Annotated in this window: 46 protein-coding genes and 9 pseudogenes (1 of these 55 running past the window's edge); 29 read left to right on the top strand and 26 right to left on the bottom strand. The window is 58.8% G+C overall.

The window, feature by feature from the left end:
* A protein-coding gene (locus NKI31_RS26850; protein WP_352652992.1) for a class I SAM-dependent methyltransferase crosses the window boundary here: on the bottom strand, positions 1 to 671 show its 5' portion. 91 nt of this gene lie to the left of the window's left edge; only the first 671 of its 762 coding nucleotides appear in the window; the start codon lies at positions 669 to 671; its stop codon lies off the left edge, out of view.
* Between the two features lie 36 nt (positions 672 to 707).
* Between NKI31_RS26850 and NKI31_RS26845 the strand changes: the two are divergent.
* A pseudogene (locus tag NKI31_RS26845) lies at positions 708 to 1,229 on the top strand (ATP-grasp domain-containing protein); the annotation flags it as partial.
* A gap of 692 nt (positions 1,230 to 1,921) precedes the next feature.
* Here the strand turns inward: NKI31_RS26845 and NKI31_RS26840 are convergent.
* The 3 genes and pseudogenes from NKI31_RS26840 to NKI31_RS26830 form a co-directional block, all read right to left on the bottom strand.
* A pseudogene (locus tag NKI31_RS26840) lies at positions 1,922 to 2,519 on the bottom strand (IS66 family transposase); the annotation flags it as partial.
* A gap of 266 nt (positions 2,520 to 2,785) precedes the next feature.
* Positions 2,786 to 3,352: pseudogene (locus NKI31_RS26835) on the bottom strand (IS110 family RNA-guided transposase); the annotation flags it as partial.
* 217 nt (positions 3,353 to 3,569) lie between these two features.
* Positions 3,570 to 4,061, bottom strand: coding sequence for an Lrp/AsnC family transcriptional regulator (locus tag NKI31_RS26830; protein WP_352652991.1), 492 nt, complete (start codon positions 4,059 to 4,061; stop codon positions 3,570 to 3,572).
* A 446-nt stretch (positions 4,062 to 4,507) separates the two neighbouring features.
* Here NKI31_RS26830 and ectB point away from each other — a divergent pair, with 446 nt between their 5' ends.
* From ectB to NKI31_RS26805, 5 genes and pseudogenes are all read left to right on the top strand, one after another.
* Positions 4,508 to 5,815 carry a diaminobutyrate--2-oxoglutarate transaminase gene (gene ectB / locus NKI31_RS26825; RefSeq protein ID WP_352652990.1) on the top strand — a complete coding sequence of 436 codons (1,308 nt, stop codon included), beginning with the start codon at positions 4,508 to 4,510 and terminating at the stop codon, positions 5,813 to 5,815.
* A 10-nt stretch (positions 5,816 to 5,825) separates the two neighbouring features.
* Positions 5,826 to 5,888 (top strand): annotated as a pseudogene (locus tag NKI31_RS26820) (ectoine synthase); the annotation flags it as partial.
* An 83-nt stretch (positions 5,889 to 5,971) separates the two neighbouring features.
* The gene (locus NKI31_RS26815) at positions 5,972 to 6,217 is read left to right on the top strand and encodes an ectoine synthase (protein ID WP_352652989.1); all 246 of its coding nucleotides are present in this window, start codon (positions 5,972 to 5,974) and stop codon (positions 6,215 to 6,217) included.
* A gap of 361 nt (positions 6,218 to 6,578) precedes the next feature.
* A complete protein-coding gene (gene asnB / locus NKI31_RS26810) occupies positions 6,579 to 7,994 on the top strand; it encodes an asparagine synthase (glutamine-hydrolyzing) (RefSeq protein WP_352652988.1) in 1,416 nt (471 codons plus the stop codon).
* Entirely contained in the window at positions 7,960 to 8,409 is a 450-nt protein-coding gene (locus NKI31_RS26805; RefSeq protein ID WP_352652987.1) for an asparagine synthase-related protein, read from the top strand. Before asnB ends, NKI31_RS26805 begins: the two co-directional genes overlap by 35 nt.
* 184 nt (positions 8,410 to 8,593) lie before the next feature.
* Here NKI31_RS26805 and NKI31_RS26800 read toward each other — a convergent pair whose 3' ends face one another.
* Both NKI31_RS26800 and NKI31_RS26795 read right to left on the bottom strand, forming a co-directional pair.
* Entirely contained in the window at positions 8,594 to 9,277 is a 684-nt protein-coding gene (locus tag NKI31_RS26800) for a GntR family transcriptional regulator (protein WP_352652986.1), read from the bottom strand.
* 93 nt (positions 9,278 to 9,370) lie between these two features.
* A complete protein-coding gene (locus NKI31_RS26795) occupies positions 9,371 to 9,547 on the bottom strand; it encodes a hypothetical protein (RefSeq protein WP_352652985.1) in 177 nt (58 codons plus the stop codon).
* Between the two features lie 167 nt (positions 9,548 to 9,714).
* On the opposite strand from NKI31_RS26795, the gene NKI31_RS26790 reads away from it, so the two are divergent.
* Entirely contained in the window at positions 9,715 to 9,909 is a 195-nt protein-coding gene (locus tag NKI31_RS26790; protein ID WP_352652984.1) for a hypothetical protein, read from the top strand.
* On the opposite strand, the gene NKI31_RS26785 is transcribed toward NKI31_RS26790, so the two are convergent.
* From NKI31_RS26785 to NKI31_RS26765, 5 genes and pseudogenes are all read right to left on the bottom strand, one after another.
* On the bottom strand, positions 9,885 to 10,238 hold the full coding sequence (locus NKI31_RS26785; protein WP_352652983.1) for a hypothetical protein: 354 nt from the start codon (positions 10,236 to 10,238) through the stop codon (positions 9,885 to 9,887). The genes NKI31_RS26790 and NKI31_RS26785 overlap by 25 nt on opposite strands.
* A gap of 15 nt (positions 10,239 to 10,253) precedes the next feature.
* A pseudogene (locus NKI31_RS26780) lies at positions 10,254 to 10,790 on the bottom strand (serine hydrolase); the annotation flags it as partial.
* 25 nt (positions 10,791 to 10,815) lie between these two features.
* The gene (locus tag NKI31_RS26775) at positions 10,816 to 12,012 is read right to left on the bottom strand and encodes a serine hydrolase domain-containing protein (RefSeq protein WP_352652982.1); all 1,197 of its coding nucleotides are present in this window, start codon (positions 12,010 to 12,012) and stop codon (positions 10,816 to 10,818) included.
* A gap of 670 nt (positions 12,013 to 12,682) precedes the next feature.
* Positions 12,683 to 13,660 carry a transketolase family protein gene (locus tag NKI31_RS26770; RefSeq protein ID WP_352652981.1) on the bottom strand — a complete coding sequence of 326 codons (978 nt, stop codon included), beginning with the start codon at positions 13,658 to 13,660 and terminating at the stop codon, positions 12,683 to 12,685.
* Positions 13,657 to 14,475: a transketolase gene (locus NKI31_RS26765; RefSeq protein ID WP_352652980.1), complete on the bottom strand. Its 819-nt coding sequence runs from the start codon at positions 14,473 to 14,475 to the stop codon at positions 13,657 to 13,659. The genes NKI31_RS26770 and NKI31_RS26765 overlap by 4 nt, the downstream gene beginning before the upstream one ends.
* Before the next feature lie 161 nt (positions 14,476 to 14,636).
* Here NKI31_RS26765 and NKI31_RS26760 point away from each other — a divergent pair, with 161 nt between their 5' ends.
* From NKI31_RS26760 to NKI31_RS26725, 8 genes are all read left to right on the top strand, one after another.
* The gene (locus NKI31_RS26760; RefSeq protein ID WP_502899203.1) at positions 14,637 to 16,028 is read left to right on the top strand and encodes an aminotransferase; all 1,392 of its coding nucleotides are present in this window, start codon (positions 14,637 to 14,639) and stop codon (positions 16,026 to 16,028) included.
* Positions 16,025 to 16,828: an N-acyl homoserine lactonase family protein gene (locus NKI31_RS26755; RefSeq protein WP_352652978.1), complete on the top strand. Its 804-nt coding sequence runs from the start codon at positions 16,025 to 16,027 to the stop codon at positions 16,826 to 16,828. Before NKI31_RS26760 ends, NKI31_RS26755 begins: the two co-directional genes overlap by 4 nt.
* Before the next feature lie 275 nt (positions 16,829 to 17,103).
* A complete protein-coding gene (locus NKI31_RS26750; RefSeq protein WP_352652977.1) occupies positions 17,104 to 18,777 on the top strand; it encodes an ABC transporter substrate-binding protein in 1,674 nt (557 codons plus the stop codon).
* A 1-nt stretch (position 18,778) separates the two neighbouring features.
* Positions 18,779 to 19,774, top strand: coding sequence for an ABC transporter permease (locus tag NKI31_RS26745; protein WP_352652976.1), 996 nt, complete (start codon positions 18,779 to 18,781; stop codon positions 19,772 to 19,774).
* Positions 19,774 to 20,706, top strand: a complete 933-nt coding sequence (locus NKI31_RS26740; protein WP_352652975.1) for an ABC transporter permease — start codon at positions 19,774 to 19,776, stop codon at positions 20,704 to 20,706. The genes NKI31_RS26745 and NKI31_RS26740 overlap by 1 nt, the downstream gene beginning before the upstream one ends.
* Positions 20,703 to 21,710 (top strand): ABC transporter ATP-binding protein, encoded by a 1,008-nt coding sequence (locus NKI31_RS26735; RefSeq protein ID WP_352652973.1) that lies wholly within the window; start codon positions 20,703 to 20,705, stop codon positions 21,708 to 21,710. The genes NKI31_RS26740 and NKI31_RS26735 overlap by 4 nt, the downstream gene beginning before the upstream one ends.
* Positions 21,703 to 22,704, top strand: coding sequence for an ABC transporter ATP-binding protein (locus tag NKI31_RS26730; RefSeq protein ID WP_352652972.1), 1,002 nt, complete (start codon positions 21,703 to 21,705; stop codon positions 22,702 to 22,704). The genes NKI31_RS26735 and NKI31_RS26730 overlap by 8 nt, the downstream gene beginning before the upstream one ends.
* A 268-nt stretch (positions 22,705 to 22,972) precedes the next feature.
* Positions 22,973 to 25,075 (top strand): prolyl oligopeptidase family serine peptidase, encoded by a 2,103-nt coding sequence (locus tag NKI31_RS26725; RefSeq protein ID WP_352652971.1) that lies wholly within the window; start codon positions 22,973 to 22,975, stop codon positions 25,073 to 25,075.
* A gap of 103 nt (positions 25,076 to 25,178) precedes the next feature.
* Here NKI31_RS26725 and NKI31_RS26720 read toward each other — a convergent pair whose 3' ends face one another.
* Positions 25,179 to 26,471, bottom strand: a complete 1,293-nt coding sequence (locus NKI31_RS26720) for an ATP-grasp domain-containing protein (protein ID WP_352652970.1) — start codon at positions 26,469 to 26,471, stop codon at positions 25,179 to 25,181.
* 24 nt (positions 26,472 to 26,495) lie between these two features.
* Positions 26,496 to 27,734: a 5-aminolevulinate synthase gene (hemA, locus tag NKI31_RS26715; RefSeq protein ID WP_352652969.1), complete on the bottom strand. Its 1,239-nt coding sequence runs from the start codon at positions 27,732 to 27,734 to the stop codon at positions 26,496 to 26,498.
* 294 nt (positions 27,735 to 28,028) lie between these two features.
* Here hemA and NKI31_RS26710 point away from each other — a divergent pair, with 294 nt between their 5' ends.
* Positions 28,029 to 28,706, top strand: a complete 678-nt coding sequence (locus NKI31_RS26710; protein WP_352652968.1) for a GntR family transcriptional regulator — start codon at positions 28,029 to 28,031, stop codon at positions 28,704 to 28,706.
* A 9-nt stretch (positions 28,707 to 28,715) separates the two neighbouring features.
* Here the strand turns inward: NKI31_RS26710 and NKI31_RS26705 are convergent, their stop codons facing one another.
* From NKI31_RS26705 to NKI31_RS26690, 4 genes are all read right to left on the bottom strand, one after another.
* The gene (locus NKI31_RS26705; protein ID WP_352652967.1) at positions 28,716 to 29,465 is read right to left on the bottom strand and encodes an SDR family NAD(P)-dependent oxidoreductase; all 750 of its coding nucleotides are present in this window, start codon (positions 29,463 to 29,465) and stop codon (positions 28,716 to 28,718) included.
* Positions 29,466 to 29,578: 113 nt separating this feature from the next.
* Complete coding sequence (locus tag NKI31_RS26700) at positions 29,579 to 29,866, bottom strand: EamA family transporter (RefSeq protein ID WP_502899202.1); 288 nt, start codon at positions 29,864 to 29,866, stop codon at positions 29,579 to 29,581.
* Between the two features lie 67 nt (positions 29,867 to 29,933).
* Entirely contained in the window at positions 29,934 to 30,464 is a 531-nt protein-coding gene (locus NKI31_RS26695) for a DMT family transporter (RefSeq protein ID WP_352652965.1), read from the bottom strand.
* A gap of 301 nt (positions 30,465 to 30,765) precedes the next feature.
* Positions 30,766 to 30,978: a hypothetical protein gene (locus tag NKI31_RS26690; protein WP_352652964.1), complete on the bottom strand. Its 213-nt coding sequence runs from the start codon at positions 30,976 to 30,978 to the stop codon at positions 30,766 to 30,768.
* Positions 30,979 to 32,672: 1,694 nt separating this feature from the next.
* On the opposite strand from NKI31_RS26690, the pseudogene NKI31_RS26680 reads away from it, so the two are divergent.
* From NKI31_RS26680 to NKI31_RS26670, 3 genes and pseudogenes are all read left to right on the top strand, one after another.
* Positions 32,673 to 32,813 (top strand): annotated as a pseudogene (locus NKI31_RS26680) (ISNCY family transposase); the annotation flags it as partial.
* 29 nt (positions 32,814 to 32,842) lie between these two features.
* On the top strand, positions 32,843 to 34,231 hold the full coding sequence (ehuR, locus tag NKI31_RS26675) for a MocR-like ectoine utilization transcription factor EhuR (RefSeq protein ID WP_352652963.1): 1,389 nt from the start codon (positions 32,843 to 32,845) through the stop codon (positions 34,229 to 34,231).
* A gap of 657 nt (positions 34,232 to 34,888) precedes the next feature.
* A pseudogene (locus NKI31_RS26670) lies at positions 34,889 to 35,192 on the top strand (transposase domain-containing protein); the annotation flags it as partial.
* A 349-nt stretch (positions 35,193 to 35,541) separates the two neighbouring features.
* Here NKI31_RS26670 and tnpC read toward each other — a convergent pair.
* The 3 genes from tnpC to NKI31_RS26655 form a co-directional block, all read right to left on the bottom strand.
* The gene (tnpC, locus tag NKI31_RS26665; RefSeq protein WP_352653008.1) at positions 35,542 to 37,182 is read right to left on the bottom strand and encodes an IS66 family transposase; all 1,641 of its coding nucleotides are present in this window, start codon (positions 37,180 to 37,182) and stop codon (positions 35,542 to 35,544) included.
* 76 nt (positions 37,183 to 37,258) lie between these two features.
* A complete protein-coding gene (gene tnpB / locus NKI31_RS26660) occupies positions 37,259 to 37,603 on the bottom strand; it encodes an IS66 family insertion sequence element accessory protein TnpB (protein WP_352652962.1) in 345 nt (114 codons plus the stop codon).
* Positions 37,600 to 37,986, bottom strand: coding sequence for a transposase (locus tag NKI31_RS26655; protein ID WP_352652961.1), 387 nt, complete (start codon positions 37,984 to 37,986; stop codon positions 37,600 to 37,602). Before NKI31_RS26655 ends, tnpB begins: the two co-directional genes overlap by 4 nt.
* Positions 37,987 to 38,300: 314 nt before the next feature.
* On the opposite strand from NKI31_RS26655, the gene purD reads away from it, so the two are divergent.
* The 3 genes from purD (at position 38,301) to NKI31_RS26640 (ending at position 40,695) form a co-directional block, all read left to right on the top strand.
* Positions 38,301 to 39,713 (top strand): phosphoribosylamine--glycine ligase, encoded by a 1,413-nt coding sequence (purD, locus tag NKI31_RS26650; RefSeq protein WP_352652960.1) that lies wholly within the window; start codon positions 38,301 to 38,303, stop codon positions 39,711 to 39,713.
* 81 nt (positions 39,714 to 39,794) lie between these two features.
* Entirely contained in the window at positions 39,795 to 40,184 is a 390-nt protein-coding gene (locus NKI31_RS26645) for an ectoine synthase (protein WP_352652959.1), read from the top strand.
* Between the two features lie 70 nt (positions 40,185 to 40,254).
* Complete coding sequence (locus NKI31_RS26640) at positions 40,255 to 40,695, top strand: GNAT family N-acetyltransferase (protein WP_352652958.1); 441 nt, start codon at positions 40,255 to 40,257, stop codon at positions 40,693 to 40,695.
* 212 nt (positions 40,696 to 40,907) lie between these two features.
* Here NKI31_RS26640 and NKI31_RS26635 read toward each other — a convergent pair whose 3' ends face one another.
* Positions 40,908 to 41,597, bottom strand: a complete 690-nt coding sequence (locus NKI31_RS26635) for an aspartate/glutamate racemase family protein (RefSeq protein ID WP_352652957.1) — start codon at positions 41,595 to 41,597, stop codon at positions 40,908 to 40,910.
* Between the two features lie 13 nt (positions 41,598 to 41,610).
* A complete protein-coding gene (locus NKI31_RS26630) occupies positions 41,611 to 42,777 on the bottom strand; it encodes a M24 family metallopeptidase (protein WP_352652956.1) in 1,167 nt (388 codons plus the stop codon).
* A gap of 99 nt (positions 42,778 to 42,876) precedes the next feature.
* Here NKI31_RS26630 and ehuR (NKI31_RS26625) point away from each other — a divergent pair, with 99 nt between their 5' ends.
* The 6 genes and pseudogenes from ehuR (NKI31_RS26625) (at position 42,877) to NKI31_RS26600 (ending at position 50,663) form a co-directional block, all read left to right on the top strand.
* The gene (ehuR, locus tag NKI31_RS26625) at positions 42,877 to 44,274 is read left to right on the top strand and encodes a MocR-like ectoine utilization transcription factor EhuR (protein WP_352653007.1); all 1,398 of its coding nucleotides are present in this window, start codon (positions 42,877 to 42,879) and stop codon (positions 44,272 to 44,274) included.
* A gap of 309 nt (positions 44,275 to 44,583) precedes the next feature.
* Entirely contained in the window at positions 44,584 to 45,744 is a 1,161-nt protein-coding gene (locus NKI31_RS26620) for an acetoin dehydrogenase dihydrolipoyllysine-residue acetyltransferase subunit (protein WP_352652955.1), read from the top strand.
* 29 nt (positions 45,745 to 45,773) lie between these two features.
* Positions 45,774 to 46,724, top strand: a complete 951-nt coding sequence (locus tag NKI31_RS26615) for a thiamine pyrophosphate-dependent dehydrogenase E1 component subunit alpha (RefSeq protein WP_352652953.1) — start codon at positions 45,774 to 45,776, stop codon at positions 46,722 to 46,724.
* Positions 46,725 to 46,738: 14 nt separating this feature from the next.
* Positions 46,739 to 47,743 carry an alpha-ketoacid dehydrogenase subunit beta gene (locus NKI31_RS26610; protein WP_352652952.1) on the top strand — a complete coding sequence of 335 codons (1,005 nt, stop codon included), beginning with the start codon at positions 46,739 to 46,741 and terminating at the stop codon, positions 47,741 to 47,743.
* Positions 47,744 to 47,860: 117 nt separating this feature from the next.
* Positions 47,861 to 49,045 carry a M20 aminoacylase family protein gene (locus tag NKI31_RS26605; protein ID WP_352652951.1) on the top strand — a complete coding sequence of 395 codons (1,185 nt, stop codon included), beginning with the start codon at positions 47,861 to 47,863 and terminating at the stop codon, positions 49,043 to 49,045.
* Positions 49,046 to 49,327: 282 nt separating this feature from the next.
* A pseudogene (locus NKI31_RS26600) lies at positions 49,328 to 50,663 on the top strand (IS1380 family transposase).
* 263 nt (positions 50,664 to 50,926) lie between these two features.
* Here NKI31_RS26600 and NKI31_RS26595 read toward each other — a convergent pair.
* A complete protein-coding gene (locus NKI31_RS26595) occupies positions 50,927 to 52,906 on the bottom strand; it encodes an alpha-ketoacid dehydrogenase subunit alpha/beta (protein WP_352653006.1) in 1,980 nt (659 codons plus the stop codon).
* 129 nt (positions 52,907 to 53,035) lie between these two features.
* A complete protein-coding gene (locus NKI31_RS26590) occupies positions 53,036 to 53,791 on the bottom strand; it encodes an SDR family NAD(P)-dependent oxidoreductase (protein ID WP_352652950.1) in 756 nt (251 codons plus the stop codon).
* A gap of 1,531 nt (positions 53,792 to 55,322) precedes the next feature.
* Between NKI31_RS26590 and NKI31_RS26585 the strand changes: the two genes are divergently transcribed.
* Entirely contained in the window at positions 55,323 to 56,504 is a 1,182-nt protein-coding gene (locus NKI31_RS26585; protein WP_352652948.1) for a M20 family metallopeptidase, read from the top strand.
* Positions 56,505 to 56,638: 134 nt separating this feature from the next.
* Here the strand turns inward: NKI31_RS26585 and NKI31_RS26580 are convergent.
* Both NKI31_RS26580 and NKI31_RS26575 read right to left on the bottom strand, forming a co-directional pair.
* Positions 56,639 to 56,791, bottom strand: a pseudogene (locus NKI31_RS26580) (ATP-binding protein); the annotation flags it as partial.
* A gap of 682 nt (positions 56,792 to 57,473) precedes the next feature.
* Positions 57,474 to 57,671, bottom strand: a 198-nt coding sequence (locus tag NKI31_RS26575; RefSeq protein WP_352557142.1) for a transposase, incomplete at its 5' end; no start/stop codon positions are given.

Here is a 57,671-nt window from a genome sequence, read left to right as displayed (position 1 = left end):
CTTTTCAACATCCGAGTATATTCCGAAACCCCATACTGCCTGAAAGAAAGGTGCGCTCTTCTAACGCATCCATCGCGGACGACAATCCTTTCGAGGTTTGAACGATCACTTAGAACATCATAAGTAAATAGATCGATTCTCATATCGTCGTCACGCCGCGCAACGTGGCAGACGGGCGATTTATGATCCAGAAGATCGAGCCGATTGGGGTGATCGATTAGCAGACGCCCGCCCTTTCGAAGCGAAGAAGCGGCCTCACTCAGAACTCTCTCATTGTCCTCGTCATTGAAATAGCCAAACGTTGTGTACCACAGAAAAGCCGCATCGAATCGATCTCGCCAGGGAAGTGAGCGCATGTCGCCCAGAACATACTCAACATTTAGTCTGCGCTCATCAGCGTCCGCTTCGGCTTTTTTTAGCAAGGTGGGTGAGATATCCACTCCGGTCACCTGTGCGCCTTTTTCCGCCAACCGGTTGGCAATCCGCCCATAACCGCATCCAAGCTCAAGAACCGGGCCGCCCTGCTTAAGAGAAAGAAAGTCCCAGATCGCTTCTGCTTGTCTGTCACTTATTTCCGGGCGATGGACAACGTCTCCAAAATATAAGTAGTCTTCTCCGAAGTATGAATTAATATCATTTGTCGGCGGCGTAGAACTACTGTGATCTGTCATCATATTTGCCTTGTACTACATTGACTTCAGCTTAATATTTTCAAAGGTCGTCCGATTATCCTGTCGGCTGATCCAGCGTCCACCCAGTACGACAATTTTGCGTCGGAAAGGACTGAGACAATCCGTGTCGATACAGATGATCTCGATGCGCTGATCCGCGAATGTTCCCAACTACGTGAGGCCTATGGCATTGCTGGCATCACGAGCCAGGAAGAGGAGGTCTATGCGACAGTCGGCAAGCTCTGCCGGCATTTCAATCTGCCGGGACCGAACCCCGCATCCATTGAACGATGCTGCGATAAATTCACCCAACGTGAACTCCTTGCGGGGGCCGGCGTTCCAATGCCTGCTTATCGCGTGGCAGTGAATGCGACGGAGGTTGAAAGCGCTGCCGCGGATTGTGCCATAACGTCGGTGAGTTAGCCGAAGCACGGCCTATCTGTTGGCGGAAAGCACATACGGGTGCCTTGGCCAACACAGCGCAAATGGCAGTCCTCGCCGAGAGTGCTCGTCAAAGAATCTACAGAAGGCCCCCTTTATTGGGCCGACATAATGGGAGAGGCAAAGACGCTGGGCCGCTTGGACGTATAGCAGACCACAGCCCCATGGACCGCCTTCAACCAGGATGAGTGCTCTTCTTGCCATTGGCGTTTACCCTCCGTTGCGTGCTTTGCGGCGGTCTGAGGGCAAAGACGCGTCGGCTTTTTATTCGCGCCTGAACTCAGACTTGCGATAGATACCATCGTCAGCGATTTGCAGTTGCAAAGGTTCTGTAAACTTAGTTGAAGGATCTGTTGCAACGTTCTGGTTACCGGCGTTTGGCACGGACCGTCTCGATGAATTTCTGGGGTTCCGATGTTCAGGGGGCGCCAGTTCGCCCAAAGCTGCGCATACGGTTGGAAAGTGTGGCGGCCCTTGGTCTGGACTTAAATGAGGCCGAAATTACCCCGTGCGGCACGATGTCGTCATCGCAGCCATCAAGCACGAGCGCATCAAGGCCACGCAGTCTCAGCCCAAGGGAAATGGAAATCCCCGCCAGACCGCCACGGGCAACAATTACATCGAAATGTTTCTGAGTGAGCTCATAGAAGTTTATCCAGCCGCCTTGAATGCGTCAGCTGACTGCTCGCTTTTTTCGAGAATCTTCAAAAGGCTTACGAAGCCTAGCGGAGTAAGCGCTATTTTCCCCGCACGTTGACGCCGGCGTTTTTGACGGATGGCCTTCGAATTGGGAACGGTATCTGGTCTGATCAGGCTGCTGTTGCTTTGGCGAAGTTGAAGGGCAGCAGATCGTAGATGTCAGCGTCCTCGTTGCGTTGAGGCAATTCGGTGAGTGCGTGGCGCAACGACGCTAACGGCTCGACGCCACAGGCGCGGCAGGTCAACATCAGGCTGTAGATGACGGCGCTGGCCTTGGCTCCGTCGACGGTATCGCTGAACAACCAACTCTTCCTGCCAGTTGCAAAAATCCTGATGTCGCGCTCGAGAAGATTGTTGTCGATCGGCATGCTGCCGTCCCCGGCGTAGCGTGTCAGTGTTCCCACTGGTTTAGGGTATAGGACACGGCATCGCCAAGCTTGCTGTCAGGCAAGACCTTTGGAGCGATCTCGTCGAGCCATGCCTTGAGAGCATGGAGGAGGTACACTATGTTGCTGGCGGAAGCGGCGAATGCAGTGATCTCGCGCTTCGCCGTCATCGGGGATTTCGTTCCGCGCCTGCCTTTACAACCCGTAGAGCTGTTCGAAGAACCGGAGTGCCTGTTCCGGCGGCCCGCCACCCTTCTTTCTCGCTTTGAGTGCGTCGACGAAGCGCCGCTGGGCCATGCATCCATATGTGGACGGCTCGCGCTTGCAAGTCATTTCTGCAGGTATTTGGATCGGATCGCTTGCTTCCATATGTACGGCCTCTGAATGCGGTCGCACATGACCACTGGCCAAGATGGTTTCCGCGACGCGAGTTCCAAACAAGATGACGACCTTAAATGGCCATTTGATGCAACGGAGTCTCACGCGTCTTGGATCGATCGATCGCACCATCTGCCTTTCTCTTGCAAGTTCACAGCATCAGCGCAACTCGGTAGCATTCATTCTCTGCTCACCGTGATGGCCAATCTCTTATGCCGCAAGGTTTGTGGCCTGCGGGGTGTCTTGGGGGCTTCGGTATGCTTCTCCGCTGGTCATCAGTTTCCAGGCGATCCGAGCGATTTTGTTGGCCAGCGCCACCGCAACCAGCTTCGGCTTCTTGCGGTGGAGGAGCTCAATGAGCCATCGGGAGACGTGCTTACTTCGACTTATCCGAATCTGCTTAAGAAGAGCAGTGGCACCCACCACGAGCACGCTTCGCAACATTTCATCGCCAGCGCGGGTGATCACACCAAGCCTGACTTTTCCGGCAGTCGAATGATCTCTGGGCGTCACACCGATCCAGGCGGCAAAATCACGCCCGGATTTGAACATCCTCGGGTCCGGGGTCTTCATCATCAGAAGCGATGCACCTATCGGGCCCACACCGGGAATCTCAGCCAGGCGTTTGCTGCATTCATCAGCACGATGCAAGGCCATTAGTTTTTCGTCGACGGTTTTGATCTCGGCAAGTAGTTCGCGATATTCCTCACCATGCATAGCGAATAGCTCGCGGGCCACTTCCGGCAGAGACTGGTCGTTGGCGACCCGCTCCAACATAGGCAAGCTCGCGCAGCAGCCGACGGTCGGCGAGGCGGTCGAGTGCGTCATGGCGGATCGTGCGGGCAAAGTGCGCGGACATGTTTGAGGCCTCCCGGGTCGGACTGATACAGGAAGACTATTCGACATGGGCAGGCAGAGAGGCTGTTTGGATGCCTGCCCGTGGAGAGAGTCTCTCTATTGTGCACCGCGGGAAGAGGATATCTCTGTGGCCTTGTTAGGATTGCAGCGGCAGCAGGTCGGCTACCGGCAAGGCGCTCTCGTCCTTCACCGTCTTGGTGACAACGTAGGTGAAGTAACGGTCGATGCCGATCTCGCGATCGAGCAAGGCGTCGACCAGCCGCTGATAGGCGTCGATGTCGCGCGCCATCACCTTCAGAACATAGTCGACGCCGCCGCCCACCGACCAGCAGGCAACCACCTCCGGGATGTCGCGGATGACGCGTTCAAAGCGATCGAAATCGGCCTGGCGGTGGCTGGCCAGCGTCACCTCCATCAGCACGGTGGCGACAGGCGCGATCAAACGCATGGCGATGCTGGCGTGATAGCCCGAAACGATGCCGGCCTTTTCCAGCTTGCGCAGCCGCATCCAACACGGCGTCGGCGACAGACCGACCTTGCCGGCCAGCGCCAGCTTGGTGATGCGTCCGTCGCGCTGGATCGCGTCGAGGATTTTGAGGTCGATTGCGTCGAGTCTTAGGAACGCCATGCTAAAGTATCCATTTGACGCACTTATATCAGTCCAACTTCCAGCCTGTAGCATTCTCCGTCGTCAGCTCCGATCGCCATATGATCCGCTCCCAGTCCCGTTGTTAAACCCCGTCGCCATTCCTGGAAAACGCCGGGCAACCGACACCTACTGTCGTTTGTCGAATCCACGACACATTGGTTTCGGCCTGATGCCTGCTACACACCGGGTCAAGTCATTGAATTAAACTCGGAAAAACTAAGGCTCCCCAGGGGCAATTGGCATGACTTTTGAGAATCCTCTTCGTGAAACGCGACGCGAGGCGGCACAGGTGTTCGTCCAAGTTGCTCGTCGCAGATGTGGCTCAGGAATGCGTCAATCCGGCAAGCTCCCTCGTTCGACCACGAAACCCCATTTGCAGCATATCCGCCGACCTGCCAAGCCAATACGCAAATAAGGAGGCAACGATGACTGACCGAAGTGCACCAAATGGCGGGGACGAATTTGCTATCTTCAACTATTTTGAGTCCGAAGTGCGCAGCTACGCCCGCAGCTTTCCCGTAGTTTTCGCGAGGGCGCGAGGGGCTGAGCTATTTGCGCGAGATGGGACGGCCTATCTCGACTTTCTCATGGGCTGCTCGAGTTTAAACTATGGGCACAATCCCCCCGAGCTGAAGTCCGCGCTCGCAGACTACATTGAGGGTGACGGCATCACCCATGGCCTCGATCTGTATAACGAAGCCAAGGAATCTTTTCTGCGAGAATTCCACGAGACGATCCTTAGGCCGCGACAATTAGACTACGTCGTGCAGTTTCCCGGTCCAACCGGCGCCAACGCGGTCGAGGCTGCTCTCAAGCTATCACGCAAGATCACTGGTCGGCCCAACATCATAGCCTTCACCAACGGCTTTCATGGCGCGAGCCTCGGCGCTCTATCCTGCACCGGCAACCGATATCACCGTGCTGCTGCCGGCCAGCTGCTCAGCGGCGTCACGCGACTACCCTATGACGGCTATCTTGGATCCGCTGTAGACACCGCCGATTACCTTGATCGCCTGCTCTCGGACCCCTCCAGCGGCGTAGACGCGCCGGCGGCGGTGATTGTCGAGACTGTTCAGGGCGAAGGCGGCCTCAATGTCGCCGGCACGGAGTGGCTGCGCAAGGTAGCAGCCATTGCGCGAAGGCACGGAGCTCTGCTGATCGTCGATGACATTCAGGCGGGTGTTGGCCGGACCGATGGGTTCTTCAGCTTCGAAGCAGAGGGGCTCCGTCCGGACATCGTCACAATTGCCAAATCGATATCGGGCTATGGCCTGCCTATGGCCCTGGTCCTTATTGATCGACAACTCGACAAGTGGGAGCCTGGAGAGCACAACGGAACGTTCCGCGGCAATTGCCATGCTTTCGTCACCGCCCGGGCAGCCCTGGAGCACTTCTGGCGAACGGACAGCTTGGCAGCGTCCGTCAGCCAGAAAGGCAATCTGCTGAAAAGCCGCCTTGAGCAGATCGCGCAGAAATATGACCCAAGCCGAGCGTCAGCCAAGGGTCGTGGCATGATGCGTGGCATAGATCTGAAGTCCGGCGAGGTTGCCGGGCAGGTCATCAGCAACGCTTTCCAGATGGGCCTCATTGTCGCGACCGCTGGTCCCAAAGACGAGGTCGTGAAGTGTCTGCCACCTCTTGTCATTGGAGAGGATCAGCTTAGCCAAGGCCTCGACATCCTCGAGGACGCTATCGCTAGCGTGATCTGCAGCGCAGTGAATACGGCAGCTTGAGAGGTAAATCATGATCGTCAGGGATTTCAATGAGGAGAAACTGACAGCCCGACGTGTCGAAACGTCGAGCTGGGAAAGCGTGCGGTTGCTCCTCAAGAACGATGGGATGGGCTTCTCCTTCCATAACCACGATCCATTTCGGGCGCCCGGCTCAAGATGCACTATCGGAACCACCTCGAGGCGGTCTACTGCATCTCTGGAATGGGCTCTATCGAGGATTTGCAGGCAGAGGAGGTCCATGTCGTGCGACCGGGAATCATTTACGCGCTCGACAAGCATGATGCTCACCTGCTGTGCGCCGAGACCGAATTGATCCTAGTCTGCGTCTTCAACCCTCCGTTGGCCGGCAGCGAGGTGCATGATGAGACCGGTGCCTATCCTCTGGATTCCGAGGCGATCTGATGTCGCCACAGAGAAGGCCAGCGGGCGTCGACTATCGAGAGTATTAGGCCCTCCGCCTGTCCCCACCGCGACCGCGCCTCCAACGGCCCACGCTCCGCTTACCTGCTGCAAAGCGCCATGCTCGGCGCTTGGGGCCATCTGCGGGACTTCAATTACGACATTCCGCGCTTATCTGGGCCAAACCAATATTCGAACACCCGACATCCTGACGCGCAAGTGTTCCGCCCTCGCGGCGCGAAACGCACGGTCACGATCGATCGAGCTACTCGAGTTGAGCCGATGAGGCGGCACAAGGATATTGCGTATTTACGGGTGCGGTGTCCCGGATGCGCGACAGTTACCCAAGGCAAGGAGTCAAAATATGTGCGGCATCTGTGGATGGATTGATTTCGATCGTGACCTAGGAAGTCCCGACGCGCGAAGGGAACTTGCCGACATGACGGCCACCATGGCCAATCGTGGTCCGGACGACGAGGGGACTTGGATCGACGGGCCTGCGGCGCTGGGACACCGTCGCCTGGCGATCATCGATGTCCAGGGCGGTCGCCAGCCGATGACGCTCCAGGAGGACGGCCGACCCGCGTTGGTGCTCGTCTACACGGGCGAGACTTACAACTACCGCGAGCTGCGTCAACGGCTTGTCGCCCTAGGCCATCGGTTTGACACGAGCAGTGACACCGAGGTGGTGCTGCGCGCCCACGGCGAATGGGGCTACCGCGACCCTCGCACCGCAGTGAGCGAACTCAACGGGATGTTCGCCTACGCACTGTGGGACACCGCCAAGCGCGAACTGCTTCTCATACGCGACCGGCTGGGCATCAAGCCGCTTTACTACTACCCTACCGAGCACGGAGTGTTATTCGGCTCGGAGCCAAAGGCGATCCTCGCCAATAGTCTCGCCGAGCGGGCCATGGACGCCGACGGGCTTCGTCGCACGTTATGCTCCATCCCCGACCCCGACCGCACCGTGTTCCGCGGGATGCGTGAGGTACGGCCCGGCCACATCGTGCGCGTGACCCGCGACGGCATCAAGGAGACGAGCTACTGGCGTCTCACCGAAAGCGGGCACAGCGACGACGTGCCTACCACCGTTCGGCGCGTCCGCGACTTGCTCGAGGACACGATGCAGCGGCAGCTCATCACCGACGTCCCGCTGTGCACACTCTTGTCGGGCGGGCTTGATTCCTCGGCCATGACCGCACTGGCCGCGCGCTTCAGCGACGAACGGATCCGGTCCTTCGCCGTCGACTTCGTCGGCTACACCGACAACTTTACCCCCGGCCCGGACCGCCCCACACCCGACGGGCCGTACGTGCAGGAGGTCGCGAAATACGTTGGTACCGACCACACCGACATCACGTTGTCCGCGCACGAGCTCATGAACCCGAACGTGCAGGCCGCCACCCTCCACGCCCGCGACCTGCCTTTGACGTTAGGCAACGAAGATAGCTCGCTTTACCTGCTGTTCCGGGCTGTCCGAAAACACTCGACGGTGGCCTTGTCTGGGGAGTCCGCCGACGAGCTTTTCGGCGGCTACTCGTCGTTCCACGATCCAGCGCAAGTTCAGGCCGACACGTTTCCCTGGATCGAAGACAGTGACGATATCGTACGGCGGTCCCTAGACCCCGAACTGGTCGAGAAACTCGACCTCCCCGGCTACCTCGACGAGCAGTACCGCAAGGCACTTGCGGAAGTACCCGCCCTGACCGGCCCGCGCCTCGGCCGATCCGCACGAGCGTCGCATGCGCGAGGTCTGCTACCTCTTTCTAACGCGTAACCTGCCGACGCTGCTCGACCGCAAGGACCGGATGAGCATGGCCTTGGGTCTCGAGGTGCGGGTCCCATTCTGCGACCATCGCCTCGTTGAGTACGTGTTCGGCACCCCATGGGCCCACAAGACTTTCGACGGGCGCGAGAAGAGTCTGCTGCGGGCCGCCACCGCGGACCTGCTGCCGCAGTCGGTCGTGCGGCGGGTCAAGAGCGCGTATCCGGCTATCCAGGATCCAACCTATGACAGAATACTGCGCACGCGGTTCACCGAGCTGCTGAATGACCGCAATGCGGCAGTGGCGCCGCTGCTGTCCGTCGACAGGTCCCGCGCGCTCGATGCGACCGACAACCTAAGGGGGGTAGAGCGTATCCTAGCCCTCCAGGATTTCCTGACCGATTACAACGTGAGCCTCACGGTCTGAGACGGCGGAACACGCAAAAGGACAGCAAAGGGCTCCCGGCGTCCGAAGGGCCTTGGGCTCCGTGGTCAAGTCTCCTTCCCGAACTTTCGGATTGCACATCACTACACAGCGCTGCAATGCACAGGAACCTCCGCGATGATACCCCAGGCCTTGCATTCGGCTCGGGGCACCCTGAGACCTTCGGTCACGACCGCTTGGCGGTCGCGTGTTGCTCGTCGAAATACCGCAACAGGTTCATTCCGCCGCGCACGATGTCGCGTTCAATCGCCTTCCGCGCCCCCTTCTTGTTACGGGCTCGGAACGCTTCGATCAGCGTCTCATGCTCGTCCGCGCCGATGTAGTCGTTCTCGGCCTGCTGATAATACACATTGAGAATCGGGCCCATCGATACCCACAGACTTTCGATCTGCGCGATCAGCATGTCCATCTTGGAAAGGCGGTAGACGCCGAAGTGAAATTCGCGATTGGCGCGGCGGGCGCGTTCGGCATCGCCGGACGTTTCGCCGGCCACGAAATCCCGATGAATGTCGACAAGCTTTTCAATGTCCGCGTCCGAGACATGCTCGACGGCAAGTTCGGCCGCTAGTCCCTCGAGCGCGATACGAATGAGCCTGACCTGCCAGTAACGCGACCGGGTCAGTTCTGGAACGGTGACGAACCGCCCCGAACGCAGCTCCAACGCCTGCTCGCTGACGAGCCGGAAACAGGCCTCCCGCACAGGCGTGACGCTGGTGCCCAGCCGTTGCGCCAGATTCTGCATTAAGAGCCTTTCGCCCGGCCGGAAATTGCCCGCGATCAGCGCCTCGCGCAGCGAGATATAGGTTCTCGCCGACAGACTCCCTTGCTCGATTGGCTGCATTGTGTTCATGGATCACCGCTGCAATGTTGGGCCGCACCGAATCGGCGACGGATAAGGGTACGAGAAGCTCTTATATCCTATAAGTCCGGTTGCGAGATATGGCTAGGAGCGGGCGGTTCTCCCAGCGGAGAGCTTGCGCAGGATCGTCTCGATGACATCCAGCGACTTCTCGGCCGTCGCTCGGTCATGTCCGGAAAGGTAGAGACGCTTGAGCGGGAGCGGCTGACCGATCAGCTGGTTCGCTACCATCTCCCTGCGGAATGCGAGTTCGAAGGGCATCTTCGTTGCGCAGCAGATCCTGGTAGTCTCGGTAGGGACCGCTGAGGAAATAGATTAGCCAGAGCGAGCCAACCCTAGTTGAGCGTTTCCGTGGCGTGAAGGTAAACTCGAAGCGGCCGGCCGGTTGGGCGGCGAGCTAGGTTTTGGTCTCTTGGGAGATGTGCCGAATGATTGTCGAGGATCAGCTTGATCGCCGTATTGGCCGGATAAGCTGCGTCGAGAAGTTTGAGGAATTCGATGAACTCGCGGCGGCGATGACGCTCCTTAACCAAGGCGTGGACCTTCCCGGTGAGCAGATCGATCCCCGCCAAAAGTTAGCGTGCCATGGCGCTTGTACTCATGAGCGCGCGAAGGTGGCGTAGGCGCCAGGCACGGGCGGCAAATCCGACGCCGTCGTTGCGATGGCTTGGATCCCCGGCTTCTCATCGTAGGAGACGATCGCCACCGGCTTGCCCGATTTCTTCGACTTGGCGGCGGCCTTTTTCAGGATCTGGACCTCGCGGTAGACACACAAGACCTGCGCCATCCTCTGCTCGAAGTCGGCGTCGCGGCGTTCCAGGTTGTAGCGCACCTTGTGCGGCTTGATTTCCTCTTGGCCGAGGATCTTGCACACCGTGCCCTGAACCAGACGCACGAGACATTCATGTCCAGCCCCCGGTCCGTACTCGCGCGCATGGCGCGCCAACGCCATCGTGCCGCGCTGCTAGGCCTCGTAGCTGCCGCCGGTAACAACCGTGTCGAGCACCCAGGCGTCAGGCACGACGCGCCGGCCGTTGGCCATGCCGCCCTGCCGCATCATTTCGCCGACGCGCGCCAAGTCGCGCGGCATCACCGAAATGCCGCCCCCGAGCGCGCCGTACCTTCCATGTCGACAGTGACAGAGACTTCGCTCGCCGCACCGAGCGGCAACCACAATTTCTCGCGCAGAAGATCGGGCTAGACGCTCGCCGGAGGCGCGCTCGAGCAGCATGCCGAGCTGGTCGGAATTGGGCGGACGGCAGCGGAATGTCTGGCCATGCGGCTCGGCCAAACGCTGCAGCGTCAGGATGAATTCCCGCAGGCTTTCCGTGCCGCCGCCCGGATTCCACAGCGTGGCGCGGCGATAGCGAGCAAAGGCGCTTTCGGGATCGAGATAGGGCTCCTCGAAGTCGAGGCTGACGCTCATGTCGAGCACGCTCGCGTCGCCGTAGGCCGAGCCCTTGGTTTCCGGTATGTAGCTGATGACAGGCGCTTCCGGATCGAACGCCCGCGTTGTCTTTGATTGCTGCTCAGGCCAAGGCAGCAGCGATGGCGTGGACAGCCTTCAGCGTCGCCACCGAATAGGCGATGTTGGTGAAATCCGGATACGTCGAAAGCTTCACCACGACCATTCTCGTGTTCCAGTCGATATGGATCAGCTGCCCGAACACGCCCCGGCACATCAGTGCGCGCGAACGCGGATCCTCGATCCAGAACTGGTTGCGGTAGCTGCCTTCCGGCAGGCTGGGATTGAAATCGGGGCCGTGCCTGCCGTTGCGGGTCGCCTCGATCCAGTCGGCCGGCACCACGCCACCGCCATTGTCGAGGATCAGTTGGCCGAAGCGGCCATAGTCGCGCAGCGTGGCGTTGAAGCCGCCGTCGGCCACCGCATATCCGGCACTGTCGACGGTGAAGCAGGCGCTTTCGTCGGCGCCAAGCTTTTGCCAGAGTTCTTCGGAAACCAGTTGCGCCAGCCGTTTGCCGCTCACCCGTTCCATGATGAAGGCGAGCACGTCGGTCTCGATCGAGCGGTATTCGAACGCGGCGCCATGCGGCCGGCTTTGCTCCTTGAGCCCCAGGATCAGCTCGAACATATGCGACGGCCACCGGAAAGCCGGATCGCTGCCCGGCGGCGCCGGCTTCCAGCCGGTGGCGACATCGACCTGGCCAATGTCGGAATAGGGGTTGGTGTATTCCTCGGAAAAGCGCACGCCGCTCGTCATGTCGAGCACATGCTGCACGCTGGCGTCGGCCCATCCGGTTTCGCTCAGTTCCGGCAGGTAGGTCGTCACCGGCAAGGCCGGATTGATCAGGCCGCGCCCGATCAATATGCCGAACACTGAGCCGGTGACCGACTTCGCCATCGACTGCGACAAGTGCAGCGTGCGGTCGGTCAGGCCGTTGAAGTAGCGCTCATAGGCCATCTTGCCGTCCTTGAGCACGAGGAAGCCGTCCGTATAGGTCTCGTCGAGCAGTCCGGCGAGTGTCGTTGCCGCACCGGTGCTGTCCTCCACCGGCAGTGCGTCGAGATCGACCTCGGCCAGTTCGAGGCGGCGGCGATGGCCTTGGCCGCGCCAGATTTCGGCGGTCGGCAGGAATTCGCGGACGTGCTGGAACGCCCAGCGGTTCGAGGGACCCCTGTCCCAGTCAAGCCTGGGAAGCGCCAGTCCGGGCGGCGACCCCTGCATGATCGGCGGCCGCGGATCGGAGTTGCGGTAGGAATTCATGGCAGGCGTCCAGGCTGACGTGAAAACGAACCCGGCGCTGCCGGGTCCGTCACCGATGCGATCACGATCCCATATTATGCGCGATTGGCTCGATTGATGATCGCCGCAACCTCGCCGGATTCGCATTGAGATAATCTCGACGACCTCGGGCCCATAGTAAGGCAGCACAACGGTGTGACGAGCGGCGTCCTCGAGGATGCCGGCGCTGATAGGATCGTACTTGCCGATCGCCTGCGCGTGCCACTGTACGGCGACGTAGTCGTGCCAGCCATGATAGCCGCCTTGAAACTTGATGAGCCGCTTGCGACCGGTGGCGGCACGGGCAAGGCGCAGGACGTGATTGGTCGCCTCCGATCCCGAGTTGGAGAAGACGACGAGATCCGCATACCGGATGCGTCGGCTGGCGCCTCCGACACCTCGATCTCCGGCCGCATTGTTCCCGCGCCGACGAGATCGATGTCCTCGGAGACCGCCGCGATGCGTTCCCGCACCGCCGCATCACAATGGCCAAACACGATGGCCGAAGCCGCAATGCGAAAACATGCGGCGCGCCGAGCCTGCGGCTCGGCCTCAGCAGTCCGCAGGTCATCACTGCGCTGGCGCGCTCGATGAGTGACGTGGCCTGATCGATCATCTGAAAATCCGTGCTTGGCTGTGATAGTCCGTCGGCTCAACCGAGCGCTTCGAGGACGGTGGCCTCGATTCCCGCCGCATCCAAACGGTAGTGCTTATAGAGATGCGTCGGCGGCGCGATGAGGCTGTATTCGTCACGGATGCCATGGCGTATCAGCCGTGCCGGGCTGCCCGCCTCCGCCAGGATTTCCGCCACCGCGCCGCCCAGACCGCCGAGGATATTGTGTTCCTCGATCGTCAGAATGAAGCGGGAGTGAGCCGCGGCCGAAAGCACTGCCTTGGTATCCAGCGGCTTGATCGTATGCATGTCGATCAGCCCGACGGATTTGCCCGCCGCGCGCAGCGCGCGGTAAGCCTCCCTTGAGGGATGGACCATCGAGCCACAGGCGATGATGGTCAGGTCCGATCCTTCGCCGTGAACGATCGCCTTGCCGAACTGGAAGTCAACGTCGTCTTCATAGACCACCGGTTCCTGGCCGCGGCCAATGCGGAAGTAGATTGGCTGAGCATGATTGACAGACGCCTTGACGGCGGCCGCCAGTTGCGGGCCGTCGGCCGGCGCGACGACGGTGAGGTCGGCGATGCTTCGCATGATGGCAAGATCCTCCGTCGCATGGTGGGAGGTGCCGTAGAAGCCGAGTGAAATACCGGCATGATGACCGATCAGCCGCACCGGCAGAGCCGAATAGGCGACGTCGGTTCTGATCTGTTCGCAGCACAGCAGCGCCAGGAAAGAAGCGAATGTAGCGACGAACGGCATGGCGCCTGTGCTGGCCATGCCGGCAGCAGCCGAAACCATGTTCTGTTCGGAAATGCCAAATTGCGTGAAGCGTTCGGGAAAGCGCTGCGCGAACCGCACCAGCCCGTTGGAATATTGCAGGTCTGCCGTACCGGCCACGACCGGATAACCCTCTTCGACCAGATCAATGAGCGCATTGGCCAGGTAACTCAGGCCAGGCGCGCGCGCGTTGATCTGGCGGTACTGCCACGAGTTGGTATCGATCGGGCCGTTCATTGTGTTTTGCCTCCACGCTTGATCTCTTCGGCGGCCAGGGCCTCGTCCGATGGCGCGAGATAGCCCAGATGCCAGCCGGGTTCGGTTTCCATGTAACCAACGCCCTTGCCTTTGGAGGTCTTGGCAATGATGCAGACGGGCCGGGTGCGATCTGCCTCGGCCTTCAACTGTCGCAGCAACGTCGCGAGAGCGACGACGTCGTGCCCATCGACCTCGTGAACCCGCCAGCCGAACGCCGCCCATTTGTCGGCCAACGGTTCGATGCCGATGATGTCGTCGACCTGCCCGTCGAGCTGGTATCCGTTACGATCGACGATGGCGATCAGATTGCCGGCCTTATGGTGGGCGGCAGACAGCGCCGCTTCCCAGACCTGGCCCTCCTGCATCTCGCCGTCGCCAAGAAGGACATAGACATCGAAGCGCCGGTCGGTGGCACGGGCGCCGAGCACCATGCCGAGACCGCCAGACAAGGCATGGCCGATCGATCCGGAGCTGAAGTCGACGCCGGGCACTTTGCGCATGTCGGGATGATCCCCGAGCGGATTACCGAGCCGGGTGTAGCCATCGAGGACGTCCTTGGAGAAGAAGCCCCAGTCGACCAGCAAAGGGTAAAGGCCGACTGCCGCGTGTCCCTTGCCCATAAGGAAGCGGTCGCGGTCCGGCCATTGCGGCTCGCCGCGCCTGAGCCGCATCGCATCGTAGTAGAGCGTGGCGAATATTTCCGCACAGGAAAACACTGACGAATAATGCCCAACCTTGGCGATCTGGATGAGGCGCAGCGTCTCGAGCCGTACGAACTCTGCCCTGTCGCGCAACAGGGCGATCCGCTCCGCGTCGGGCGGCAGGGCGTTGTTTGAAGGAGTGGGCGGGTTGGCCATTGGGCGTCACTCTCGGGATCATTTTTTCTCGACAACTTATAAGTTATAAGATATTCCTCGCCGAAGCAACCGCCTATCTGGTCGCAAGGAGAATTTTGATGAACAACGAATCGCGCGTGCTGGACATGGCCAGGCACTTTCATTCCCAAACCGATCCACGCCTGCATGAGGATCATGGTCCGTTGACGATCGTGGCCGGCGAAGGCGCGACCGTCACGGATGACGCGGGCAACCGCTACATCGAGGGCATGGGCGGACTCTGGTGCGCCTCGCTTGGCTTCAGCGACAGCCGGCTGGCTGTCGCTGCTGACCGCCAGATGCGCAAGCTCGCCGTCTACCACACCTTCAACCACCGCTCGAACGAGCCCACCGTCGAACTCGTCGAGCAGCTTACCGCGTTGGCGCCGTTCGACCACGCGCGCGTCTTTCTGGTCGGCTCCGGTTCGGAAGCCAATGATACGATGATCAAGCTCGCCTGGTATTACCAGGCGGCGCGGGGGCGTCCGGAGAAACGCAAGATCATCAGTAGGTTTGGCGCCTTCCACGGCAGTACAATCATGGGCGCGGCGCTGAGTGGCCTGCCGCACATGCACAAGTCCTTCAACCTGCCGCCGCTTCCCGTCATATTCGCGGCGCGACCATTCCATTATCTCGATGGTCTGCCGGGCGAGGCGGAGCATGACTACGCCACGCGCCTGGCCCGGGAACTTGAGGCCCTGATCCTTTGTGAGGGGCCAGAGACCATCGCCGCGATGATCGCCGAGCCGATCATGGGCGCCGGCGGCGTGCTGGTACCGCCGGAGGGTTATTTTCCAAAGGTTCAGGCGGTGCTGCGCAAATACGACATCCTCATGCTGTCCGACGAAGTGGTCTGCGGCTTCGGACGCACCGGAAACTGGTTCGGTAGCCAGACTTTTGGCATGGAACCGGACATGCTGTCGGTCGCCAAGGGGCTTTCATCCGGTCATCTGCCCATTGGCGGCGTCATTATCTCCGACAAGGTCTACCAGTGCGTCGCCGATGAGGCCCACAAGGTCGGCGTGTTCGGCCACGGTTTCACCTATTCCGGCCATCCGGTGACAGCCGCCGTCGCCGCCGAGGCGATCAGGATCTACCGCGAGATCGATCTCGTGAGCCAGGCGCGCCGTCTCGGCGATTATCTGCATGCAGCGCTCGCGGACGCGCTCAACGACCATACACTGGTCGGCGAGGTCCGCGGCCGCGGTTTTATAGCGGGGATCCAGATCGTCGAGGATCGCGCCACCCGTCGCGCCTTTGCGCCGCAGCTGCGAATTGGCACCGATGTCGAGCGGCGGTGCCGCGAGCACGGAGTCATGATCCGCAACATGGGCGACGTGCTGGCAATCTGCCCGCCCTACGTCATCGCCCCTAAAGAGATCGACGCCCTGGTTGACGGCGTTCGGGCTGCGCTTGATGAGACCGCTGGCCGGTCAGGCGCTTGCCGTCACGTTCAAGGGAGCGTGTCATGAATGGGTTCGCTTACAAGGATGTTGGCGAGATGAGGGTCTATCCGCTCTATTGCGGCGGTGACATGACCGACTGGGCGATCTTCGACCCGTTCGACGCGCGCGTTGGCACCAAGGTGTTCAACCCGTATTTCATTTACGTGGCCACCCACCCAGACGGCAACGTTCTGTTCGACAGTGGTCCCCATCCCGATCTGCGCACCGACCCGCATTCTCGGCTGGGCGCCTCTGCCGACTCTTTCCAGGTGGTGATGACCGAAGATGATTGGCTGGTGCCGAGGCTGGCAACTCTCGGCATGATACCCACCGACATCTCCCATGTGGTTCAGTCGCACCTGCACTTCGACCACGCCGGCGGTCTGGAATGGCTGACCCGCGCGAAGGTCTACGTTCAGCGGGAGGAACTCGCCTTCGCCAGGCACCCGCCACGCTATCAGCGGGAGATCTTTGTCGAGAAGGACTTCAATCACCCTATTCAATGGATCGAACTCGACGGCGAGTGCGATATCTTCGGTGATGGACTGCTGCGGATCATCCCTACACCGGGGCACACCAGAGGTCATCAGTCGCTGCTGGTGCGGCTTCGCTCGCAACCAGTGTTCCTACTGGGCGACGCCACCTATCTGGTTTCCAAGATGAGGACGCGCTCTGTCCCGGCGATTGCCTGGAGTCCAGATGCATTCATGTCAACATGGGATACCGTGGAGACGATTGAGCAGACAGAGGGCGCCAGACTCGTCGCCACTCACGAAATCGACTTCGAGACATCCGTACCGATGGCACCCCAGGCTTGGTTCGCATAACTGGGCTTGGTGGACGGACGGTTCAGTACGGGGTTTATGAAGGGCTGATCACCACGCCGGCGTTCCCATCATCAAAATCGCTTGCATCTTATATCTTATAATCTATAAGCTTTCACTGTCCTGTCATAGAGACGGAAGCATCCGGCATTGCAAGCCGGCCGTGCGCCGTCGGAACCTGGGTGTGTGTCTCCCGATGAAGACATTGGAAAGCATTGCGCCGCCGGACAGGGAATTGTGCCATTCGTATTTCATCAAACCTGCAAGAGGAGGAAAGAATGGATAAGTGTACTCTTAGTCGCCGCGCCGCGATGAAGGCAATCCTGGCTGGATCAGCCGCGACTTGGATTATGCGTTCAACGGCGTTTGCCGCCTCGTCGTGCGACGATCACATCGTGCGCTTTGCGGGAATAGTTGCACCGGACACAATGAACCCATTTGCCACGTGGGGCGCGTTCTGGCCGACGGTCTTCACATATGACTTTCTGGTCGGCGTGGACGCCCAGCGCCATCCCGATCGGAAGGGATTTGCCAAGGAGTGGTCAGTTGCTGACGACAATCTCACTTGGACCTTCAAGATCTGGCCCGGCATGAAGTGGTCGGACGGCCAGCCTGCTACGGCCAGAGATGCGGCGTTTACTTATAACTATTTGCGCGGATCCATAGGCAAACCCGACGAATTGAACGTTGGCTGGAATAATACCAACGGTTTGGAGAACGTCGAGTCCATCAAGGCGGTCGATGACGAGACTTTCCAAATTGTGACTAGGGCTCCAACCCGCTGGCCAATCGACAATTATATAATGATGGTCCCTGAGCACATCTGGAAGGATGTCTCCTACGCCGATGCGCGCGGCACCTTTCAAAACAAGCCGCCGCTGGTGGGCACGGGTCCGATGATTGTTGCGGAATTCCAGCAGGGCCAGTTTGCTCGGTTAACACCGAACCCGTACTTTCGTACGGGGCAACCGGGACTGGCTGGCTTGATCTTTCACATCTTCGATACAGCCGATCCCATCGCTCAAGGTCTGAAGAGCGGCAGCCTTGACTATGGCGTCAGCCTGACGGCCGCCCAGTGGGCCGACCTCTCGAAGGATCCCGACATCGTGGTCGGAGAATCGCGCGTTGAGCAGCGAAACTTTTTGGCTTTCAACACTCTCTCCGGAGACGGCGCGGGTAGCACAAAGGCGCTGCAAGATCCGGCGTTTCGCGATGCGATCGGCTACGCGATCGACCAGAAGACCATCGTCGACCGCGCCTTCCGCGGGCATGCCGATCCGGGCGTGGGATTGGCCATGCCAGTAGCGCTCGATTACTATTCAGAGCTGGCCGACATCAGGCGCCACTTCGATCTTGCTGAAGCGGGCCGTCGGCTCGATGCCGCAGGATACCGGGACACGAACGGTGACGGCGTGCGGGAGGACAAGGAAGGAAATCGCTTCCAGCTTGAGCTAATTACCGGAACCGTCTCTGGTACTCTCGAGATACCAATCGCCGCCGTACAGCTGGTCGCGGGCTGGTTGGGACAAATCGGCATTCCCGTATCGGTTACCCAGCTCGACTCCGGCGCGCTCGGAGCCCGCACGGCAGTCCCCACGAACAGCGGCGGACGCTGGGATCTGGCCATTGTTGCAGATTGGGCGTCGCCCTCGCCCCACAGCCTGCTTAGACTGGGTAGCATCAACCTCATTGGCTCAGGCAACATTGCCTACTGGAAGAATGAAAATTTCGATGCGCTGCTATCGGAGGTCGACGTCACCGCTGATCTTAAGAAGACGCAGGAATTGGTCGATCAGGCGTCGCGCCTCATTTACACAGAAGCACCCTATATCCTTCTCTGTTACCCCTTCGTACTAGAAGCCCGTCGGAAGGATTGCTTCGAAGGATGGGGAAAGCACGACATCATGTCGCAGTGGAGCTACTTTCCCTTCGATCGCTTGAGGCCGGTTTAAGATGGTTGCAAGTGGGCAGCGAGGGGCGAGCCGGCGCGTTGCCAGCATCCTTCTCAGGGCGGTCGTGACGCTTCTGATGGTGGCGACCCTGAATTTGATCTTGTTCAGGGTCATTCCCGGCGACCCCGCCAGGCTTCTGCTCGGCGGGGCACGCGCCAGCGTGACAGCCGAGCAGATGGAAGCGCAGCGCCAGAACTGGGGCCTCGATCGGCCGCTGTTCCCGGACCAGGTAGTCGACTACTTGTCGGCAACTCTCCGTGGCGATTTCGGTTACAGCTTCAAGTTCAGGGGCAGGCATGTCGCTGACCTGATCCTGGAGCGATTGCCCGCCACCATCGCCCTGGTCGGTCTAGCCCAATTCATCGCCATCCTATGCGGGGTCATGCTTGGCCTATATGCGGGGTGGCGGAGAGGAGGGGCCGTTGATCATATCGTCACTGGAACCTCTCTGGCGCTCTACTCTACGCCCTCGTTCTGGCTCGGCATGCTCCTGGTGGTAATCTTCAGCACGGCATTGGGTTGGCTTCCGGGCTACGGTGCGTACTCGCCCGGCGCGCTCACGGGCTCTCTTGGTTCGTTCCTCGACTACCTGCGGCATCTGACGCTTCCGGTCGCCGCGGTGGCGCTTGGGCTAATCGGCCAATACGTCGTGGTTGCTCGCGCTGCGATGAGTGACGTTGTCACCGAAGATTACATGGTAACCGCACGGGCCAAAGGGCTGACGAACGGTCAAATGCTGATGCGTCATGCATTTCGCAATGCAATGCTGCCGGTCGTAACCCTGATTGCCCTTAACCTTGGCTACGTGGTTGCCGGTGCCATTACCGTCGAAGCGGTATTCGCCTGGCCGGGCGTCGGAGGCCTGACAGTGGAAGCGCTCAACGCACGTGACTACCCAGTCCTTCAAGGCATATTCCTGTTGCTTGGTGCGTCGATCGTTGTCGCGAACCTCGTGGCAGATCTTGCCTACGGCCTCCTCGATCCAAGAGTTCGGTAATGAGCAAAAGTATCGTGCAATATTCGCCACGAGGCCGGGCGCGCGCGATAAAAGGCTTTCTGCGTCAATTTCTCAGCTACGGCGGCGCTCAAGTGGGCCTCGTATGTCTGGTATTTTTTCTTGTTGTGGCGGCAGTCCCCAATATTCTGGTGGGGCCGCTTCAGACTGCGATGAATGCAACCGGCGATTTCCTCGTACCCCCATCAGGCCAGCATCTTCTGGGGACGGACGAGGTGGGTCGAGACGTGCTCAATCTGGTCGTCCATGGTGCCCGGATCTCGCTTATGATTGCGCTATTGGCGACTATGATCAGCCTCGTCGTCGGGACTACGATCGGTATGACAGCGGGCTACTTTGGTGGCTGGGTGGACGTTTGGCTGATGCGCTTGACGGACTTCTTTTTCGTCATGCCGTCCTTCGTTCTGGCACTGGTCATCACACCCGTAGTTCTCGAGGTGATGGGGCGGGGCGGAGAAATCCTCGGCTTCCGTCCTTCTCTTTTTGTGATCCTTGTCGTTATCGGCATGACAAGCTGGGCGTTCGTCGCACGTATCGTTCGCAGCCAGACACTGTCGCTTAAGGAGCGAACATTTGTTGACCGCGCGCGCGTTGCGGGCAGCAGCAATCTTAGCATAATGGTGCGGCACATCCTGCCAAATCTCGTGCCGCAAATCGCAGCCAATGGTGCTCTGGTCGTCGCTGGCGCAATTTATGTCGAGACATCGCTATCGTTCCTCGGGCTTGGCGATCCGTTGCAGCCTTCATGGGGCACTTTGCTTTCGCTCGCCCAGCGCGCCGGTGCGGCCAGTGCGGGAGCTTGGTGGTATCTCGGTGCCCCCGGAGTGTGCGTCCTCACGATTTCCCTGAGCTTCGTCCTGATTGGCAATGCTCTGGACGACACGTTCAATCCACGGCGGAGGGTTATTCCATGACAAACTCCTCCCAGGAGAAAGCTCCGCTTCTGGAAGTCAACGGGCTCTCTGTCGACTATGGGCTCAAGGGCGTTTCTTCGCGTGCGATCGACAGCGTGAGCTTCGCGCTCCGGGCTGGAGAGGCCGTTGGGCTCGTCGGAGAATCGGGCAGCGGGAAGACCACCACTGCAATGGCCATCGCGGGTCTACTGTCACCCAACGCGCGGGTCAGCAGCGGCGAGGTGCGTTATCGCGGTAACCGACTGCCGATCGATGATGATGCGGCGATGCGGCCACACCGCTGGAGCGAGACGTCCGTCGTCTTTCAGGGCGCGATGAATGCGCTCAATCCCGTTCACCGCATCATCAGGCAAATCGCCGAGCCATGCATGCTGAAGCTCGGGATGTCGAAGGCTGACGCAATCGCCCGGGCAAAGGAGCTGCTCGGACTTGTCGGCATTCCGGCCGATCGCGGTTCCGCCTATCCCCACGAGTTGTCGGGCGGTATGCGTCAAAGGGTGATGATTGCCATGGCTCTCGCGTGTCGACCCTCGATTGTCATCGGCGACGAGCCGACCACGGCGCTCGACGTTATCACACAGGCTCAGATCCTGAAGCTGCTGGGTGAGTTGCGATCCCAGTTTAGCCTTGCCCTCATTTTGATCACCCACGACCTTTCTGTGGTGGCTGAGTGTTGTGATCGCGTCATGATCATGTACGCGGGCCGCATCGTCGAGGATGGCACTGTCGCTGAGATCTTCGCCAGACCTAAGCACCCGTACACCAGACTGCTGATCGACTCGATCCCGAACCCAGCGAGCGGCAAACGGATCATTCGACCCATCCCCGGTGATCCCCCCAACTTGGTGAATCGACCCTCGGGCTGCGCCTTCCATCCGCGTTGCCCGTCGGCCATGAGGGTTTGCACGACCGAAATCCCCAGCCTCGATAAGTTCGGGCGGGGACGCGTCGCCTGTCACCTTCACCGGTCCTCGCAAGAAGACAAGGTCGCAGCTCATGCCTGACACCGCCGATCTCCTGCGTCTCGAGAGCCTGAAGGTCCATTTTCCTATCCAGGGGGGACTGTTCGACCGTGTCTTGGGCCGACCTGCCGGCGCCGTACGCGCGGTGGACGGGATCGACCTCAATGTCGGACAGGGTGAGATCGTGGCCCTGGTCGGAGAATCGGGAAGCGGCAAGACGACGGTGGGCCGCGTCATCACCAAGCTCGCCCAGCCGACAGGCGGCAGGTTGCTGTTCGAGGGCCGCGACATGACGTCGGTAGAAAGCTTCTCGGCTTTGCGCCCCTACCGGCGTCGCGTGCAAATGATCTTCCAGGACGCCTATCAGGCGCTCAACCCGCGACACACCGTGTTCGATATTGTGGCGGAGCCATTGCGGTCACTGCGGCTTGTTGAAAACAGTACCCAACTTACCGAGCGGGTGAGCGAAGCCCTTGCAGCCGCAGGGCTCAATCCTCCCGATGACTTCCTCGCTCGCTTCCCGCACGAGCTGTCTGGCGGGCAGCGCCAGCGCGTCGTGATTGCTGGAGCACTTGCCGTCAGGCCGGAGCTCATCGTTGCTGACGAGCCTGTCTCGATGCTCGATGTCTCGATACGCGCACAGATTCTTCAGGTCCTGATTGACCTACGCGACAAGCACAACATGGCGCTGCTGTTCATCACCCACGACCTGCCGCTCGCATGGCTGATCGCCGATAGGGTCGCCGTCTTGTATCTTGGAAAATTGGTCGAGATCGGTAGCGCCGACGAGATCACATTCAACCCCCGCCACCCCTATACCGTCGCCTTGCGCAACGCTACCCCGCAGAGTGGCACCAATGTAGGTCGCGCCCAGCTTACGGCCCTGCAGGGCGAGGTTCCAAACGCCGCCCGAGTGCCGAAAGGCTGTCGTTTCCATCCTCGCTGCCCGCTGGCCTTCGATCGCTGTAAGAAAGAGGAGCCGCCGGCCATCGAAGTCGGGCCGCAGCACATGTCCGCGTGCTGGTTGGCGAAGTGAAAGTCGGCGGTTTTTGTTGCTACGGCTGGGATCCCATGTGCCGAACGCGGTTTCGCCGAAAAAACTGGAAATCTCGTTCGGCGTCGCTCGATACGGCCTTTCTCGTTATCCCGGGAGGAACATTGATGCATCAACCTTGCCGTTCGGCGAGTGCTACCGCGTGCTGCCGGCTATCTCGTACGGCGCATTGCGATGGTATTTGCGGTTCTCATTGCGCCCTGTGGCCCATGACGTACCTAGCTGATCTTGTGGCTTACCTGAGGGCAGTATGATGCGAGACAAACGCGTGCAACCGCCGCTTCCCCCAGCCGAGCCACGGATCAGGGTGCTTCATGACGACGTCACGTTGGATTGCTATGCTTGGCTTCGCGATCGGGAAAATCCTGAGGTCCGTGCGTATTTAGAAGCCGAGAACAGCTACGCGGACCAAGCGACAGCTCACCTAACAGGGCTCAAGGCGAAGCTGATCGCCGAGATCGACGGGCGTCAGCCTTGCGAGGGCGCCCCACCTGCTTTCCAGGTTGGACCTTTCGAGTACTTCCAAAGATCCGAGCCGGGCCTGCTACATACGCAGTGGTGGCGGCGGCCGCTAGCCGCAGATACGGCCGAGCTCGTTATGGATCCGAACGCGCTCGAAGGGGCCGAGGTCTTTTACCGGCTCGGTGTCTTCGAGCCGAGTGACGACGGGCGTTACGTGGCCTTCAGTTTCGATGTCATCGGTAACGAGAACTACGAGCTTCGGGTGCGGGACACAGAGACCGGCCGTGACGTCTGGCAGGGCTCGCGATGGGCTGCGATGGTAGCTTGGGCCGCCGATGGTCAGACTCTGTTTTTCACGCGGGAACGCCCTGACCTGCGGCGACAATGTCACAAGCTTATCCGCTTGGACGTCGCAACTGGGACCTCGGCGGTAGTGTTCGAGGAGGCGGACGAGCGACTGAACGTGGGGATAAGGCGCTCAGATAGCGGCGCCTGGCTGTTCCTGGATGTAAAGGGCGTTCGTCGAGGGGCGGTGGAAGTGTGGTGCCTTCCCGCCGACCAGCCGGACGTTGGATGGCGCCGTTTAGTGACGCGTGAATTTGGTCACCAGGTCAATGTTGAGCACTGGAAAGACAAGTTCCTTTTCCACGTCGATGATGCGGGACCGTATTGGCGGCTCGTGCGTGCGCCGATTGACGATGCCTCACTCTCGGGTTGGGAAGAGGTCATACCGCATCGGGACGGTGTGATGCTCGAGGAGGTCCACGTACTCGAACACCACCTGGTTCTCCTGGAGCGAGATGGCCTCCGTCCTCGCCTGGTCTCACGCGACGAAAGCGGGCGGCTTGGAGCGGCGATCGTTCCTGACGAGCCCAGTTGTAGCTTAACGGTCGGCCTGTCGGCAGGGGGGCACTATTCGGTCGCAAGGCATGCGTTCCGAGGCTCGAGCCTGATGTACAAAATCAGCTCGTTCGTGAGGCCGGATACCGTCGTCGAGCATGATTTCGCCGACGAAAAATCGGCAGTTCGCTATCAAGTCCGCATTCCGGGGTATGACGCGGCTCGATATGTGGCGACGGTCGTCATGGCGGAGGCAGACGACGGGGTGCAGGTCCCAATCTCGTTAGTCGCACGGCGTGATCGAACGAGCCCCGGGCCGGTGTTTTTGAACGTCTACGGCTGTTACGGAGTAACGAGGTGGCCCTCGTTCTTCGCGTGGCCCTCGTTCATGACCGCACGGTTGAGCCTGCTCGATCGCGGCGTTGCTTTCGGCATCGTACACGCACGAGGGGGCGGCGAGCTTGGAAGCCCATGGCATGAGGCTGCCACCCGCGATCGAAAGCGCGTTACCTACACAGATTTGATCGCCGCTGCAGAGGGGCTCGTTAAGCAGGGGTTCGCCACACGCGACGGCATCATCATTGAGGGACAAAGCGGGGGCGGGGGTACCGTACTTGCCACAGCGGTCTTGCGGCCTGACTTGTTCCGTGCCGTGCTCGCCCAGGTTCCAGTCGCAGATATCTTGGATACCGAACTGGACTTCACGATGCCGTACGCGCTACAGGAAACGGCAGAGTACGGAGATCCCCACATAGCACACGAATATCGGTGCTTGCGTAGCTATGACCCGTACTACAACCTCAGCGCCGATCACCCACTTCCGCCGACCTACATTGATGCTGCGCTCGACGATGGCCAGGTGCTCTATTACCAGCCCGCTCGCTACGTGGCACAGCGGCGGTCCTGCACGGCTGATCGCGATCCACAGGTTGTCTTCCGCACGCGGATGGTAGGCGGCCACAGCGGCGGTTCACATGGGCCTAGCGTCGCCGAGGAAGCGGCATTTCGCATGGCCTGGGTTCTCGACCAGCTCCGGTACCCAAGTGGGTGAGGGGTTCTGTCGCGAGTAAGCGGGCAGGCGGGGTGTTCGATTCGAACCTCATTTCAGACGTCCATTTGCATCGTAGTTGACTCAGGCAGGATTTGCCGCGAGATCAAGGTGGTGAGCCATCCCGACGACTTGGCTGCCGTATTGCGTGAGGGGCCTCGGGTTGTTCCTGTTCGCCAGGGGTCGAAAACGGTATGATCGACCAATCGATTAGGTCGACGGCACAGTCAAGTATCGCCTCGGTCTGAGCATAGCTGGGTGAAGCGGCGATGACATGGCCAATCCAGTCTCGGGGATCGCCTTTCCTGACAATCGGCGTCTTGGGTTCAACATAGATTTTGACCTCAGCGACACCGGGTATAGCGGCCGCCCGACCCTCCCCAACGATCGAATCAATGGTGCCATCGCGATCTGGAACAAGGATCCGCGCGGCTGCAGAGTGCGATTGCCTTTTGTGCAAATCCCATTCGTCGCCGATGGCAAGCTTGATATGCTCGGTGACGACATCGACACCGTAAGCCGCCTGAATCAGTTGGGGAGTGGGTGTGCAATGAAGACGGGGATTGACTTCAATAACGACAGGGCCACGCTTCGTCCACCGGAGTTCAATACCCTTTGGCCCCCAGCCAAGGCCGAGAGCTCGCAAACAGCTCAGCGACACGTCGACAATGCGCTTGTCGTCGTCATCAGTCAGCGGGGCCGGAAAGGTCCACTTCCGACCGACGAAATGCGGTAAGGGGCCGGTGTCAGCGATGCCAATTCCGATGATCTGATCTCCCATTATGTCGGCCCAATAAAGGGGGCCTTGTGCGAATTCTTCGACCAATATCCTCGGCGAAGACCGCCATATGTGCTTCCCGCCCAACAGATAGGTCGTATGTTCGGCTAATTCATCGACGGTACGGCACAAACGGACACCGTAGCCAGAACTGCCTACGGCTGGCTTAAGAATCACCGGCAGGCCGATCTCTGCGGCAGAGCGTTCTACGTCCGTCGCATTCGCTGCCAAGCGATAGGCAGGTATTGGAACGCCGGCTTCTGCGAGGAGCTGACGTTGAAGGAATTTGTCGCAGCATCGTTCAATGGATGCGGGGTTCGGTCCCGGTAGATCGAAATACCGGCAGAGCTTGCCAACTGTCGCATAGAACGAGTCCCCGGTGCTCGTAATCCCAGCAATGTCATAGATCGCACGTAGCCGGGAACATTCGTGGATCAGAGCGTCAAGATTGTCTATATCGACACGGACTGCCTTAATACTTTCGGCCTCAAGACAGTTGTACCGAGCTGGATCAGCCGAGAGGATAATTGAATGAAGACCAAGACGCTGGGCCGCTTGGGTGTATAGCGGACCAGTGTCCCATGGACTAACTTCTATTAGGATGAGCGCTCTTCTTGCCATGGCTGTTTACTCCTATGTTGCGTGCTATGCGGCCGTCGGAGCGTCAATCAGCATCGGCGTTGACTTTTCAGCCGTGCGCAGCAGAACCTGCCTGAGCGCATCGACAAACGTACGAATTTCTGTCGTGCTATGGGCGGGCGTAACCGTCACTCTGAACCGCTCGGTTCCCGCTGGAACACTCGGCGCCAGTATTGGCTGAACGTATATCCCATGCTGATCCAAAAGCTGACGGGACGCTTCCTTGCAACGGGATGGATCACCGATCAGCACAGGAATTATGTGGCTTTCAGTCGGCATGACCGGGACGCCCGCCTCTTTCAGCAATCCGATTAAAAGGTTCGTTTGCCGGCGCAGAGCAATTCGTTCTGAATCTGAACCGCGAAGATGGCGGAGCGCAGCCAGCGCGCCCGCCACCACAGCCGGTGGAAGCGCCGTGGTGAAAATAAAAGCGGTCGAGAAGCTTCGTATGCTGTCAACAATGGAAGCCGGTCCGGTCACGTAACCTCCCATCGTACCGAACGCTTTACCCAGCGTCCCTTCGATGATGGTTGGACGATTCATGATGCCACGTTCCGCAGCAATGCCGGCTCCTTTCGGACCGTACATTCCCGATGCATGAACTTCATCCAGAAACGTGATTGCACCAAATTCGTCCGCGACGTCACAGATATCTTTGATCGGCGAAATGTCACCGTCCATTGAATATATTGATTCAAAAACAACAATCTTGGGCCCTGAAGGATCTACGCTGCCCAAAAGTTCCCGCAAATGCGCAACATCGTTATGCCGGAAGACGCGCTTTTCCGCCCGGCTGTTGCGGCATCCACTGACAATCGATGCATGGTTGTGCGCGTCGGAAAATATAACTGTGTTCGGCATCAACGATGCTAATGTACTCAATGATGAATCGTTCGAGCTGAAGCCTGAAACAAAAATCAATCCTGCTTCCTTATTGTGAAAATCCGCAAGCTCGCGCTCCAGCAAGACATGATAATGGTTGGTGCCCCCAATGTTGCGGGATCCACCCGATCCCGCGCCGTTGGCATCGATGGCGCGCTTCATTGCAGATAGCACTTTGGGGTGTTGCCCCATGCCGAGGTAATCGTTAGTGCACCAAATGGTTACCTCTTTTCGGCCATCAGGCCCATTGAGCCAGGCCTTAGGGAAGTTGCCAGACTGGCGCTCCAGATCCGCAAATTCACGATAGTCGCCGCAGCCTTTGAGTTGCTCGATTCGTTCGGCGAAATATTGCACATAGTCCATTTCAATCTCCTGTTGGGAAACCGTGTTTCGGCGCGCTGAGAACTGCTTCACAGCGCGCGCGCACGGCGCCAACGCCCGGCTGCCGTAATCATTTGAATAACGGGCTCGAAAACTCAAGTGAAAGTACTGTTAACTCTTTTAATTACCCGTCACAAAAAATAATCAAATGTTTATAATTGCATAATACCGACATGTATTTCATAATTTTAAGCGTCCGCTCGGGTTTCTATTTGCGCTGTAGACCCATAAGCATGTAGCCATTGGCGAGCTGTAACAGAGACGAGGAGAACTGCCATGGGCGTTATGGAGATGCAGCCCGGTGAAATGGGTAGCCTGTCCGCCCGGGTTTACAATAAGGTGCGGGAAGCCCTAATCATCGGCGATTTCACACCGGGTGATCGCCTCCTCATGCAGGATCTTGCGGAGCAGCTCGGAACCAGCATCACGCCGGTACGCGAAGCTTGTCTGCGGCTCGTCAGCGAGCAGGCGCTCGAATTGCGCTCCGGCAGGTTCGTCACGGTGCCAGACCTCAGCCGGGCCCGCTACATCCAGATCAAGTTGATCCGCATGGCGCTTGAAGGGCTAGCGACAGAACACGCTGCCGACCATGTTACCCCCGCCGATCTCGAACAGCTTGAGAGCTTCCGCACCTCATTCGTAAAAAGCGAAAAAACCGGCAATCTCAAGGAAGCGCGATTCTCCAATCGCGCTTTCCATTTCGGCGTCTACCGCCTGTCGCGCATGCCGATGCTGATCGGACAGATCGAAACCATGTGGGCCTCGATGGGTCCAATCCTCAACGTCTACCACCGGGAAATTCATAGCAGTCATACCGGCGGAGAAGAACATGAACATCTCATCGAGGCCTTGAGGACTGGCAACAAGAAGGAAGCCCGCGAGGCGATCGAGAACGACATCAGTCGGGGCTCGCCTAGTCTTCTGCGCCTTTTCGAGGAGCGCGGTTCCAACTGAGTGCGCCCTCTAAGCCCCATCGACCTGCGCTACGCGCGGCGTGCGCAGGCCGGCGGTTTCCCCGCCGTCTACAGTCACCACCGTGCCGTTGACATAGGTCGATTGATCCGAAAGCAACCAAGCGACGACATCTGCGACCTCTTCAGGGGCACCGAAGCGGTTCGCAGGGATCCGCATTTCGAGCTGCTTCTTGCGTAGTGCATCGCCCATGATCTCGCCCATCATGCGCGTTTCGATCTGGCCTGGGCAGACAGCGTTGAAGCGGATCTCCTCGCCGAACTCCAGCGCGAGCGCCTGCGTCAGGCCGATGACCGCGGCCTTCGAGGCGCAGTAGGCGGCGAGCCCTTCTTCGCCGATCTTTCCGGCAATGCTGGCGATGTTGACGACGGAACCCCTCCCGTGCCGCAAGCCTTCCAGCGCATGACGGATGTAGAAAAAGGCGCTGCGTGCATTAATCGCCAGGATCTCGTCCCAATCGTCCTGGGTGGCGGAGGCGAAGGCAATGCGCTTCGATATGCCGGCATTGTTCACGAGCCCCGCGAGCCGGCCGTCGCCGAGTTCAAGCGCACGGTCGATAACACGGCGGCAATGGTCCTCACGGATGACATCACCAGCGACGAACGTGACGCGATTGGTGCGTTCGAGCGTAGCGCCCGCTTCTGCATCTCGGCCGGTCGCCACCACTCTGGAACCCGCAGACGCAAGTTTCTCCACGCAGGCCCGCCCTATACCGTGCGTAGCACCTGTTACGATGATCATTCGAATTTACTCCACTGCGTATCTCTGCTAGTTATCGCTCAAATGGCCTTCACGGCGTAATTTATTCTGTCCGGTCTTGCTTCCGAGGGCGAGGCGCAAATTCTGTAGCTCGTTCATGGAGGCTGAACCCCACTTTCGCCGGGCGAGTCAACGAAATTCACGGGCGGCGACGGCAGAGGTCTGGCTTTTATCTCCCGGTGCAGGATGTAAAGGCCACTGCCGATGACCACGAGCGATCCGATCCAAGTCCACAGGTCAGGCTTATCGCCCCAGACAAAGAAGCTGAGCCCAATGCCCCATATCATGCCAGTATACTCGAACGGCACAACGATTGATGGCGTCGCCATGCGAAAGGCCTGGGCTAACATAAGAGTGCCGACGCCACCAAGGAGTCCCACCAGGACAAGAAGACCGCCGTCCGACCCCCCGGCGTGATCCAGACGAAAGGCATTTGAATGCCAGTTGCCGCTATGACGACAATGCTGCCGTGATCATCGCAACGTTGCTCTCGGTGCGACTGTGAAGGCGGACCAGCACCATCGACAGGGCGTACGAAGCGGTAGCAACAAGCGCTATGGCGCCCCCGCCGAAAGCGCCATCGATGCCTGGTCGGATCATGACAAGGACGCCAGCAAACCCTACAAGCACGCCCAGCCAGCGCTTTAACCCCACGCTCTCGTTCAGAATTGGGACCGACATGGCAGTCATAAACATCGGCGCGGCAAAAACGATAGCATAGGCGGCGCCCAACGGCATCACCGCCAGGGCCCAGCAAAAGCCAAACGTGCCAACTAGGCTGGCAAGACCGCGCAGCAGATGCGCTCCAGCCCTACGGGTTTTCAGCGACAACAGCCCGGGTGGCCTCAATAGCATGGCCAACGTCGGAACAAACCCTATGACTGCTCGGTAAAACACGATCTGAGCGATCGAATAGTCAGTCGACAGCCATTTGATCATGGCGTCCGTGACGCAGAGGATGAACACACCCCCAGCATACATAGCGATGCCTCGCGCTGGCGACAGCGTTGAAGTTACCACTCCGGGCACACCGTCCTGCGCCCTCATAACTCAGGCAACCCGCGTGATTGCCACCGCCGGTGGATCCGACTGCTTCCTAGCCGCCGACACTCTCTTGGACCCCGGCGCCGGATATTTGCCAACACAGAGAGATCAAACGCCCGCTGCTCGGAGGAAAATGTCGCTATGTTTTCGTCAACGCGAACAAAGCGGTCGTTGGAAGAAGCGTCGCACGCGATCGAAGAGCAGCTGCGATAAGCGGAGATGCGAAAGGTATTCTAACTTATCTGCGATCCTTGCTTATCGGATACTGCGACAGATCGAGCCCAGTACGGGCCGACATGAAGGGGATGCCGGGGCGAGGGTCGACCAAGTCATCGACGTAAGCCTGTTTTTCGCGGGCAACCGATTCTGTTTCGCCGACGATCGGGTCCACCGAGACGAGAATGGCGTAGTCGTCTGGATTCCGCCCCGCCTTGCCGACGCGATCCTTCATCTCGGCATAAAATTCCTGCATGTCCGGCAAGGAATGCTGAAGCGTAAAGACAGCTCGGCGTGGCTCGCCGCAAAATCGCGACCGCGCGGCGACGATCCGGCCTGCATCTGGCCGCCTAGCGCCATAGTGGCTTCGTTGTAGAAACAGAGAACATCGGCGAGAAATAATCCGTCAAATCTCGCGGCCTCGAGCGTTCGCGCCAGCGTTTCCCAAAACGCCCGGTCGAGACTCTGTTCTCTGTTTGCGGATGGCGCCACATGGCATGATGATGGCAAGTTGACCCCGCCACGAGAAACTCAAACTTCATCGGACGCGGCATTCTGGGCTCCTTCTGTTTGGCATTTGATGTATATGCTTCTCAACGCAAGGGACGTGCCGACTGAGACCACTTCCAGCTAGGTAACTGATCTGCAACCGTTTTCCTTAAATCATCCAACGAGGTGAGAGCCAATCCTTTTCCGCAAAGCACAAGGATTGCGGGGCCAATGTTAGATTCAGGACACAGTGATTGGCTCTGTTGCAACGGCGGAATTGGGACGCAGGGAGAGATTATGTAGCTGCGGTCAGGCGGCGAGGATTTCGAATTGTTCGGTCAGGGGCGGGTTCGGATTGAAGGCGTAGCTCGCCTGCCGGTTGCACATCATGTGGAGCATTTTGATACCGAACAGAGTGATGTGACTGAAAGCCGGTGACTTGAAGCCTCGCATGGTCCCGACGCCGCGCTTGACCCGCTGTGCTCCTGTTCGATGCGATTGTTGAGTAATGCCGGGACAGTGTGGCGCCGTCGATCCTCGGATGCCTTGTGCGTTCACGGATGATTGATTTCGCCGTTTTCGGCCCGGTCACAAGAGGGGCTCGGCTTTCTGTTTTCGCATGCTCTCGCCGCTAAGTTCGATGCAATAGGCATTGTGTACGAGCAGGTAGAGGATGGCATGACGGACGGTTACCAACGAGTTGCGTCCCAATCGGTCGGCCACCGGCTGCGACGGTCGCTACGAGCGGAGGGCCATCCACTTTCGCGGTCGCTGGCAGCGGCGACCTTCCACCACGCCCCTTACGCACTTTAGCACTACTTGATTGGGTAGCTTGCCCAACCATGTAGCGGGTGTTTGAGTTGGGGTTGCACTAGGGCGGGAAACGGTCGAGCTGCCCTCCAGACGATGACGGGCTCAATATGGAGATCGACACATGAAACTCGCTTCTGGATGCAAGGCTTTTTGCGAGGCCGCTCAAAAAACTACCTAGCTCAAACAAAGCCAGGTGGAAATCTTGATTGGGCGATCGTACTGGTCGGTGTGGCGTGGGCTGGGCAGCGTAGTGAGTAGTCGTGCAAGCTGAGGGACGTCTCTTTGAATCGCGCGCACGCTGTCAACCCCAGCTAGATGAAATAATTGCTGCCGGGTTCATGGTTCCTTCCGCGGTCGTCTCTATGGAGCGGCGCATAATGGCGTTCAACAGCGGTGGGCAGAGCCCGCAGGGATGACTTCGAGATTACGAACCCCGTCATCCCGGAAGGACGCTTGTTCCGCCGAAGCGGATCTGGGATGAAACTGCTTCTTGCGGAGCGCATCTCTGGCTGGTCTCGGCGTCCTCGGGCCAGGTCCGGTGAAGGATGACAGCCATTTAGCGAGCGACGGCAACCTTCGCCTTCTTTCCGCGGCCCAGCCCGACGGTTACCGTAAGAGAGGGCGCCCAGGATCGACGACATGGTCCGCAGTCGCTGGATTTATCGCAAGCTAATAAACTTCTAAGCCGGCATCGAGGCTGGCAGCTCCTATCTCAGAGGTGTTTACCGATGTACCTGGCGAGGTCTCGGCCGCTTCAAGGCCTATATCCGGTTCAATAGTAATTTTGGAACATGTCAATGTGGATCCCAGACCTGTCCAATTCGGTCGGTCCGCGATACAAGGCAATCATCGACGCGCTTGAGCGAGCCATTGCTTCGAAATGCCTATATCCGGGTGATCGTTTGCCGACGCACCGCGAACTCGCAGAAAGGCTCGGCGTCAGCGTACAGACCGTAGCTCGCGCTTACGCCGAGGCGGAACGCAAAGGACTGCTCTCGGGCGAAGTTGGCCGAGGAACGTTTGTTCAGTATTTCAAGCCGGAACAGCGTGCGCGGTATTTCGCTGATAGCGAAGTGCCAAACGCACGGGATTTCTTAAACATCATGCCGGTGCTCTCCGAAATCCATATTGCGGCACTCAGGGAGGCGATGGTCGAGTCAGCCAAAGACGGCGCCATCCAGCGCATGCTCGAGTGTCGGTCAACCCAGGGCATAGTGCAGCATCGCGAGGCTGGCATCGACTGGCTTGAGCGCAATGGGGTGACGGTGAGTGCCGACAGCCTAATTGTAACGAACGGTGTCGCTCACGGAATCTGGACAGCAATGGCTAGCATAACCGAGCCTGGTGATGTGGTCGCCACCGAAGCACTTGTGGGCACCTCAATTACCATTAATGCCTCAATCCTCAAGATCAGGCTCCGAGGTCTAGCGATCGATCAGAACGGTATTATTCCCGAGTCCTTTGAAGAGGCCTGTGCACACGAAAACATCAAGGTTTTGTGTATTACGCCCTGCTACAGTGCTCCCACGGTCTCCCTCATGGATGAGGCGCGTCGCGAACGGATTGCAGAAATTGCGCGGCGGCATGACGTGGCGATCATCGAGGACGATGTCTTCGGTCCTCTAATACCTAAGCGACCGAAGCCCATGTGGTGGTTCGCTCCCGAGCGCACATACTACGCGACGAGCTTTACGAAGTGCGTGATGCCCTCTTTACGGACAGGATTTCTTGCAGGTCCGCTCCCGGCAATACCTCGTCTAATTTCACGCGTTCGAGCCACCGGATGGAGTGCAAACATCTGGACAGCTGACGTTGCTGCTCGCTGGCTGCAGGACGGGACGATTGATCGGTTGATCGAATGGCAGCGACAGAAACTCAAGACAAGATATGAGATCCTGATCCACATACTCGGGGCATTTAGCTATGAAGCGGAGCCACACGCCATGCATGCTTGGCTGACTCTGCCTGAACACTGGCGATCGCGCCATTTTGTGGATCATGCGCGATCTCTGGGGCTCCTTGTCGGCCCCCCCGATCCATTCATCATCGGACGAGCAGTCGAACCCCATGCAGTACGGTTGGCACTTGGCGGCACCAATAGAAATGACCAGGACTTCAAGGAGGGTCTTGAACGAATTGCCGCCCTCCTGCGAGAGCACCCCGATCCAATGAGCATTTCGTACTGATCCAGATCAGCTCTATCGCGCAAGGCAATCGTAGGCACACTGGAGAAGGCGTCGATGAAAAATCGAGGCGCCAAACTGGACGACCATAACGCAAAGATGCTCAAGATACTTATACAATGGCGGTGAAAGAAAAATGGCCCGGGTGGCCTTCCTCGTCGCTTGGCGACCCGCTCCCTGTCGATGAGCAGGATCGATCCGGTATCGCCGGTGTCCTTCGAGTACAGGATGGCTGGCGACCAGTGTGGCCCCGAAACCGCGTCTGTCGAGGCCGCATACTCGGATACGACGGCGCGCCGGTTTCGAACGAGCTGTTGCAACACGATCTTATAGAACATCTAATCCCTATCACTTCTCGAATGATCTTCCGGTCCGCTGCAGGTTTCGGGGCACAGTTTCTTAGGAGCAAAGATCTTTGCCGGAGGCCGCGATGGTTGCTTGGAACTTTGGACAAGCGACCGGCAGCCGCCCCGAAAACGAGAAACAACTCTTGCGGGAAATGTGGCGTATTTGGCAGCTGCCACTGTCGACATCTCAGGACCTGCGACGGGAATTCGGATGGTCCATGATAGTCAGAGATACTCTTTGCGTTTCGATGTTACCGCGGCATATTGATGAGCGGTGACTATTCGGCCTGGCGCACGCTGGAGGGTGCAACCCATCGGCGATGCCGTATCCTATTCCCTGACCCAATGGGAATATCTGACGCGCTACACCGAGGGCGGCAGGATGCCGATCGACAACAATCTTCTGGAGCGCGACATCAGGATTTTTGTAACTGGCAGAAAGAGTTGGTTGTTCAGCGACACAAGTGGAAGGAGCCAAGGCAAGCGCCGCCATCTGTTGACCTGCCGGGCCTGCGGCGTCGAGCCGTTAGCGTGGTTGCGCTACTCCTCGCCGAGTTCGGCCCGAACACGCAGATATCGACGATCTGTTGCCCTTCAACTTCCGTAAAACCGCTTAGCCGAATCCCACTCGATGCCCCTTCATATAAAAGCGATCGATCGTAAGCGCCGTCAACGTGCGTGGAAATGAGCGCTTACTTCCAATGAGACGAAAATGGCACCAAGATTGGTTCGGATAGCCGTCGGTTCTTCGCGGTAGAGATCGAGTGACATTGGTCGCCTCCAGGTTGAGCGGATATGCATCCTCAGTCTGCCTGCTGAGGTGGTCGCTATCCACCCCCATGGGATCGTATATGAGGTCGCTCGAGCTCGCCGCGAAGACGGATGCGACCTCACATAACCCTCCAGATTCCGACCTGAAGCCGGGCACCATTCCAATCAAAAGCCAGTCAGTTTTTGGGTAAGCGGTCAGCCGATAACGTCAGGCCTAAAGTTCCAAGGCATGAGCATTTCGATCTCGGATGCCGGCCATCCTTGAGCGATGCGGGTCAAGGTCTGCGAGAGCCAGTCGAGCGGATCGACGCTGTTCATTTTGCAGGTTTGCAGCAAGGTGGCTACCGTCGCCCAGGTTCGTCCACCGCCTTGGCTGCCGGCGAATAGACTATTCTTTCGCGTGATCGTCTGGGGCCTGATTGCACGCTCGACGATATTGGAGTCGATTTCGATGCGACCGTCCATCAGAAAGCGTTCCAGCGCCTCCCGCCGGGTGAGCGCGTAGCGGATCGCCTCGGCGGTCTTGGTTTTTCCGGAGACCTTCCCCAGTTCCGCTTCCCATAGATCGAAGAGGCTCGCGACAATGGCCACGGATTTTTCCTGACGGAGCGCGGCGCGGCTTCCGGCATCCTTGCCGCGAACCTTGTCCTCGACCTTCCACAATTCGGTCATGGCGATGATCGTTACCGTCGCGGCCTGCGAGATCCCGCTGATGTGCAGGTCGTAGAATTTGCGCCGCAGGTGAGCCCAGCACCCGGCGAGCCGGATTGATTCATTGCTGCCGGCTTTGGCCCGTGCCTTGACCAGGTTGGTATAGGCCGAGTAGCCATCCACTTGCAGGATACCGCTGAACCCGGCGAGGTGGCGCGCCACGCAATCTGCGCCTCTGCTGTCCTCAAAACGATAGGCAACCATTGGCGGACTGGTTCCGCCATAGGGTCGATCATCCCGTGCGTAGGCCCATAGCCAGGCTTTCGTGGTCTTCCCGGAACCGGGGGCAAGGGTGGGCAAGGTCGTCTCGTCGGCGAAGACCCTTTCGGCCTCCTTCACACGCTCGAGGATGTAATCGGCGAGCATCTGCAACTCGAAGCCCAGATGCCCCATCCACTGCGCCCTCAGCGACCGGCTGATCTCGACACCGTCGCGCAGATAGATCGTCTCCTGCCGGTAAAGCGGAAGGCCGTCGGCGTATTTCGACACGGCGATGTAGGCGAGCAGCCGCTCCGTCGGCAGGCCGCTTTCAACGATGTGCGCCGACGCCAGAGCCTGGACCACGCCGTCACGGCCCCGGAAAGCGTATTTGGGACGGCGCGTGACAATGACCCGGAACTTCGGCGGCACGACGTCCAGCCGCTCGGATCGGTCCTCACCGATCAGAACCTTTTCCAGCCCCTCGCAGTCGCCAGGGATTTCCGGCTCGATAACTTCCTCGATGCGTTCGAGGTGGGCAGCAAAACCCTTGCGCGGACGCGGGGCGCGCTTCGGCTTGTTTCCGACCGCGTGGTCGAGTTCGCTCCGGATTTCAGAAAGGCCGGTCTCGACCTCTTCGAAGGCAAAGGAGGCCTGCTCGTCGTCGATGGCCAGGCGTAGCCGCTCGGAACGCGTGCCATGTTGCGTGCGCTGTAAAAGTTTCAGGATCGACGTGAGATTGGCGATCCGCTCGTTGGCGCTCCTCTCGACTGCCTTCAGCCGGGCGACCTCCGCCTCGGATGCTGCGATCCGAGCTTCGGCGACTGCGATCCGGGCCTGACTCGCAGCCTGCTCGCGAGCCATGGAAAGGATCATCGCCTTCAGCGCATCAACGTCGTCGGGAAGGGCAAGACCCGGTAGAACCATGGCAAGCAACAGAGCACAAAAACAGCCGCTTTCCCAACCGTTCCAGCCGCATGATTCATCTTGCCGCAGGCCGGTTTCAGCCCGTCGATAACGGCCGCCTGACCCTGGCCGGACGGATCTTTTTCCAGTCTAACCCGGCCAGAAGCGCCATCAGCTGGGCGTGGTCGAGACGCATGCGCGCGGCCGATATCGCAGACCAGCAGAAGCTGTGATCTTCCAGAGTCTTCGAATAAAGACAAACCCCGCTGCCGTCCCACCACACGATGCGAACCCGGTCCGCACGCTTCGAGCGGAACACGTGAAGCGCCCCCGAGAACGGGTCCAGGCCGCCATCCCTGACCAGCGCCATCAAAGATGCCGCGCCCTTGCGGAAGTCGACAGGCTGGCACGACACGTGAACCACCACACCGGAAGCGATCATGCCTTGCGAACCGCGCAGATGATCCTCGCCAGGCGATCGGGATCAACATCGCCGCCGGCGCGCACCACTGCATCGCCAATGACGATTTCCACCATGTCGCTGCCCATTGCTTCAAAGCGCGTGAACTTCGCCGGCTTGCTCGCTGCCTCCGTCAGTGGCGCAACCATGCCCGACGAAAGCGCCTTGCGGCGCCATGCATAGAGCTGCGAGGGGTCCAGCCCCTCGGAACGCGCAACTGCCGACACATTACCCCCTGGCGAGAAGGCTTCGGCGACAAGCCGTGCCTTCTCTTCGTCCGACCGATGGCGCGGCTTGCGTCGGGACGGCACAGGCTCCGCCGTCAAAATCTCGAATGTTCGATGATGGCTCATACTGTCGCTCACAGGATTCTCCGCATGATTCATGCTGAAAATGAGCGATCAACCGCCTGCACGCTACGTGGGGATGCCTACGCGCTTACGTTTTTGGCACTGAACATTACCTCCTGAGTCAGCAACTTTGGCATTAAAAATCGCAACGCTCACAGCTTCATTTTCGCGCCGCAGTGCGACGCCTACTAAAGTCAACGCCCCGGTTAGGTAGTTGCGCGCGCGTCAGGCGCTAATAGGTTAGGCGGCAGTAACTCGGAACCTCGGATGTTCCCATTGGGGCGCGACGTGAGGGATGGGCTTATCATCGGACAACGAAGGAGGAAGGCATGCCCAATCCCAGCCGCAATGTGCTGCTCATCGACTCGACAGGAAGAGGGCACGCGATTGCTGACCTCTTCCAGCGCAGCGACCCTTCCGTACAGGTCTTCTATGGGCCGGGAAACCGGTCGGTTGCTGACGAGCGCATCTGCACCGTCCCCGATATTTCGCTAAGCGATCCGGGATCTGCAGTACGATTTTGCCAAGCCCGTGCAATAGACTTCGTCTTTGTCTCTCACATCGACGCGCTCTCCACCGGCTATGTGGATTTCTTGAAAACCAACGGGATTCCCACAATTGGCCCAGATCGTGCTGCAGCTCGACTGGAAGCAAGCAAAGCGTTCACGAAGTCGCTCCTGCAGCGGTACAACGTGAAGACGGCACGTTTCGCGGTCTTCGACCGGCCCGAACCTGCCAAGTGCTATATTCGCGGACTCGACTATGATGTTGTCGTCAAGGCGGACGGGCTATGCGAAGGCAACGGCGCCTATGTATGCAGCGACCAAGCAACGGCGCTTCAAGCCGTCGAGAGCATCATGCTCGCGCGGGCACACAAGGATGCCGGAAACCGCATCGTCGTTGAGGAGCGCCTCTTCGGGGTGGAGATATCGATCTTCGCGCTCTTCGATGGAAAGGAGTTTCTGCTGTTTCCGGCGGCTCTGGACTATAAGCGCTCCGACGATGGCAACAAGGGCGTTAATTGCGACGGTATGGGTTCGCTTTCCCCACATCCGCTCGCGGACAAGGCGCTTTACCGTGAGATACAGACCGCGCTTCTAGAGCCTCTAAGAGCTGCAATTCTGGGTGAAGGCTTGAAGTACACAGGCTTCATCTATATCGGCGCCATGCTATGCGATGACGGCATCAAAGTCATCGAAATCAATGTCCGCTTTGGCGACTCCGAGGCCGAGGCCGTCCTGCCCAAAGTGCAGAGCAATTTCGTCCGGCTTTGCGAAGGCGTCCTTCAGGGGACCCTTGGCTCTATGTCCCTCGAGACAGACGATAAATGCTACTGCAATGTAGTGGCCGCACAAGGGCCAACGATGCGATTGGACGAGGTCGGCCGCGAGATCCGCTACCCGGGCTGGCCGCACGGAGATTTCGAGTGCGGCTTCCCTATTTCTGGACTTGAGGCGCTGGACCGCCGTAACTCCCGTCTGTTCTTCGCCAATGTCCGCGGCGATGCCGAGGACGGTCTTGTAACGGCCGGCGGACGCGTGCTGCACGTCACTGGCATCGGTGACAATTATGCGCAAGCCGTCCACCATGCCTATGCCAATATTGAGAAGATACGCTTCAAAGGCATGTCCTACCGCTCCGACATTGGTCTGATCTATGGCTCGGTAGATGCGATGCGGCAGCGACGGGAGATTTCATCGCTGCCCTGGACATGGCAAATGCCACGCGGAGCGCTCTCATAGCCCGAGGGACTGACAGCCCTGAACTGCGCACATGAGCGCCTACCCGACACCAGTGCACCAATAAACCATGGAGAACCGATCATGATCATCAGGACACTAGAGCAGGCGGAGCAGTCCGACCGACGCGTCGCCGCGGAGAACTGGGAGAGCATTCGCCTTCTCCTAAGTCAGGACGGAGTCGGATTCTCTTTTCATATCACAACTATGTTTCCGAATACCGAGACGCGCATCTGGTACAAGAACCACTTCGAGGCAGTTTTCTGCATGGAGGGCGAGGGTGAGGTCGAGACACTGGCGGATAGCAAGATTCACCCCATCCGTCCGGGGACGATCTATATCTTGGACAAGCACGACAGGCATATCCTGCGCGCCAAGACAAAAATGCGTAACGCCTGCGTGTTTGCCCCCGCCCTTCATGGCAAGGAAACTCATGATGCCGACGGCTCATATCCAGCACTGGCGCGGGACTGAATGGGCCTCGTTTCAGCTTGAAATACCCAGGGCTGTTGCCCCAAGCACATTTTACACGCCGGAGACCACCATGGAAATTCGCCTTACAGGAGCTGCCGATCATGGTGAATGGCTATCACTTTGGAATCGGTACTGCGCCGACCAGGGAGTCGGCTTATCCACAAAGGTGTCGGAGACGATCTGGCAGCGGATCGAGGATCCAGACGACAAGACCAAGGCGCTCGTCGCTGTTGATGCAAGCGGCGTGACCTTGGCTTTCCTCAACTATATCGTTCACCCATACACATGGAGCGACCGGATGCTCTGCTTTGTGGTCGATCTGTATGTTGATCATCCTTGGCGGCGCCGAGGAATCGCAGAAGCAATGATCGCTCATCTGGCCGCGGAAGGGCGCCGCGAGGGCTGGCTGCGGCTCTATTGGAACACCGACAGATCGAATGAGCGCGCGCGGGCCCTCCATGACAAGCTTGCAAGGTTAAGTCCCTATCTTTCATATTTTCTGGACCTGTGAGGCTACGCGAGTGCCTCAACTCGCCTTATGGCTTCGAACATTTAAAAGAAATTCGGAAAAATACCGATATTTACAATAATTTGCTCTCCTTTCGGCACTCTTTCCTACCTAATACTGCGGGTCTTCAGGGATCAACTGGCACCACGATGCTGGGCCAACATCGCCTCGGACTCCTCGCCCCGCGCCTCACAGGTACTGCTGCACATACGGCGCTATTGCTGGGATAGTAGCGCGCGCAGGGTAGAAAAGATGTCGAGCGTGGGACAGCGAAGCCTACTTTGAACGTCGCGCACAAACGGCGTAAAAGCACAGCATTCAACAATGACGGCCCCAACGTTTTCGCTAAGTGAGGAGTTGTCACAGAGATCGTTCAACGTGGACCCAATAAGATTCCAATCGTAAACCGCGTCGGACCGATTTATCATTTGCCAGGCCGCCGTTCCTTCGATTCCGATCTTGGCGATATTATCACAGTCGACCTGTGGCCAGGCGGCCTTCAAGTGCGCGTCGGACAGAGCCGTCGAATCGAAGCAGATGATCGCGATCTTCTGGTTTGAGGGCGTGACGGCGGCGAGAAGCGGCAGAAGCAGCAGGCTCGACGTGATCGTGGGGATGTCTACTGCAGAGGAAATGGCGGTCTGGTAAAGCACCGAATAGCCGCAGTTGGAGACAATCCCCGAGCAACCACGTTGTTGCAGTCGACGGGCTGCTCGCAGATAGGCCCCCCGCACATGAGGGCGATCATGAAGGATATCGGGGACCGATACGCCTTCGACCACCTCGGCGATCATCCCTTGAGGGAAAAGGCCGGTTTCGCCGAGACAACGCGAGGGGTAGCTCGTCGGTTCTGGCTCGTCGAGGCGAAGCAAGCCCAGCGGCTTGGGTGGCGGCATCAAGGTCAAAGATCGACATCCTTTAGGAGACGACAAACAGCTCGCGAGGCAACCGGCAGAAGGATTCGTGACCTCTTTCGGTGACGAGGATGGTTTCGCTGAGGACAAAGCTCAGGGGACCCTGCCACATGCCCAGAATGACGTGGAAGGTCATGTTGGGTTGGAGTTCGGTCATGTCGCCCGGGCGCAGGCTGGCGGTGTGTTCACCCCAGTCCGGCGGATAGCCCAAGCCAATAGAGTACCCGATCCTGGAGGGCTTGGCGAGCCCAAAACGCGAGATCACGCTGCGCCAGACCTCTTCGAGTTGCGCGCACGTCCGCCCTGGCGCAACGGTGGAGAAGACGGCTTCCATACCTTCACGAACGACGGCTGCGAGGTGCCTCAACTGACCGGGTGGGTTGCCCAAATAGACGCTTCTTGCCAGACCGGCGTGATACCGTGCGCGACAGCCACCGAGTTCGATGTTTGCCACGACATCAGAACCGACGGGATCCTCAGTCCAGGAAAGGTGGGGAGCGTCGGCTCTGGGGCCTATTCCCATCACCAAGCCGCCAGGAACCGCGCCTCCGAAGGATTCAGTGCCGGCAATCTGTGCCTGCATGATGCGTGCGGCCAGGTCGCATTGCCGGATGGCCGGCGAAAGAGCCTCGATTCCTGCCTTCATGGCGCGATCCGCGATGACGCCTGCCTGTCTTATCAGTTCGATTTCGGCGTCGGACTTGATTATGCGGACCCAGTTCACCAGATCCGAAGCGTCCCTGAAGGTGCACTGGGGCAACGAGGCCTGGAGCTTCTCGAAGCAACGTGCGGTGAAGTAGTAATTGTCCATCTCGACGCCGAGCAGGCGGCCGCCAAGACCTCTTCGCTGAAGCTCCTGGGCGATGAACTCCATCGGGTGCCGTTCGGTCGATTGCACGTAGTGGTCCGGGTAGCCAATCACGTCATCTTGCGGCAAATAGCTTGTCGCCGTGGCGCACGGCACATCGATGCCACGGCCGATCCAGATCGGCTCACGATCAAGAGCAATGACGGCCATTTGATGCGTATAGAACGACCAAGCATCGTAGCCGGTCAGATAATTCATATTCTCAGGCGACGTGATCAGAAGCACCTCGATTTGGCGCTGTAGCATTGCTTCCCTGGTGCTCGCCAAGCGTCGCGCATACTCTTCTAATTTGAACCGGGGCATCGCTGTTCTCTTTTGCGTTTGGTGGCGCTAGGTGATACGACACGGAGAAAGCATGTCAATCAGCGTTTTGGATCATTCCAATATCAGGGGGTAGGCGTGATGCGTTGGACTTGGAAGCCCGAGGTTTCGTCCTCTGGTGGTGCACGCTACCAGGCGATTGCAGACGCGATCGCTGCTGCAATCGACGGCGGCGAGCTTAGGCCCGGGGAACGGCTTCCTCCCCAGCGCGATCTGTCATTCCGAATGTCGGTGAGTGTCCAGACCATATTTCGGGCTTATGCCGAGCTCGAACGGCGGGGGCTTGTGTCGGGAGAGATCGGGCGAGGCACGTTCGTTCGGTACGCAAACCCGGACAAGGTGCCCGGGTCGATCGTTGATAAGAGGGAAGAAGACCTCCTGGACTTCTCGACAATGGCGCCAATCGTCGGTGAAAAGCACGTTAAGGCCTTGCGGGATATGCTCGCTGCGCTGTCGAAGTCACGAGAGTTGGAATCGCTTCTTGCCCATAGACCGATCGTGGGCCTGCACCATCATCGAATGGTCGGCGCGGACTGGTTGAAGACGCTTGATCTAAAAGCGTCGCCAGAGACGATGTTGATCACTAACGGTTGCCAGCACGGCCTTTGGGTGGCTCTCGCTTCGGTCACGGAGCCTGGTGATATTGTTGCGGCCGATCATCTGGTTGACAGCAGCGTTATTACGGAATCGATGATTCTCAAACTGCAGCTACGCGGCTTGGCCAGCGACGAAAGTGGAATTCTTCCGGATGGCTTTGCCGCTCTCTGCAATCGCGAGCGTGTGAAGGCCATTTGCGTTACGCCTACCCTTAACAATCCAACCGCAAGCTTGATGGACGAAGAGCGACGACGGGCTATTGCCGAGATCGCAAGAGAGTTCAACGTATGGATCATTGAGGACGATGTCTTCGGTCCCCTCCTGGACCAGAGACCTCGTCCGATAGCCGCTTTTGCGCCAGAGCGCAGCTGCTATGCGACGAGCTTTTCCAAGAGCGTGCTCCATTCACTTAGAACTGGCTATCTCTTGGTGCCCGAAATTCTGATGTCGCGGGCGATCTCGCGTCTAAGAACGACAGGCTGGATGTCTAATTCATTTGTCGCAGAGATCAGTTGCAGATGGCTGACAGATGGAACGATCGCGGAACTCATCGCTTGGCAGAGGCGGAAGCTGGCGCGCCGACACAGTATCCTTGATCGGGAGTTGGGAGACGCTCAGAGGATTTCCCACCCGGCCTCACTTCATGTGTGGCTGCCACTTCCTGGCCGATGGCGGACTGGCCCGTTTGTCGAGGAAGCCAGGCGAAGGGGGCTCCTGATCACAGGGCCGGACCCCTTCATCGTCGGCCGGGATACGGATCCGCATGCGGTAAGGCTCACAATCGGGGACTCCGTTCGAGAAGACGAAGATTTCCAGCGCGGCGTGGAGACGCTTGCGCGCCTCCTTGCGAGTGATTTGGAAGCCAGTTCACCTGCAATATAATCCAGCCATTCGCCTGACTTATTTTGCGCGAAGAGCACGACTTGCTTTCGGCGCTTTGTTTCCGTCCGCGCTGGAGCTTCTTGGAAGGCTGCGCGGAAATCCAATAATTCGCTCGGGTCGGGTTACATCGCATGACTCGGCGCTTGATTGGATCATGCCAATTTGCCAATTGACATGCCTCGCCCCCTGCTGAGAGACTGGGGCCATGCCGACGCGCCATCGTTTCAGCCGTGCCGATGCGCCACCGTCCCAGCCGCGTGCCGGCGCGCCATCGTCCCAACCGAAGGCAAATCGCATTCAGAGGATACAATGCCTGAGAAAGAACACGGCGTGGCCGCCGAGCATTCCGTAGCCACACTCATCACCCCCATCCTTATGCCTAAATGGGGCCTGTCGATGGAGGAGGGCCAAATTGTCCATTGGTGGAAATCGGTCGGCGACCGGTTCGCTGAAGGCGAGGATCTTGTCGACATCGAGACAGCGAAGGTTAACAATGTCTATGAGGCTCCTTTGTCAGGTATGCTGCGGAGGATCGTTGCCGACGTCGGCGAAACCGTGTCGGTCGGCGGTTTGATGGCCGTCTCATCAGAGCCGGCCGTCTCGGATGCTGACATCGACGCCTTCATCTCCGCTTTCCAGGAGAGCTTTGTTCCCGAGGCAGATGCCGGGTCTGACAGCGTGGCGCTGACGCGCAGTCGTATTCACGCTGGCGGACATGAGCTAGAGGTAGGCATCGCCGGCGAGGGGGACACTGTCATCCTGATCCATGGCTTCTCGAGCAATTCGCAGAGTTGGGATCTCAACCTGCCGACATTGGCGCAGCGGGGCCGAGTCATCACGATTGACCTGCCGGGGCACGGCGCGTCCTCGAAAGACGTCCGCGAGGGCTCCCTGAGCGATCTGGCAACTGCTGTCGGGACCGCTCTGGACACGCTTGCGGTAGGCGGCGCTCATCTCGTAGGCCACTCGCTCGGCGGGGCCATCGCGATGCAGTTGACGCTCGATCGTCCAGACCGGTTTCGCAGCCTTGTCCTCGTCGCCCCAGCAGGACTTCCCGGCGGAAGCGTTAATCGAGATTTTCTGGACGGTATCGTCGACGGCCAACGCGCACGCGATCTGAAGCCTTGGCTGGAGATGCTTTTCCATAACCCTGACCTTGTGAGTGAAGAGCTAATCGAGGAGGTCGCACGCTATAAGCGCATAGATGGCGTTGAAGAGTCGCTCTCGGTGATCAGAGACCATCTTGTCGCGAATGGGAGCTTTGGCCATCTCGCCCACAGCCTGGCTGCTCTTCCTCCGACGCTGGTTGTGCTCGGTGATGATGATCGCATTGTTGGAAGTCCCAACACAGCCGGCCTTCCGGACAGCTGGCGGGTCATTACGCTGAACGGTGCCGGGCACATGCCGCACGTAGAACGGGCTTCCGAGTTCAATGACGTGCTGACTTCCTTCCTAGACGAAAACGCTTGAGGGCTCCGATGCAACTAAGCAGAGACGAATTGAAACGAGCCTACGAACGGATGTTCTTGATTCGCGTCTTCGAAGAGCGGGTCGAGAAGGAGTTTTCAGCAGGAAACATTCCGGGGTTCACCCACGTGTACTTGGGACAAGAAGCGTGTGCCGTAGGGGTATGCTTCGAACTCACCGATGAGGATTATATCGGCTCTACACACCGCGGCCACGGGCATTGCATAGCCAAAGGGGTCGACGTCGAAGGCATGATGCTCGAAATCATGGGTAAGGCCTCGGGTATCTGCGGCGGAAAGGGCGGCTCGATGCACATCGCCGATCTGAAGAAAGGTATGCTCGGCGCGAACGCAATCGTGGGAGGATCGCCGCCAATCGCGGTCGGCGCGGCCCTGACGCAGAAGCTCAACAAAACCGGCCGCGTCGCCGTGGCGTTCTCGGGTGACGGCGGCGCCAATCAAGGCACGGTCTTCGAGGCGCTCAACATGGCGATGGTGCTCCATGTGCCCGTGATCTTCGTCTTTGAGAACAATGAATACGGTGAGTTCACGACGCAGTCATATGCGTGCGGAGGAGTTAATATCGCCGACCGCGTTAGGGGCTTCGGCATGCCGTGCGAAGTGGTGGACGGCACCGACTTTTTTCCGGTTCGAGAGGCGATGCAGCGGGCCCTTGAACACACGCGGGGCGACAAGGGTCCATATGCGCTGGAGATCCAATGCAAGAGGTTCGGCGGCCACTACGTGGGGGATCCTCAAGTTTATCGTTCGGAGAAGGAGCTCGTTGAGGCGCGCGCCTATGATCCGATCCCGCGCTTCCGCCGTGCCGTGTCGGAAGCTGCACTTCTGTCCGAGGCGGAGTTCAATGAGATAGAGTCCGCGGTGCAAGACCGCGTTGACATCGCTGTGCAATCGGCGCTAGCGGCCTTGGCGCCCGATCCTGCCACCGATCTCACCAAACATGTCTATGTGAAGTACGCCTGAAGGAATCGGAACCTATGTCCAAAAAGACCTATCTGCAGGCGATCAACGAAGCTCTCCGACAGGAAATGCGCCGGGATTCCAAGGTGATATTGATCGGCGAAGACCTAGTTGGCGGCCATGGCGCGACAGGCGAGGTTGGCGGCGCTGGAGGACCGTTTGGCCAGATGAGGGGTCTGTACAAGGAGTTCGGTGCGGATCGAATGATCGACACTCCAATTTCGGAGAGTGCCATAATCGGGGCCGCCGCAGGCGCGGCGCTGACCGGACTTAGGCCGGTTGCAGAACTCATGTTCGTCGATTTCGTGGGCGTTTGCTTCGATCAGATATTCAATCAAGTCGCCAAGTTCCGTTATATGTTCGGGGGGAATGCGCGCACTCCCTTGGTGATCCGGGCCACGATCGGGGCCGGCAAGAGGGCGGCCGCCCAGCACAGTCAGACTCTGCACCCGCTCTTCACCATGGTGCCTGGCCTGAAGGTGGCCATGCCGTCCAATCCCTATGACGCCAAGGGCTTGCTGATCCAGGCGATCCGCGACGACGATCCGGTCATCTACCTGGAATCGAAGTCCTTGTTCGGCATGGAGGGCGAGGTGCCGGATGAGCCGTATCGCATCCCTTTCGGCGAGGCCAACATCCTGCGTGAAGGCAAGGACCTGACCATCGTGGCCCTTGGCGCGATGGTTCCGCGAGCGGAAAGGGCTGCCGCCGAACTCGCGAAGGACGGGATAAGCGTAGAAGTCCTCGATCCGCGCACCACTTCGCCGCTGGACAAGGAATCGATTCTCGAGAGCGTGAAAAAAACCGGGCGGCTGGTGGTAGTCGACGAGAGCCCCCCAAGGTGTAGCCTTGCTGCCGACATCGCTGGCATTGTCGCCGACAAGGGCTTCAAGTTCTTGAAGGCACCGATTAAGCAAGTTACGTGTCCCCACACACCGGTGCCATTCGCACCTATTCTAGAGGACGCCTATCTGCCCTCGCCGACGCAAATCGAAATGGCCGCGCGGTCGATTCTTGACTGATCGCATTGGCCACGTAGCCCGTGGCCCAGGTTGCTATCTACGTCTCGGACTGTGATGTCCGACTCTTATTCCGTTCGAGAGGAGCCAGGGCGGGTTTTCTGATCAAGGGATAATACTATGCGGCCCTTCCATATACCCGCGGAAGCGATCACTGAAGCTATCGAGTGGCGGCGGTTCCTACATTCGATACCGGAAACAGCTTACGACGAGCATCGAACTTCGGCTTTTGTAGCTGATTTGCTCACGAAGTTCGGTTTGAAGGTAAAGTCCGGATATGCTGGGACGGGTGTTGTCGGCACCCTGACCCGAGGCTCGTCTAAGCGCGCAATTGGACTGCGTGCAGATATGGATGCTCTCCCAATCCTGGAAACCGCAGATCTTCCCTATCGCTCAACTAAGCCCGGCAAAATGCATGCCTGTGGTCACGATGGCCACATGGCAATGTTGCTCGGTGCTGCATCGCTGGCAACTGACCTTGATCTGGATGGCACGGTTCATTTTGTTTTCCAACCAGCGGAGGAAAACGAAGGTGGTGCCCAGCGCATGGTGCATGACGGCTTGTTTCGCGACCTGCCAGTGGACGCGGTATTTGGGCTACATAATTGGCCCCAGCTTGCGCTGAAAGAAATAGTAGCCGAGGTAGGTCCGATGATGGCGGCCTTCTCGATCTTCGACATCGTAATTCAGGGCAGAGGGGCACATGCTGCCATGCCTCATCAGGGCGTGGATCCAATTGTCGCGGGGTGTGCCGTGGTTTCAGCACTGCAGAGCATCCTCAGCCGCAATGTATCGCCGCTTGATAATGCGGTTCTTTCTGTCACTCAGATCCACGCCGGAGAAGCCTATAACGTCATTCCCGAACATGCCACGATACGTGGTACCGGGCGCTGGTTCTCTACCGAAGCAAGCAGTATGCTAGAAGCGCGTCTTCGAAAGATCGCAGCCGACGTCGCGTCGGCGCATGGTTGCGAAGCGATGGTCCGTTACGAGCGTCGATACCCAGTCACTGTCAACGACGCATTCGCTACTACTCGGGCGCAGGAAGCTGCTCGCTCGGCTGGTTTGCAGGTGGTTCACTCCGGGCCCAGCATGGGCTCTGAAGCTTTCGCATTCATGTCGGAAACGGTACCCGGCGCTTATGTCTGGCTTGGAAGTGCTCGATCAGGTGAAAATCCGGGGCTGCACTCTTCTCATTTTGATTTCAATGACGAAGCTATATCATATGGCATTGCGTACTGGCTCAGCTTAATTCGGGGACCCAGCTTTCCGCGAGTATTCTTTCCCCTAGCCCGACTTGAATAGCGGCACCGAAGAGGCGTGAGCGTTGTCACCTCAACGCCATTGCCAAACGAAGGTTGGTGGCGCTGCAGAGCAACTGGCGTCAAGCGCTTCCACGCGCCTGGGCTCCAAACAAGGCGACAACCCCTTTCCACGAGACTTCCACGCCGAACGTCTCCGACACTTTATGACCATCTAACCTGAAAAATTCACGGCGGGTTGGCGAGTGTGGTGCAAGCCGTTGAAATGGGGTAGGATTTGGTTGCTAGGGCCGATCCGACTCATTGCCCGGAGACCACACCCGCCATGAATGATCTTACGCTGCCGCTGAGCGGTTTGTCATCTGTCGGCGGCAAGTCCGTCGTCGCCCGTTTCGACGGCGGCATGCTGTCGTCCAACAGCGGCGTTCTGGCTCTGGCCGAGGTGGAGAAGCGGCTGCGTGTGGCCGACCGTCTGGCGCGCTGCATTGATGATCCGCGCTGCCCGGACCAGGTCGTCCACAGCCCTGGCCGATATGATCGGCTTCCGCATGAAGATGATTGCCGCCGGTTATGAGGATGGCAATGATGCCAACCGGCTGCGCTCCGATCCGATCTTCAAGATGGCCCAGGATGCGCTGCCTTCGGGTCGGGATCTGGCCTCCCAGTCGACGCTGTGCCGGCTGGAGAACCTGCCCGGCGTGCGGGAACTGGTCGCTATGGGCCGTGCGATGGTCGACCTTTATTGCGCTTCCTTCCGCCAGGTTCCGAAGCGGATCGTGCTCGACATTGACGACACCTTTGACGCCGTGCATGGCGGCCAGCAATTGCGGCTGTTCAATGCCCATTACGACGAATACGGCTTCCAGCCGATCGTGGTGTTCGATGGCGCGGGACGGTTCGTCAGCGCGATCCTGCGACCGGCCAAGCGGCCGAGTGGGGCAGAAGTCCGCCCCCACCTGCGCCGCCTGGTGCGGGCGATCCGGAGCAATTGGCCGACTACCCGGATCCTGATCCGGGCCGACAGCCACTACTGCAGTCCGCAGATCATCGACTGGTGCCGCGCCAACGATATCGACTTCATTTTCGGCCTGGCGCCCACCACCACATTGCGCAAGCATGTCATGGAGCTGGAAGCCAGCACGACGGCGCGCTTCGAAGCGCGGCGAAGACGGGCAACGTACGCAGGTTCAAGGAGTTCGTTGACGGCGCCGCCAGCTGGAGCCGCGTCGAGCGCATCATTGCGCGGGTCGAGGTCGGCGCCCAAGGCGCCGATACCCGCTTCATCGTCACCAACCTTGCCGGTGGCAAGGCCAAGGCGCTCTACGAGGATCTCTACTGTCGGCGCGGAGCGGCCGAGAACCACATCGTGGAAGACGCATCTTGCCGCCGACCGCACATCCTGCACCAGAGCGACGGCCAACCAGTTCCGGTTGTTCCTGCATGCTGGCGCCTACTGGCTCATGTGGGGTCTGCGCGCCGCGATGCCGAAACGCTCGAGCTTTGCAGTCGCGCAGTTCGACACCCTGCGTTTGCGCCTCCTCAGAATTGCTGCACCGGTGGTCGAGATGAAGACCCAAATCCGCCTGCACCTGCCGACATCCTGTCCCGACCAGGCCATCCTGCGCATCGTCCTCGACCGCATTCCGCGGCTCGTGACCTAGCCGATGGGGCGCAACGCGCCCCGAAACGAACCCGCCGACCGCAACCCGCAAACCCCGCCTTCCATCACGACGGATCACCGCCGGCGCCCCAACCAGCTTGTCAAAAAGAACCGAAACGGCGACCAGATCACCGCCTCAGGCCGCCAAACGTTCAGCGCCGTGCATAAACCCGGCTAACTATCGAAGCACCCTCAATGCCACTCCCAAAGGAGGGAAGATAACCTGTCATTTTTGCTTCCGTTCTGCTTAACGGCTTTAGAGTGTCAGACCACTCGCCGTACGGCGGCAATGATGCGATCCTTTGTCGGGTAGAAATCCTTCTCAAGAGCTGGACTAAAGGGCACGTGAATGTCCGGAGCGCTCAGGCGAAGGATCGGTCGCTTCAACAGATCGGAAGCCTCTTCTGCCATAACCGCGGCGATTTCACTTCCGACGTTGCAGACGCGGTGCGCATCCTCAACGACGAGAAGCCTTCCGGTTTTCGCGACAGAGGTTTTGAATGCCTCATGATCGAGCGGCTTCAACGTACGTGGGTCAATCACTTCGACCGAAATGCCTTCCCTAGCGAGCGCATCCACTGCCTCCATCGTCGGCTGAATGGCGGCTCCAATAGCGATAAGGGTTACGTCTTTTCCCTCGCGCTTCACGTCTGCTTTGCCGATCGGGATCGTATGTTCCGGATCTGTGGGCACATCGCCGATGAGGGGCCGCAGCTTGTTTTCTTCGAACACGAGCACCGGATCGCCGTCGCGAATGGCCGATTTCATAAGCCCTTTCATATCAGCGGCGCTGGTTGGGTTGATGATTTTGAGGCCGGGCACATTCATGAAAGACGGATAAGGTCGGTCGGCATGCTGCGCCGCGTTGGACCCTGTCGAGTATATGCAGCAACGAAAGACGATCGGAATGTTGATCTGCCCCCCAGTCATATACCGCAATTTCGAGGCCTGATTGATGATCTGATCCGAGGCGAGATAGGCGAAGCTGGCATATTGGAGGTCTACTATAGGCCGCAATCCGTAGATGGCAGCCCCAATTCCTACGCCAGTAAAACTGCCTTCTGAAATCGGCGTATCCCAAATCCGGTTCCTGAATCGCTCAATAAGTTTGGTGCCGCCATAGACTGTGACGTCCTCTCCCATCAGGACGACGCTGCCGTCACGTTCCATTTCCTCTATCTGCGCCTGCACGATCGCCTCAGAATAGGTCATTTGAACATGGGTGCCAACTGTCGAGGCAAGTTTCTCGGCATTGGATGGTACGTCGACTGGTTCCCTCTCCAGCCCAGCGCAGGAACTGGAATGACCAACAAGGGGCGAGTTGAACATGTAGTGAGGCAAGGTTTCCGGCCGAGGCATGGGGCTGGCCAAGGCAAATTGCACAGCCTGCTTGACGGCTTCGGCAGCTTCGTCCTCAATTGCTCTCAGACTCTTTTCATTTATGCCTTCTTCGAGGAGCACAGTGCGATATAGCAAAATCGGATCGCGGTCGCGTTTGTGAGCCTCGACTTCTTCAACTGGTCGATAAGGCTCCCCCCGAATCACCAAGCCGAAATTGTGCTCATCGAATCTGTAGGTGTTAGCTACTACGAGAGTGGGTCCCTTGCCCGCGCGGGCTCGTGTGACAGCCTCCGCCGTAGCTTCGTAGACGGCGCTCACGTCCTGCCCGTCAACCGTTACCCCTGGCATGCCATAGCCCGCAGCGCGAAGCGCTATGTCCGGCTGCCCGTGGCTTTGCGCCACCGAGGTGGTGATTGCATAGCCGTTGTTCTCGCAAAGATAGATGACCGGAAGCTTCCAGAGCGACGCCATGTTGAGACTCTCATGAAAGGTGCCCTGGTTCACCGCCCCATCGCCGAAGAAGCAGAGGATAACCTGATCGACGCCGCGCACCTTGACGCTGAACGCGCACCCTGTGGCAAGAGGAATGCCTCCTCCGACGATAGCCGATTCGCTGATGATCCCGACGGAATTGTCTGCGAGGTGCATTGAGCCGCCGCGACCCTTGCAAATGCCACCTGCCTTTCCCATCAGTTCGGCCATGAGCCCATCCAGGTGCGCACCCTTCCCGATCGGATGGCCATGCGAACGATGCGTTCCGGTCATGGCGTCATCATCCCGAAGAGCGAGGCATGCCCCCACGACAGCGGCTTCCTGACCCACGCTCGAGTGGAACCAACCAGGGATATTGTCACCTGTGTACTGGCGCATACCTTCTTCTTCGAATCGACGGATGCGAAGCATCCGTCGATAAGCCTCCAGTCTCTGATCATCGTTCAACTGCATGATCCAAACAACGCTCCAATCCCAACAATAGATACCACTTACGCGAGCAGAGTCTACGAGGAACAAGTGCAGGGCCTTATTCTTCACTCACCAACTGGTGTACCCTCCATCCGCGTTGAAAACTGCGCCTGTCACGTAGCTGGAGGCGTCGCTGGCGAGAAACTGAACAATATTTGCGATTTCCTCAGTGCTGCCAAGGCGGCCCATCGGCGTGAGTTCCACCCATGTCGCGATGTCGTTGCCGGGGTTACTGTTCATTTTCGTGGGGATGTATCCTGGAGCGACCGCATTGACGCGAATGCCAGATTTTGCCCATTCACAGGCGAAGGCCTTTGTGAGCATGTGCACGCCAGCCTTGCTGGCGTGGTAGGCTGGGCCGTTCTCCGGCTTTGTAACGATGAAACCACACATCGAACCAATATTGACGATATTGCCCGAACCGCGGTCGGCCATCGCCGAGCCGAAGGTTCTGCAGCAATAGAACACTCCGTCGAGGTTAACGGAAATCACGAACCGCCAGTCGTCGTCACTTGTATCCTTCGTTGGCGCGCGGCGTCCGACGCCGGCATTGTTAACGAGAATATCTGGGCAAGGCCCGATCGCTGCAGCTAGGTCGCGCACTGACTGCGGATCGCTGACGTCGCAGCGGAAGGCACCGACGTCGGGACCCACAGCGGCTGCAGCCTTCCTGGTAGCGGTGAGATCGAGATCGGCGAGAATGGCCGAGGCACCGGCCATCCTCAGCGTGCGCGCAACTTCCAAACCGATGCCTTGAGCGCCACCGGTGACCAGCGCCGAACGGCCGGTAAGGTCAAAACGCTTCATCAGATCGGGATGCATCATTGGCTCTGCTCCTCTGGGTTGCCATCTTGAACTCATTGGTCAATGCGAGACCGATAACCTCTCAGGGTTCGCGCGGTCTGGGCTTGAATAAAGACGGCACCCTAGGTTGTCCTTAACTCTTGCTCGATATGGCGAAGCTCGACGTTGGGTCTGCCCCACTTGCATGAGCGTGTGCACACCTGCGGGCCCACCGTATTTGTCGCGGTTAACAGCTGCGTGCCTGAGCTGTGAAAGTCCGTACGACGAGACGCGCCTGCCCCATCCCTTCAGTCTGGCCAGGAACCAAATTGCGGATCGCGTGCCTGACTCGGCTATGCTTTATAGGTCGGCCGGACCGCACGATGTGATCGGGCAAATGTGCTGCATGGGCGGGACCTTCATAGTGATGCGGATTTCCCAACGACAAAACGCCTTAGATGCAGGCAACTCGCCGGGGTCATCACGTTATTCTGCTTGCCGACACACCCTGATCGGCGTGCCGAACCTACATGCCTTATAGAGTTTCCGGGCAAACATCGATACTACGATCTCTGGTAGTCGACGAACGCTCATGCCGCCAAAAAACGTCCTGCACTCAAAGCAGAGGCTTGGCACCCAAGGGCAGTTCATGTGTGACAGGCACATCCTAGTGCTGCAGCGCGTGTTGGATTCGGCGGCAGGACGAAGGTATCGGCGGCGTTGGTACGCACATCGGCAAATGCCTGCACCTGGGTCTTTGACAACGGTTTGTCGTGCCCGATTGCTTTGCAGCGGACGTGTCAGGCGCGTGTACAGGTGAGCATTCGATTGGGCACTGCGCAGCCGATAGCAATCTTGGTTTATTGCAAAATACAGCTGGGTGACGCCGGATGCCGCCCGCGGGTTCGATCCGCTGAATCGTCGTGGTACCCACTATCAGGCGCCTCGCACGCTGGTGAAATCGTTCGACGTTCTGAATCGAAGCCAAGCCGCGTTATCTGCCAGGTGGGCAACAGTTCCAGCACAGGACCCTGTTGCGAGTCCGAAGACGTCGGAGAAGCCGAAGCCGATCCATGCCCAGCTTGGCCAAGCCCGCGCCCGGGGCGCTCCGCGTTGGCGTGCCCGATCGTGAGTCACCGATTGGAATAAATCCCCAATATCCCCGCGAGGCAGTTCTTCGAAGTGCCTTGTCCGTCCGGTTTCAGGTCTATTTACCCGCAATTAACGCCGAGAAGCGATTGACCAACCGCCTTAATTGCGGGCCGTAAACGCGCCGATTGGATCATGCCAATTTGACATTTGACATGCATCGCCGCTGCTGAAAATGTGCCGGCTGGCTCGGACAAATCACCGTGCCCGTATGAGTAACCCAACTGGATTCCGGTGCACTCACCGCGCGGCAGGCTCAAGTTTTTCCCAATATGGGTGACAAGGTGGCAGAGCGGCTTTCTAGGCAGGGAAACTGTTCATCAACGGCCCGATGCAGTCAACCGGCGCACACGAATTTCCCATCCTATCGATGCTAGTTGCAATTGAGCAACTTCATTGAATCCGACATTAAGAGGTCTTTGATATGAGCGCCCGTAGCAATTCCTTTCTGTCCAATGAGGAACAAGATGCCGTCATTGGGCTACGTCATGCAATGCATCAAGAGCCGGAACTCTCAAACCACGAATGGAAGACCCAAGAACGGATCCTGGCGATGCTCGATCGCTTCGGACTAAGCGGGGCGAAAACATTTCATAGGACAGGTGTCTACATCGATATTAAAGGCAAAGCGTCAGGTCCGCAGCGATCAGTCGCGGTCCGTGGCGATATTGATGCATTGCCGATTAACGAGGCGCGCGAGGACCTTTCCTACCGCTCTCAGGTGCCCGGCGTCATGCACTCCTGCGGCCATGACCTGCACGCTTCGATCGCGTTGGGTACAGCGCTCGCTTTCCATCGCATGCGCGACAATTTCGCCGGCACCGTGCGTGTCTTTTTCCAGCCGGCTGAGGAGGCGGAGCCGCTTGGTGGGCGAACAGTTGAGCAGGAGAAATTGCTCACCGGGATTGATCGGGCCGTCGGCCTTCATGTGGATCCTAGCATGCCCGCCGGCACATTCAGCGCCAGAGAGGGCCCGATGAGCGCGTCGGCTGATCAGTTTAAGCTCACCATCAGCGGAACAATGGCCCACGGCGCATCGCCCCACAGAGGTGTCGATGCGATCGCCATCGCAGCGGCTTTCATCAATGAAGTACAGAAGGTTGTTTCGCGGGAAATGCCGTCCGACGACGGTGCGGTCGTCACGGTCGGCACCATCCACGGCGGCGAGGCGACCAACATCATATGCCCGCAGGTGGTAATGGAGGGAACGATCCGAACCCGAAGCCTGGAGCGCCGAGATCTATTATCTCAGCGCGTCTGCGAGATTGCTGAGGGCATTGCAGCAACGCATCGCGGGCAGGCCGAATGCGTCGTCAGCACGGGCGAGCCGCCCATCATTAATGACGCCGAGATGGTAAGACGTTTCCGGCAGGTTGTGGCGGATGCTGCAGGTCGGGACGCTTTCTTGGACCGCACACAGGGGGCTGGCAGCGATGATTTCGGCTTTTACTCGGCAGCCGTACCGTCAATTTACTTCTGTTTTGGCAGCGGAGAACCTGGGAACGAATCCTACGTACATACGCCGACCTTTGGGGCTTCCGACAGCCTTCTCGTTCCGACTACGGAACTCACGATTAGGTACTGCCTAGAGCTACTGAAATCTTGAATCAGTGAGGTGGCTGCGGATTTCACTAAATTGGGACAACGACAGAATACCGGACGCGATTCCGGAGGCGAAGCCGGACGGCTAAGAGCGCCCTCTGGGTCTTTTTCGACATTTGTTGACGAACTCGTTTTCGGTCAAGCGGGAGTTGCGTCTGGGACTGGCGGGACCTTGTGTTTGCGCATGCTTTCGCCGGAAAGTTCGATGCGATAGGCGTTATGAACAAGGCGGTCGAGAACGGCATCTCCCATGGGAATTTGACTTGTGACGCTATGTCGATCGCCTGGTGAGAACGCCGAGGTATGTTCTGAATCCCTGTCCGGATGCGGTCAGCTGGCAAGGATGGCGTCCTTCGGTCGCCGCAGCCGAGCCGGCAGGACACCGACACCATAGTGGGAAACAACCCCCCAAACACCAACGACCCAAGATTAGACCGAGTGGCTTCAAATCGAATCTCGGTGGCCGGAATTCGCAGTCAACCAAATGATCATATGATCGGTTCCTCGCAAGGCCATCTTCGGTGGCACGGCCCGCTTGCTAATGACAAGGTCGTCGCCAAGCAGATCATGCGCGCCAGCGGCGTGCCGCCGCCGAACTTTCCGTGTCCGCGAAAACCGCTGGGCACAGCTTCTCAACTTTGATCAATCGAAGTCTTAATCTTGCCCACACGCGATACTTCTGGATACAGTATCCCAAATCGAACCCCTGACGTTCTACAGATGCTGCAGGTTGACTTGATCTAATCGGGAGCATGCTCCATTTCGACGAAATCAACATCGTGTGTTTTATGAGATATTTGGTGCATTCTGCCGGGGAGAAGACTTTGAGAAGGTCGCCGCGCTTTCGCCATTTACTTCGAGGGTTTTTCGGTTGGGCGTTGGGCCGTTCGGATCAGGCGTTTGAACATAGCGAAGAGCCGCTCGGTAGGTTGTGTGCGTCAAGTTCTGCAAAATGGGGCAGCCATGATGCTGGTCATGCGGCTTGGCGCAGAGCGAGCTTCTTGTGCTCGCGCAGGTCGTCCATGTTGATGTATCGGTTGGCCTCCATCCAGTTTTCATTGGTCTCGACGGCCAACGCCCTGACCAGGCGCAGGCAGCTTTCGGTGTTGGGGAAGATGCGCACGACATAGGTGCGCCGGCGGATTTCCTCGTTGAGCCGCTCCAGCATGTT

The sequence above is a fragment of the Mesorhizobium sp. M0659 genome, assembly GCF_040320605.1.
In the GTDB taxonomy this organism is placed as follows: domain Bacteria; phylum Pseudomonadota; class Alphaproteobacteria; order Rhizobiales; family Rhizobiaceae; genus Mesorhizobium.
This window is presented reverse-complemented; position numbering and strand designations above follow the sequence as displayed.

Bases quoted from the DNA above. Each gene is read 5' to 3' on its own strand.
- NKI31_RS26795 (WP_352652985.1), bottom strand. From the start codon at position 9,547: ATGCCCTTCGAACTCGCATTCCGCAGGGAGATGGTAGCGAACCAGCTG.
- NKI31_RS26740 (WP_352652975.1), top strand. From the start codon at position 19,774: ATGAGCAAAAGTATCGTGCAATATTCGCCACGAGGCCGGGCGCGCGCG.
- ehuR (WP_352653007.1), top strand. From the start codon at position 42,877: ATGCGTTGGACTTGGAAGCCCGAGGTTTCGTCCTCTGGTGGTGCACGC.
- asnB (WP_352652988.1), top strand. From the start codon at position 6,579: ATGTGCGGCATCTGTGGATGGATTGATTTCGATCGTGACCTAGGAAGT.
- NKI31_RS26750 (WP_352652977.1), top strand. From the start codon at position 17,104: ATGGATAAGTGTACTCTTAGTCGCCGCGCCGCGATGAAGGCAATCCTG.
- hemA (WP_352652969.1), bottom strand. From the start codon at position 27,734: ATGGACTATGTGCAATATTTCGCCGAACGAATCGAGCAACTCAAAGGC.
- NKI31_RS26805 (WP_352652987.1), top strand. From the start codon at position 7,960: ATGCGCGAGGTCTGCTACCTCTTTCTAACGCGTAACCTGCCGACGCTG.
- NKI31_RS26730 (WP_352652972.1), top strand. From the start codon at position 21,703: ATGCCTGACACCGCCGATCTCCTGCGTCTCGAGAGCCTGAAGGTCCAT.
- NKI31_RS26760 (WP_502899203.1), top strand. From the start codon at position 14,637: ATGAACAACGAATCGCGCGTGCTGGACATGGCCAGGCACTTTCATTCC.
- ectB (WP_352652990.1), top strand. From the start codon at position 4,508: ATGACTGACCGAAGTGCACCAAATGGCGGGGACGAATTTGCTATCTTC.
- NKI31_RS26595 (WP_352653006.1), bottom strand. From the start codon at position 52,906: ATGCTTCGCATCCGTCGATTCGAAGAAGAAGGTATGCGCCAGTACACA.
- NKI31_RS26590 (WP_352652950.1), bottom strand. From the start codon at position 53,791: ATGATGCATCCCGATCTGATGAAGCGTTTTGACCTTACCGGCCGTTCG.
- NKI31_RS26690 (WP_352652964.1), bottom strand. From the start codon at position 30,978: ATGAAGGATCGCGTCGGCAAGGCGGGGCGGAATCCAGACGACTACGCC.
- NKI31_RS26770 (WP_352652981.1), bottom strand. From the start codon at position 13,660: ATGAACGGCCCGATCGATACCAACTCGTGGCAGTACCGCCAGATCAAC.
- NKI31_RS26830 (WP_352652991.1), bottom strand. From the start codon at position 4,061: ATGGCGTTCCTAAGACTCGACGCAATCGACCTCAAAATCCTCGACGCG.
- NKI31_RS26800 (WP_352652986.1), bottom strand. From the start codon at position 9,277: ATGAACACAATGCAGCCAATCGAGCAAGGGAGTCTGTCGGCGAGAACC.
- NKI31_RS26815 (WP_352652989.1), top strand. From the start codon at position 5,972: ATGCACTATCGGAACCACCTCGAGGCGGTCTACTGCATCTCTGGAATG.
- NKI31_RS26785 (WP_352652983.1), bottom strand. From the start codon at position 10,238: ATGGCGTTGGCGCGCCATGCGCGCGAGTACGGACCGGGGGCTGGACAT.
- NKI31_RS26610 (WP_352652952.1), top strand. From the start codon at position 46,739: ATGTCCAAAAAGACCTATCTGCAGGCGATCAACGAAGCTCTCCGACAG.
- NKI31_RS26735 (WP_352652973.1), top strand. From the start codon at position 20,703: ATGACAAACTCCTCCCAGGAGAAAGCTCCGCTTCTGGAAGTCAACGGG.
- NKI31_RS26640 (WP_352652958.1), top strand. From the start codon at position 40,255: ATGGAAATTCGCCTTACAGGAGCTGCCGATCATGGTGAATGGCTATCA.
- NKI31_RS26605 (WP_352652951.1), top strand. From the start codon at position 47,861: ATGCGGCCCTTCCATATACCCGCGGAAGCGATCACTGAAGCTATCGAG.
- NKI31_RS26620 (WP_352652955.1), top strand. From the start codon at position 44,584: ATGCCTGAGAAAGAACACGGCGTGGCCGCCGAGCATTCCGTAGCCACA.
- tnpC (WP_352653008.1), bottom strand. From the start codon at position 37,182: ATGGTTCTACCGGGTCTTGCCCTTCCCGACGACGTTGATGCGCTGAAG.
- NKI31_RS26745 (WP_352652976.1), top strand. From the start codon at position 18,779: ATGGTTGCAAGTGGGCAGCGAGGGGCGAGCCGGCGCGTTGCCAGCATC.
- NKI31_RS26695 (WP_352652965.1), bottom strand. From the start codon at position 30,464: ATGTATGCTGGGGGTGTGTTCATCCTCTGCGTCACGGACGCCATGATC.
- NKI31_RS26630 (WP_352652956.1), bottom strand. From the start codon at position 42,777: ATGCCCCGGTTCAAATTAGAAGAGTATGCGCGACGCTTGGCGAGCACC.
- tnpB (WP_352652962.1), bottom strand. From the start codon at position 37,603: ATGATCGCTTCCGGTGTGGTGGTTCACGTGTCGTGCCAGCCTGTCGAC.
- NKI31_RS26720 (WP_352652970.1), bottom strand. From the start codon at position 26,471: ATGGCAAGAAGAGCGCTCATCCTAATAGAAGTTAGTCCATGGGACACT.
- NKI31_RS26755 (WP_352652978.1), top strand. From the start codon at position 16,025: ATGAATGGGTTCGCTTACAAGGATGTTGGCGAGATGAGGGTCTATCCG.
- ehuR (WP_352652963.1), top strand. From the start codon at position 32,843: ATGTGGATCCCAGACCTGTCCAATTCGGTCGGTCCGCGATACAAGGCA.
- NKI31_RS26725 (WP_352652971.1), top strand. From the start codon at position 22,973: ATGATGCGAGACAAACGCGTGCAACCGCCGCTTCCCCCAGCCGAGCCA.
- NKI31_RS26645 (WP_352652959.1), top strand. From the start codon at position 39,795: ATGATCATCAGGACACTAGAGCAGGCGGAGCAGTCCGACCGACGCGTC.
- NKI31_RS26790 (WP_352652984.1), top strand. From the start codon at position 9,715: ATGATTGTCGAGGATCAGCTTGATCGCCGTATTGGCCGGATAAGCTGC.
- NKI31_RS26710 (WP_352652968.1), top strand. From the start codon at position 28,029: ATGGGCGTTATGGAGATGCAGCCCGGTGAAATGGGTAGCCTGTCCGCC.
- NKI31_RS26585 (WP_352652948.1), top strand. From the start codon at position 55,323: ATGAGCGCCCGTAGCAATTCCTTTCTGTCCAATGAGGAACAAGATGCC.
- NKI31_RS26705 (WP_352652967.1), bottom strand. From the start codon at position 29,465: ATGATCATCGTAACAGGTGCTACGCACGGTATAGGGCGGGCCTGCGTG.
- NKI31_RS26775 (WP_352652982.1), bottom strand. From the start codon at position 12,012: ATGAATTCCTACCGCAACTCCGATCCGCGGCCGCCGATCATGCAGGGG.
- purD (WP_352652960.1), top strand. From the start codon at position 38,301: ATGCCCAATCCCAGCCGCAATGTGCTGCTCATCGACTCGACAGGAAGA.